The following is a 57671-nucleotide window of genomic DNA, read 5'->3' as shown; positions in this document are numbered from 1 at the left end:
ACCATCGGTGCTCTGTCGGCGGGCGGCAACGAATGGCGGCGGCAGCAATTCGGGCCGCTGCTGCTGGATGTCAGCCATATCGCGCCCTGCTACGACTATCGCCTGCGCGAAGACGGCGAAACGCCCGAGGCTTACGGCCTGCGTGCGGCGCAGGCGCTGGAGGATGAAATCCTGCGGCTTGGCCCGGATACGGTGATGGCCTTCATGGCCGAACCTGTCGTGGGCGCGACCGCCGGGGCGCTGGCCCCCGCGCCGGGCTATTTCAAACGCATCCGAGAGATTTGCGACAAATACGGCGTGCTGCTGATCCTCGACGAGGTGATGTGCGGGATGGGCCGCACCGGCAGCCTGTTCGCCTGTGAGCAAGACGGGATTGCGCCGGATATCCTGTGCATCGCCAAGGGCTTGGGCGCCGGGTATCAGCCGATTGGCGCGATGCTGTGCAGCGCCGCGATCTACGACACGATTGCCGCCGGATCGGGGTTCTTTCAGCACGGGCACACCTATATCGGCCACCCCACCGCTGCGGCCGCAGGTCTGGCGGTGGTGCAGTCGATCCTTGACCGCGATCTGGTTGCAAGGGTTCAGACACAGGGCGCGGCGCTGGCCGAACGGCTGCACGACCGGCTGGGCCAGCATCCGCATGTGGGCGACATTCGCGGGCGCGGGCTGTTCCGTGGGGTCGAGCTGGTGCAGGACCGTGCGACCAAGGCGCCCTTCGACCCGGCCAAGGGCGTTGCGGCGAAGATAAAGAAGGCGGCCTTTGCCGAGGGGCTGATTTGTTACCCGATGTCGGGCACCATCGACGGGCGGCAGGGCGATCACATCCTGCTGGCGCCGCCCTTCATCATCTCGGACAGCGAATTGGACGAACTGACGGACAAGCTGACCCGCGCGATTTCGCAGGTGATTTGACCCGCGGATCGCAGGATTATGCGGCAAACTCATATTCATGCCGCGAAAGATGAATTGGATACTTGGTTAGTGGCCCCCTATGTGGTGCGCTGAACCAAAGGGTATGCCATGCACCAGTTTTCGCTTCCGCACGCTGACAGTTTCGCCGCGATCCGACAGGCCGCGCGCGACAGGATCCTGATTCTGGACGGCGCCATGGGCACGATGATCCAGACGCTGAACATGAGCGAAGAGGATTTTACCGCGAATGGCCATATCCATGGGCCGGGGTGCCGTCATACCTCGGACCATCCGCAGAAGGGCAACAACGATCTGCTGGTACTGACCCAGCCGCAGGCGGTCGAGGATATCCAGCTGGAATTCGCTCTGGCCGGGGCCGACATCCTTGAAACCAATACGTTTTCCTCGACCACCATCGCGCAGGCCGATTACGGGCTGGAAGGCGCGGTGCATGATCTGAACGTCGCGGGCGCGCAGGTGGCCCGCCGCGCGGCGGATCGCGCAACCGCGCAGGATGGCAAGCCGCGCTTTGTGGCCGGGGCCGTGGGGCCGACGAACCGCACCGCCTCGATCAGCCCCGATGTGAACGATCCGGGCTATCGCGCCGTCACATTCGACGACCTGCGCGTCGCCTATGGCCAGCAGATTGACGGGCTGATCGCAGGCGGATCCGACTTGATCCTGATCGAGACGATTTTCGACACGCTGAACGCCAAGGCCGCGATCTTTGCCGCCTTTGAAAGCTTCGCCAAGGCGGGCAAACGGCTGCCGCTGATGATTTCGGGCACCATCACCGATGCCTCGGGGCGCACGCTGTCGGGGCAGACGCCCACGGCCTTCTGGCATTCGGTGCGCCATGCGCGGCCCTTTACCGTGGGTCTGAACTGTGCGCTGGGCGCCGATGCCATGCGTCCGCATCTGGCGGAACTGTCGGGCGTCGCAGAGACGCTGATCTGCGCCTATCCCAATGCCGGGCTGCCCAATGCCTTTGGCGCATACGACGAAACGCCCGAGCAAACCGCTAAGCTGGTCGAGGTTTTTGCCCGCGACGGTCTGATCAACATCGCCGGGGGCTGCTGTGGCACCACGCCCGACCATATCCGCGCGATTGCCGAGCATGTCGCAGGCCACGCGCCGCGCCGCATCAAGGAGACAGCAAATGTCTAAGCCGCTGTTGCGCCTGTCGGGGCTGGAACCCTTTACGCTGACCTCAGACATTCCCTTCGTGAACGTGGGCGAGCGGACGAATGTCACTGGCTCTGCCCGGTTCCGCAAGCTGATCACCAACCGCGATTACACCGCCGCGCTGGATGTGGCGCGCGATCAGGTGGAAAACGGCGCCCAGATCATCGACGTGAACATGGACGAAGGTCTGATCGATTCGAAACAGGCGATGATCGACTTTCTGAACCTGATCGCTGCCGAACCCGACATCGCCCGCGTTCCGATCATGATCGACAGTTCCAAATGGGAGGTGATCGAGGCCGGGCTGCAATGCGTGCAGGGCAAGCCGGTGGTCAATTCCATCTCGCTGAAAGAAGGCGAAGAGGCGTTTGTTCATCATGCCAGCCTGTGCCTCGCATATGGCGCGGCCGTGGTGGTGATGGCATTCGACGAACAGGGGCAGGCGGATACCCTGCAACGCAAGACGGAAATTTGCGCCCGCGCCTACAAGGTTCTGACCGAACAGGTCGGTTTCCCGCCCGAGGACATCATCTTTGACCCCAACGTCTTTGCCGTGGCGACTGGGATTGAAGAGCACGACAACTATGGCGTCGATTTCATCGAGGCCACGCGCTGGATTCGCGAAAACCTGCCCCATGCCCATGTCTCGGGCGGGGTTTCGAACCTGTCGTTCTCGTTCCGTGGGAATGAGCCCGTGCGCGAGGCGATGCACGCCGTGTTCCTCTATCACGCGATCAAGGCGGGGATGGACATGGGCATCGTCAACGCCGGGCAGCTGGCGGTCTATGACCAGATCGACGAAGCGTTGCGCGAGGCCTGCGAAGACGTGGTGCTGAACCGCGCCCCCGCCAACGGCGGCAACGCGACCGAGAACCTGCTGGAGATCGCCGAACGCTTTCGCGGCGACAAGCGCGAGGCCAAGGTCCGCGATCTGGCCTGGCGCGACTGGCCCGTCGAAAAGCGGCTGGAGCACGCGCTGGTCAACGGGATCACCGAATTCGTCGACGAAGACACCGAAGCCGCGCGGCTGGCGGCCGACAAGCCGCTGGACGTGATCGAAGGCCCGCTGATGGCAGGGATGAACGTGGTGGGCGACCTGTTCGGCGCGGGTAAGATGTTCCTGCCGCAGGTGGTGAAATCGGCACGCGTGATGAAACAGGCGGTGGCCGTTCTGCTGCCCTATATGGAGGCCGAAAAATCCGGCGGCCGCGACAGCGCGGGGCGGATCCTGATGGCGACGGTCAAGGGCGATGTGCATGACATCGGCAAGAACATCGTCGGCGTCGTTCTGGCCTGCAACAACTACGAGATCATCGATCTGGGCGTGATGGTGCCGCCGCAGAAAATTCTGGAAGAGGCGAAGAAGCACAAGGTGGATGTGATCGGCCTGTCGGGTCTGATCACGCCCTCGCTGGATGAGATGGTGCATCTGGCGGCAGAGTTGCAGCGCGGCGATTTCGACGTGCCGCTGCTGATCGGCGGGGCGACGACCTCCAAGGTGCACACGGCGGTGAAAATCGCCCCGGGCTATACCCGCAATCAGGCGATTCACGTCAACGATGCCAGCCGCGCGGTCGGGGTGGTGTCATCACTGCTGAGCGCGACGCAGCGGCAGGGCTATATAGAGGCGATCCGCGCCGAATATGACGAGGTGGCAGAACGCCACGAACGCGCCGAGCGCGCGAAACAGCGCCTGCCGCTGGCCGACGCCCGTGCCAACGCGATGCAGATCGACTGGTCGGGCTATAACGTGCCCGCGCCCAAGGCGCTGGGCGCGCAGGCGGTGGAAGACTGGGATTTGGCCGAGATCGCGCGTTACATCGACTGGACGCCGTTCTTCCAGACGTGGGAGCTCAAAGGCGTCTACCCGCGTATTCTGGAGGATGAAAAATACGGCGAGGCCGCGCGCAACCTGTTTGCAGATGCGCAGGCGATGCTGCAACGCATCATAGGCGAGCAATGGTTCGCCCCGCGCGCGGTGGTCGGGTTCTGGCCCGCGAACCGTGATGGAGACGACATTCGCCTGTTCACGGACGACACGCGCGGCACGGTGCTGGATACGCTGCGCACTCTGCGCCAGCAGCATTCAAAACGTCGCGACAGCCCGAACCTTGCGCTGGCCGATTTCGTGGCGCCCGATGGCGTGTCGGATTACGTCGGCGGCTTCGTGGTGACGGCGGGCCCGGAAGAAGTGGCGATTGCCGAAAAGTTCGAAAAGGCGGGCGACGATTATTCCGCCATCATGGTCAAGGCGCTGGCCGACCGCGTGGCCGAGGCCATGGCCGAGATGCTGCACCAGCGCGTGCGCCGCGAGTTCTGGGGCTATGCCGGGGACGAAACCTTTACCCCCGAGGACCTGATCGGCGAACCCTATCGCGGCATCCGCCCCGCGCCCGGATACCCGGCACAGCCCGACCATACCGAGAAACAGACCCTGTTCCGCCTGCTGCGCGCCGAAGACACCACCGGAGTCACCCTGACCGAAAGCATGGCGATGTGGCCGGGCTCGTCCGTGTCGGGGCTCTACATCGGGCACCCAGAGGCGTATTATTTCGGCGTGGCCAAGGTGGAACGCGACCAGGTGGCCGATTACGCGGCGCGCAAGGGGATGGAAATGGCAGAGGCCGAACGTTGGCTGGCGCCCCTGCTGAACTATCGCCCTTCGGATACCTCGGCCACAGCGGCCTGAGGCGCTTTAGTGCGCCTCGGCCCAATTGGCGCCGCGCCCGGCATCGACGGACAGAGACACCGACAGTTGCACCGCCGGATCGGCGGCGTTTTCCATCACCCCGCGCGCGGTGTCGATCAGCGCGTCGGCGCCATCCTCGGGCACTTCGAACAGCAATTCGTCGTGCACCTGCAACAGCATCCGCGCCGGGCTGTCGGCCAGCGCGGCGGGCATCCGCACCATCGCACGGCGGATCACATCGGCGGCGGTGCCCTGGATCGGCGCGTTGATCGCCGCGCGCTTGGCGAACCCGGCGTGCGGCCCCTTGGCGTTGATCTCGGGCGTGTGGATCACCCGGCCGAACAGGGTTTGGACGTGGCCGTGTTCCTTCGCAAAGGCGACTGTGTCATCCATATAGGTGCGGATGCCCGGGAAACGTTCGAAATAGCGGTCGATGAACCCCTGCGCCTCGGCCCTTGGGATGCGCAGGTTCCGCGCCAGACCAAAGCCCGAAATGCCATAGATCACGCCAAAGTTGATCGCCTTGGCCTGCCGGCGAATATCGGGCGTCATATCCTCCAGCGGCACGTCGAACATCTCTGATGCGGTCAGCGCATGAATGTCCACGCCATCGGCAAAGGCCTGTTTCAGCTCGGGAATGTCGGCCACATGGGCCAGGATGCGCAGCTCGATCTGGGAATAGTCGAGGCTGACCAGAACATTGCCCTTCTCGGCGACAAAGGCCTCGCGGATGCGGCGGCCTTCCTCGGTGCGCACGGGGATGTTTTGCAGGTTCGGATCGGTCGAGGCCAGCCGCCCGGTGCTGGCCCCGGCGATGGAATAAGACGTATGCACCCGGCCGGTTTCGTCGTTGATATGGGTCTGCAAGGCGTCGGTATAGGTCGATTTCAGCTTTGACACCTGCCGCCAGTCCAGCACCCGCGCGGGCAATTCGTGTTCGGTCGCCAGATCCTCGAGCACATCGACCCCCGTGGCATAGGCGCCTGTCTTGCCCTTCTTGCCGCCGGGCATGTTCATCTTGTCGAACAGGATTTCGCCCAGCTGCTTGGGCGAGCCGACGTTGAAGCTCTCGCCCGCCAGCGTGTGGATTTCATCCTCCAGCGCGGCCATCTTCTGGGAAAACGCGTTCGACATGCGGCTAAGCGTGTCGCGATCCACCTTGATGCCCTGCATTTCCATCCGCGCCAGCACCGGGATCATCGGCCGTTCCATCGTTTCGTAAACGGTCGTGACCTGCGCCGCGTGCAGGCGCGGCTTGAACATCTGCCACAGGCGCAGCGTGATGTCGGCATCTTCGGCGGCATAGGGCACGGCATCGTCGATCGGCACGCGGTCGAAGGTGATCGCCGACTTGCCCGACCCCAGCAGCGGTTTGATCGGGATCGGCGTATGGCCCAGATACCGCTCGCTCAGCGCGTCCATGCCGTGATTGTGCAGCCCGCCGTGCAGCGCATAGGACATCAGCATCGTGTCATCGACTGGCGCCACCTGCACGCCGTTGCGCGCGAAAATCTTGGCGTCGTATTTCATGTTCTGCCCGATCTTCAGAACGCTTTCGTCTTCCAGCACGGGTTTCAGCAGGTCCAGCGCCTCTTGCAGGGGCATCTGCCCCTCAAGCAGCGTGTCGGACCCGAACAGATCGTCTGCGTTGCCATCCTTGTGGGTCAGCGGGATGTAACAGGCGTGGCCGGCATCGACACAGAGCGAAATGCCCACCAGATCGGCGGTCATCTCGTTCAGCCCGGTGGTTTCGGTGTCGACAGCGACATGCCCAACCTCGCGGATCCGTTCGATCCAGCCTTGCAGCGCCTTCGCATCCCGGATGCATTCGTAGTTTGCCTTGGCGAAATCGGGCGCATCGGCGGCTTGTTCCGGGCTTTCGGCGGCAGGGGCGGGGGCATCGGCCACCACCGGCGCCTCGACGCCCAGCTTGTCGGCGATCCGCTTGGTCAGGGTGCGGAATTCCATCTCGGCCAGGAACGGCATCAGCTTGTCGGGGTCGGGTTCCTTCACCTCCAGGTCGTCGAGCGTGAAGGTCAGAGGCGTGTCGCAATCCAGCTGCACCAGCTTTTTCGACAGCTCGATCTGGTCGCGGTGGTCGATCAGCGTTTGCCGCCGCTTGGGCTGCTTGATCTCATCGGCGCGCTCCAGCAGGTCTTCGAGCGAGCCGTATTCGTTGATGAGCAAAGCCGCCGTCTTGATCCCGATGCCCGGCGCGCCCGGCACGTTATCGACGGAATCGCCCGCCAGCGCCTGCACGTCCACGACGCGATCGGGGTAGACGCCGAATTTCTCGAACACGCCCTCGCGGTCGATGCGCTTGTTCTTCATCGCGTCCAGCATCTCGACCCCGTCGCCGACCAGCTGCATCAGGTCCTTGTCGGAACTGATGATCGTCACGCGGCCCCCGGCCTCGCGCGCCTGACAGGACAGGGTGGCGATGATGTCGTCGGCCTCATAGCCTTCCATCTCTTCGCAGGCGATGTTGAAGGCCAGCGTGGCCTGCCGCGTCAGCGGGATCTGCGGGCGCAGATCCTCGGGCATGGCCTCGCGGTTGGCCTTGTACTGGTCGTACATGTCGTTGCGGAAGGTGTGGCTGCCCTTGTCGAAGATCACCGCCACATGGGTCGGCGCATCGTCGCCGGTGCTGTCTTCGACATAGCGTTGCAGCATGTTGCAGAACCCCGACACCGCGCCAATCGGCAGCCCGTCGGATTTCCGCGTCAGCGGCGGCAGCGCGTGGTAGGCCCGGAAGATAAAGGCCGACCCGTCGATCAGGTGCAGGTGGCAGCCCTTGCCGAATGTCGTCTTGCCCATGATCCGCCCCTTTGCCCTGTTCCACGCGTCCACGGGGTTATCCCGCATCGCGGCGGCATGGGCAATCGGGGATCTTTGGCGGGGATCTTGGGACGGCGGTCCGGGGCGCGCGCTGGCCGGGGCGTCAGTGCGCGCTGTCAGCCGCGCCCGAGTGGACGAACTTGCAGTCGCAATAGGGGCATTCGACCCAGCCGGTGTCATGCGGAATGCTCAGCCAGACGCGGGGATGGCCCAGCGCGCCTTCGCCCCCGTCGCAGGCAATGCGATAGCTGTCCACGGTCTTGGTTTCGGGCGCGTCAATGGTCATCGCGGCGGATCCTGTCACAAATGGTGGCTGTGTTCCTTATGGGTCAGGCCGCGCGAACCCGCAAGCCCCGCATCCCCCGGGCGGCCGTGACGGGTTGCCGCGTGAAAGCGTGACTCCACATAAGAACAAAACGTGAATATAATGGGGCGGTCATGTTTGCCGAACTCTCTGCCCAATCCAACTTCACCTTCCTCACCGGGGCGTCGCACCCCGAGGAATACATGGCCGAAGCCTGCGCGCTGGGCCATCCGGCGCTGGCGATTGCCGATGACAATTCGGTGGCGGGAATCGTGCGCGCCCATGCGGCGGCGCGCTCCATCGCGCGCGAGGTGCGCGAGCGGCAGGCGTGGGACAGCGCCCATGCGCCCATCGGGCCGCCCTGTCCGCCGGAGCTGGCGCGGTCCGCGTCCTTTCCGCTCTGCAATGTGCCCCGGCTGATCCCGGCGGCGCGGCTGCTGTTCGCCGATGCCCCGCCGATCACGGTGCTGACCCGCGACCGTACCGGCTGGGGCAACCTGTGCCGTATCCTGTCGGCGGGGCGGTTGCGTGCGGCCAAGGGCGATTGCCACCTCACCCTGTCCGACCTGCTGGAGCGGCCCGAGGGGCTGCACCTGCTGCTGTGGCCACAGGCGGGCCAGTCGCCGGGCGGCGCGGGCGGGTGGGGGCCGCATATGGATGCGTTGACGCGCCGCTTTGACGGGCAGATGCACCTGCTGCTGACCCCCGCCTACGATGGTGCCGACGCGCGCCGGTTCGACACGCTCGCGGCCGAGGCCGCATCGCTGGGGCTGCCCCTGCTGGCCAGCGCCGCGCCCCGGATGCACCGCAACCGGCGCCGGCTGGCCGATGTGCTCAGCGCCATCCGCCTGCGCTGCCGGGTCGATCAACTGGGCCGCGCGGCGCTGGCCAACGGCGAACAGCGCCTGCGCGGCACCGCCGAAATGTACCGCCTGTTCGCCGGTCACGAAATCGCTGTCGATGCGGCGAGCGCCCTGGCGCAGAGCCTGACGTTCTCGCTGGACGAGCTGCGCTATGAATACCCCTCCGAGGCCGGAACCGGCGAAACCGCCGATGACCGGCTGGCCCGGCTTGCGGCCGAGGGGCTGGCCTGGCGCTATCCCTCGGGCGCGCCCGCGCGGGTGCAGGCGATGATGCAGCACGAGCTGACCCTGATCGCGCGGCTGCGCTATGCGCCCTACTTCCTGACGGTGCACGATATCGTCGCCTTCGCCCGCAGCCGCGACATCCTGTGCCAGGGGCGCGGCTCGGCGGCCAATTCGGTGGTCTGCTACTGCCTTGGCATCACCTCGGTCAGCCCCGAGATCGGGACCATGGTGTTTGAACGCTTCGTCTCCGAGGCGCGCGACGAGCCGCCCGACATCGACGTGGATTTCGAACACGAACGCCGCGAAGAGGTGATCCAGCACATCTATGACCGCTATGGCCGCGACCGGGCCGGGCTGTGCGCCACGGTGATCCACTATCGCGGCAAGCGCGCCATCCGCGAGGTGGGCCGCGCCATGGGGCTGAGCGAGGATACCATCGCCGCGCTCTCCTCGCAGCTGTGGGGGTTCTTTTCCTCCTCGGGGCTGGAAGACTCGCGCCTGCGCGAGATCGGGCTTGACCCGGGCGACCGCCGCCTGCGCCAGACCCTTGACCTGGTGCGCGAGATCGACGGTTTTCCGCGTCATCTCTCGCAGCATGTGGGGGGCTTCATCATCACGCGCGGGCGGCTGGATGAACTGGTGCCGATCGAAAACGCCGCCATGGCCGACCGCACCGTGATCTGCTGGGACAAGGACGATATCGACGCGCTGGGCATCCTCAAGGTCGACGTGCTGAGCCTTGGGATGCTGACCTGCATCCGCAAGGCCTTTGACCTGATTGCGCGCCACCACGGCACCCGCCATGCGCTGGCAACGCTGCCGCCCGAGGATCCGCGCGTCTATGACATGTTATGTCGTGCCGACAGTATCGGCGTGTTCCAGGTGGAAAGCCGGGCGCAGATGAACTTCCTGCCCCGGATGCGGCCGCGCAATTTTTATGACCTCGTGATCGAGGTGGCGATCATCCGGCCCGGGCCCATCCAGGGCGACATGGTGCATCCCTACATCCGCCGTCGCAACGGCGAGGAACAGGTGAGTTTTCCCTCGGACGCGCTGGGCGCGGTGCTCGGCAAGACGCTGGGCGTGCCGCTGTTCCAGGAACAGGCGATGCAGATCGCCATCGTCGGCGCGGGCTTCACCCCCGACCAGGCCGACCGGTTGCGCCGCTCGCTCGCGACCTTCAAGAAACACGGCAACGTCAGCGAATTCCGGGGGCTGTTCCTGCGCGGCATGGCGAAAAACGGCTATGACAACGATTTCGCCGAACGCTGCTTTTCCCAGATCGAGGGCTTCGGATCCTACGGCTTTCCCGAAAGCCACGCGGCGTCCTTTGCGCTGCTGGTCTATGCCAGCGCATGGGTCAAGCACCACCACCCCGGCATCTTTGCCTGCGCGCTGCTGAATTCCCAGCCGATGGGGTTCTACGCCCCGGCCCAGATCGTGCGCGACGCCCGCGAACACGGGGTGACGGTCCGCCCGGTCGAGATCAACGCCAGCTTCTGGGACAACACGATGGAGCCCGACGGCCACGGCGGGCTGGCGCTGCGGCTGGGGTTCCGCCAGATCAAGGGCCTGTCCGAGGAAGACGCTGGCTGGATCACGGCGGCGCGGGGCAATGGCTATCATCAGGTGGCCGACCTGTGGCGCCGCGCCGGGCTAAGCCGCGCCACGATCGAGCGGCTGGCCGAGGCGGATGCCTTTGCCGCGCTGGGCCTGTCGCGGCGCGAGGCGCTGTGGGCCGCGCGCGCCATTGCCGGGACGGAACCGCTGCCGCTGTTTTCACGGGATCTGGGCGACGAGCTGGCCCATGAACCTGCCGCCACGCTGGCCCCGATGACACTGGGAGAGTCGGTGGTCGAGGATTATGTCGCCACAAGGCTCAGCCTCAAGGCGCATCCGATGGCGCTGCTGCGCCCCTTCCTGACCCCGCCGTGACCGCCGCACCCGGGGTTTCCTAAGCCCCCGCCAGCCGTTACAAGGCGCGAAACACGCGCAAAGCCAAGCGAGGCACCCCTATGAACCCGCCCAAACCCGTCGTCCTGTGCATTCTTGATGGCTGGGGCCTGAGTGAGCGAACCGAGGCGAACGCGCCGCATCTGGCCCGCACCCCGGCCTTTGACGCGATCATGCAGGGGCCGCACGCCCAGCTGATCACCCACGGCCCCGATGTCGGCCTGCCCAGCGGGCAGATGGGCAATTCCGAAGTCGGGCATACCAACATCGGCGCGGGCCGCGTGGTGGCAATGGACCTTGGCCAGATCGACCTTGCCATCGAAGACGGCAGCTTCTTTGAAAACGCCGCGATCCTTGGCTTCATCGACGCGATGAAGGCCAGCGGCGGCACCGCGCATCTGTTCGGGCTGGTGTCAGATGGCGGCGTGCATGGACACCTGACCCACATTCTTGCCGCCGCGCGGGTGATCGCAGAGGCGGGCGTGCCCGTGGCGCTGCACGCCATCACCGACGGGCGCGACGTGGCCCCGAAATCCGCCGATGCCTTTGTCGCGCAACTTGCGGGCGAGCTGCCCGAGGGCGCGCACATTGCCACTGTGATCGGGCGCTATTTCGCGATGGACCGCGACAACCGGTGGGAGCGCGTGTCGCGCGCCTATGATTGCATGGTGCGTGGCGTGGGTGGTGACGCGATGCAGGCCGAAACCGCCGATCAGGCCATTGCCACCGCCTATGGCCGCGGCGAAACCGACGAATTCATCCAGCCGACCGCCATCGGTGGCTACGCGGGTGCCAAAGACGGCGACGGTGTGTTCTGCCTGAACTTCCGTGCCGACCGGGCGCGCGAAATCCTTGCCGCCATCGGCGCGCCGGGGTTCGACGGGTTCGACACCGGCAAACGCCCCGAATGGGCCGCGCTGCTGGGGATGGTCGATTATTCGACCGATCACTCCACCTATATGACAACCGCCTATCCCAAGGCCGAAATCCGCAACACGCTGGGCGAATGGGTCGCGAAACAGGGCCGCAGCCAGTTCCGGCTGGCCGAGACTGAAAAATACCCCCACGTCACGTTTTTCCTGAACGGCGGCGTCGAAACCCCGGCAGAAGGCGAAGACCGCTTCATGCCGAAATCGCCCGCCGTCGCGACCTATGATCTGCAACCCGAGATGTCTGCGGCCGAGGTGACCGACCGTTTCGTCGCCGCGATCGAGGCGGGGTATGACCTGATCGTGACGAATTACGCGAACCCCGACATGGTGGGCCATACCGGCGATCTGAGCGCCGCAATCGCGGCCTGCGAGGCCGTCGATACCGGGCTGGGCCGCGTGGTCGAGGCGCTGAAGGCGGCGGGCGGTGCGATGATCGTCACCGCCGATCACGGCAATTGCGAGCTGATGGTCGACCCTGACACCGGCGGGCCGCACACCGCGCATACCACCAACCCGGTGCCCGTCGCGCTGGTTGGCGGGCCTGAGGGCGCGCAGCTGAATAACGGGCGATTGGCCGATCTTGCGCCGACGCTTCTGGCGCTGATGGGTCTGCCTCAGCCCGAGGAAATGACCGGCCAGAGCCTGCTTGCATGACCCTGCGCCGCGCGCTCTTGACCGTCGCCTTGGCCGCATCGCTTGGGGCCGCGCCTGCCACGGCGCAGCAACCCGACGCCGAGGCGCTGGCGCAATCGGCCCGCGCGGCCAGCGATCAGCTGGAAAACGCGTCGCTTGCCTTGCAACAGGCGGTGTCGGCCCGAGACCGGGTGCGCGCATTGACGGAAACGGTGAAGGCGTATGAGGCCGGGCTGGCCGCGATGCGCGACGGGCTGCGCCGCGCCGCCACGCGCGAGGCGATGCTGGAGCGCAAGTTGCAGGCGCGCGAGGGCGAAATCGCCCGGCTGCTGGGCGTGATCCAGGTGATCGGCACCGCGCCACCTCCGGTTCTGATGCTGCACCCTTCGGGGCCGATGGGGGCCGCGCGGTCGGGCATGATGCTGGCCGATGTGACTCCGGGGCTGACCGCGCAGGCCGCCGACCTGCGCCGCGACCTGACCGAGGTGCGCACCCTGCGCCAGCTTCAGCAAAGCGCGGCGCAGACGCTCGAGGACGGGCTGGCCGGGGTCCAGACCGCACGGGCCGAGCTGAGCCAGGCTGTGGCCGACCGTACCGATCTGCCGCTGCGCTTCGTCGAGGATCCGGTGCGCACCGCGATCCTTTTGTCGTCAACCGAAACGCTGGACGCCTTTGCCAGCGGACTGTCGGAAATCGCCTCTGGGCCGGTGGCGGAAACGAACGCTGACATCACGGCGCAAAAGGGCGATCTGGCGTTGCCGGTCGAAGGCGTGGTGCTGCGCCGCGCAGGCGAGGCCGATGCCGGGGGTATCCGGCGCCCCGGTATCGTGCTGGCGACCCGGCCCCGCGCGCTGGTTACGACCCCGACGGCGGCCACCGTGCGCTATCGCGGTCCGCTGCTGGATTTGGGCAACGTGGTGATTCTTGAACCCCAGGCCAATCTGCTTTTCGTGCTCTCGGGCCTCTCCGACGTCTACGGCGCGATGGGTGAAGTGCTGCCGGCGGGGTCGCCGGTCGGATTGATGGGCGGTGCAACGCCCGGATCTGGTGCGATATTGTCACTAAGCGGTGATGGCACTGGAACTGATCGTTCAGAAACGCTCTATATGGAGGTCAGAGAGGCAGGCAGCCCCGTGGACCCCGAAACATGGTTCCGAACCGATAAGGATGGATAGAAACCAATGAACAGATTCGTGTTGGCGGCTTTGGGCGGAACCCTGGCCGGCGTCATTGCAACGACACAAGTGGCCGGACCGCTGATCGCTCAGGAAAACGCCCGCAGTTCCAGCGTCTATGAACAGCTTGATCTGTTCGGCGACATTTTCGAACGCATCCGCGCGCAATATGTCGAGCCGGTCGATGAATCCAAGCTGATCGAGGCGGCAATCAACGGGATGCTGACCTCGCTTGATCCGCATTCCAGCTATCTTGCCCCCGACGATGCGGCGCAAATGCGCGTTCAGACGCGCGGCGAATTCGGCGGCCTTGGCATTGAGGTCACGCAGGAAGAAGGCTTCGTCAAGGTTGTGTCGCCGATCGACGGCACCCCGGCGGACGAAGCCGGGATCGAAGCGGGCGATTTCATCACCCACGTCGACGGCGAATCGGTTCTGGGCCTGACACTCGACAAGGCGGTTGAGATGATGCGCGGCCCGGTCGGGTCGGAAATCGTGATTACCGTGGTGCGCGAAGGCGAGGATGAACCGTTCGACGTGTCGATCATCCGCGACACCATCAAGCTGACGGCGGTCCGCACCCGTACGCAGGGCGAAACCGTGGTGCTGCGCGTCACCACCTTCAACGACCAGACCACGCCGAACCTCGAATCCGGGCTGAAGGAACAGATTGAAGCAGCTGGCGGGATCGACAACATCAATGGCGTCGTGCTGGATCTGCGCAACAACCCCGGTGGTCTGCTGACACAGGCGATCAAGGTGTCGGACAGCTTCCTTGAATCCGGCGAAATCGTCAGCACCCGGGGCCGCAACCCGGAAGATGGCGAACGCTTCAACGCCACGCCGGGCGACCTGATCGAAGGCAAGCCGATGGTCGTGTTGATCAACGGCGGCTCGGCCTCGGCCTCGGAAATCGTGGCCGGTGCGTTGCAGGACCACCGCCGCGCCATCGTGGTGGGCACCAAGTCGTTCGGCAAGGGTTCGGTCCAGACGGTGATGCCGCTGCGGGGCGATGGTGCGATGCGCCTGACCACCGCGCGCTATTACACGCCTTCGGGCCGTTCGATCCAGGCGCTGGGCGTGTCGCCCGACATCGTGGTGGCCCAGCCGCGCCGCCCTGCCAACGCAGAGCAAGAGGAAGAGCCCGCAAGCGCCGTGTCGCGGTCGCGGTCCGAGGCCGATCTTCGGGGCCGTCTGAACAACGACAGCCTGAGCGAGGATGAGGTCCGCCAGATCGAGGAAGATCGCGCCAAGGCAGAGGCCGCCGCGCAGCTGCGCGAAGAGGATTACCAGCTGGCCTATGCCATCGATATCCTCAAGGGCCTGTCGGCGATCGACCACCGCAACTAAAGCGGGTGAGAGGCATGAAACATGGGGCGGCGGGGCAACCTGCCGCCCTTTCGCGTTACCGGGCCGAGGTTTCGACGCAATGGCGGCGGAAGGCGCGTTTGAGCAGATCAAGCTCGGCGCGCAGCAGTTCGACTTCGGTGCGCAGGGCATCGTCGGCGCCGTCACCCGCGATCACCGCGAAATCGCCCAGCCGGGCGCCGCTGGCATTGTCGATCACCAGAAACACATGAATGCCGTCGCTGAGCGCGGCCTCGGGGATGCGGGCGCGCAGCGTCCATACGCCGGGAGTTTCGGGCGAAACTTCAACCCCCGATAGCGGCACATCACGGAACAGGACCGCCACATCCGGCGCATCGCCGGGCGCATTGGTCAGCGTGGCGGTATAGGTGCCGCTGGCAAGACTGGTGTTGGTTAACGTGACCTGGCTCATGCCTGCCCTCTACAATGCGGCGCGGCGATAGCGCGCCATGTTCAGATCGCGCAGCATCACCTGATTCATTTCGGGCGCTTCAAAGATCAGATCCAGCCACGCGCGTTCGACCCGGTTTTCATCAAGCCCGGAATAGGCCAGATCGAATTCGACCATCGTCTCGCGCGTCTCGAGCGAGAATTCACGCACGAGTTGTTCTGTGTTCGGCCCGTGTTTCACATTCAGCCGGGCAAAGATTTCCAGCGGCTTTTCCACGTCGATTACCGTCGCCACCCGCAGCAGGTGGTTGCGCGTCAGGCCGGTTGTCGCCTCGGGCGGCAGGTCGATCACCAGCGACAGGAAGGTGCCATCGAACCGGAACACGTCCAGCCGCAGGCCAAAGGGCGCAAGGTCGTCGTCGCGCCGGTTGCGCATCTGGCGCAGGGTCAGTTCCGATTGCGTGCAATCGTGGAACAGCGTGGCCTCGTCTCCAAGGCGCGATTTGCTGGGCGCGGCGACGATCCCCGGGCGGGGCAGGGGGCCGCGCCAGACCTCGGGACGCCAGGCCCAATCGGTATCGTGCGGGCGCGGAAAGGCGGTGGACCCGGCGCGAGGCAGGGCCAGCCGCCCCTCGGCCACATGCAGCAGGCGATCCAGCTGGCGGCGCAGTTGCCGTGCCTCTGCGCGCATCTGGCGCAGGGCGGTATCGCCAAGCGATTCTGCGCTGTCGGCACGGGCGGTCCAGCGCCGCAGCGCGCCCGCCTTGTTCAGCCGGTCCAGGATCCTGCCCATCATGCCTCCACCAAGGGGCGAACGTCTGCCCCGTGGACTGTGTAGCCAAACCGTTACGGTCTGATAAACCGGCAAATTCGCGCAGAAGATGAAAAAGGCGCCGGCTGCGGCCCGGCTGCGCCTATTCCTGGGCCTCGGGCTTGCCCGCCTGCTGCGTGGCCGCGGTGGCCGCGCGCGAACGTTCGGCCAATTCGTTCAGCAGTGCCGCGCCGCCGTTGCCTAACGCCCCGCTTGTCGCGGGCGCGTACAGGCCAAGCCCGATCAGGTGGCTGTTCAGCACGAACCCGCCGCGCCAATGCGTGTCGCTCACGCCATCGAACGCTTCGCTGCCCTTGTCGAGCCGGACCATGGCCAGGCCCTCGCGGTTGCGTTCGGCCAGCACGGTTCCGGTGCCAACGGATCGCGCCACCTCGGCCGGGGTCGGCGCGGTGATGGTGCTGTCGGCCGGGCCTGCCGTCACGGTGATGACGGCCAGATCATAGCCGCCAAAGAACCCGCGCACGCCCAGCGTGTCGCAGCGGGCCATCACCACGAATCCATTCTGGCCCGCGCGGCGCAGTGACCGGCGGTCGATGCAGTACCCATCGGGGGCGGTGATGGTGATATCGCCGCCCGCCAGTGTCGTTTGTGCCATCCGCGCGCGGCCATCGTCGGTTCTTGCGTCCAGCTCGGCGGCAAAGGGCAGGCCGGTGGCCGGGTCGCACCCGGCCAGCCCGCTTGCCGCAAGAAGGATAGCCGTGGCCCTAGAGATCCATGTAGACATGTTTCTCGGCCTTGCCGCCGGGGTGGGTCACGGCGCCCTTGTAGGTCGCGCCAACCAGCTGGGCGAACTTCCACACCGCGCCCGAGGCATAGATCGTGTCGCGCGGGCCTTTCCAGTCGGCTTTGCGCTGGGCCAGTTCTTCCTCGCTCAGGTCGACTGAGATTTCGCCCTTGATCGCGTCGATGGTGATCATGTCGCCGTTCTTGATCAGTGCGATGGGGCCGCCATGCGCTGCTTCGGGGCCAACGTGACCCACGCAGAACCCGCGTGTCGCGCCCGAAAAGCGGCCATCGGTGATCAGCGCGATCTTCTTGCCCATGCCCTGACCCGACAGCGCGGCGGTGGTGGCGAGCATTTCGCGCATACCGGGACCGCCTGCGGGGCCTTCGTTGCGGATGACGATGACTTCGCCTTCCTTGTACTGGCGCTTTTGCACGGCCTCGAAAGCCTCTTCTTCGCATTCGAAGACGTTGGCGGGGCCGGTGAACACCTGACCTTCGGGCGGGATGCCCGCGACTTTCACGATCGCGCCTTCGGGGGCAAGGTTGCCTTTCAGGCCCACGACGCCACCGGTCGTGGTGATCGGTTTTTCAATGGAATAGATCACGCGGTTGTCGGCTTCGCGGTCGATCATATCAAGCTCTTCGCCGATCGAGCGGCCCGTGGCGGTCATGCAATCCTCGTGGATCAGGCCCGCCTTGCGCAGTTCTTTCATCACGACCGGGATGCCGCCGGCGTCATACAGGTCTTTCGCGACGTACTGCCCGCCCGGCTTCAGATCGACGAAATAGGGGGTGTCGCGGAAAATCTCGCAGACATCATCCAGGAAGAAGTCGATCCCGGCTTCGTGTGCAATGGCGGGCAGGTGCAGGCCGGCATTGGTCGAGCCGCCGGTGCAGGCCACCACGCGGGCGGCGTTTTGCAGGCTTTCCAGAGTCACGATGTCCCGCGCGCGGATGTTCTTTTCGATCAGGTTCATCACCGCCTGGCCCGAGGCTTCGGCGTATTGGTCGCGCGATTCATAGGGCGCGGGCATGCCCGAGCTGTTCATCAGCGCCAGACCGATGGCTTCGGAGACACATGCCATGGTGTTGGCGGTGAACTGGCCACCGCAGGCGCCTGCGCTGGGGCAGGCGACGCGTTCCAGCATGTCCAGCGCGGCGTCCGACATGGTGCCGTTCTGGTGGCGGCCGACGGCTTCGAACATGTCCTGCACGGTCAGATCGCGCGAGCGGAAATCTTCGGGAATCTCATCGACCTGCGGCGCCTTGCCCGGCAGGATCGAGCCGCCGTAGATGAACACCGACGGCGTGTTCAGCCGCACCATCGCCATCATCATGCCCGGCAGCGATTTGTCACAGCCCGCAAGGCCGACGATCGCGTCATAGCAGTGTCCGCGCATCGTCAGTTCCACGGTGTCGGCGATTGCCTCGCGCGAGGCGAGCGAGCTGCGCATGCCTTCGTGGCCCATGGCGATGCCGTCGGTCACGGTGATGGTGGTGAATTCGCGCGGGGTGCCATTGGCGGCTTTCACGCCCAGCTTCACGGCCTGCGCCTGCCGGTTCAACGAGATGTTGCAAGGCGCGGCTTCGTTCCAGCAGGTCGCCACGCCGACCAGCGGCTGGTGGATTTCCGCATCCGACACGCCCATCGCGTACATATACGACCGGTGCGGTGCCCGCTCGGGGCCCTCGGTCACATGACGGCTTGGCAGTTTTGTCTTGTCGAACTGGCGCTTGAGCATGGCTGGACTCCCTTTATATCGCGCCATCCGCAATAAACCCGCGCCAGACGGGGCACAAGCCGCAACATTCTATGCCGCACAAAGCGAACCTTGGCTGTTCATTCGCGCACCTTGTAATCGCGGTTCGCATGATTACCCTCTGGCAACCCCGCGCTGTCATGTATTTTGACATAAGCTGTTACCCGATTTGCCGGAGGTGTTGGCCCGATGGAGCCCACCCTGTTTTCCTTCATCTGGAAATATTCCAGACGTCAGCAGCTGTGGCTGCTGGTGCTGACTGTGCTGTCGTTCCCGTTTCTTTACGCCTCGCTCGAACTGCCCAAGCGGATCATCAACGATGCCATCGGTGCCGCGACCGACACGATTACGGTGGCGGGGGTTGATATGACGCAGGTGCAATTCCTGCTGCTGCTGTGCTGCGCCTTCCTTGCGGCGGTGCTGCTGAGCGGGCTGATGAAGATGCACATCAACACGCAAAAGGGCGTGGTGGCCGAACGGCTGCTGCGGCGGCTGCGTTTTGGGCTGATCGCGCGGATGATGCGCTTTCCCGCACCCTATTTCCGCACCACCAGCCAGGGCGAGCTGGTGTCGATGATCACCTCCGAGGCCGAGCCGATGGGCGGCCTCATGGGCGATGCGCTGGCGCAGCCGGTGTTCCAGTTCGGCCAGATGCTGACGATTCTGGTGTTCCTGTTCATGCAAAGCGTGTGGTTCGGGCTGGCCTCTGTCGCGCTGATTCCCTTGCAGGCGTGGCTGATCCCGATGTTGCAGCGTCAGATCAATCAGCTGAACAAATCCCGCATTTCAGAAGTGCGGCACCTGTCGTCGGAAATCGGTGAAACCGCCGCGGGGATCGGCGATCTGCGGGTGAACGGCGGCGTGCGGTACAGGCTGGCACAGGTGTCTGACCGGCTGAACCGGCTGTTCCTGATCCGGTTTCAGATTTACCAGAAAAAATTCTTCATGAAGTTCCTGAATAACATGATCGGGCATTTGACGCCTTTCATGTTCTATCTGGCGGGCGGGTATCTGGCTATTCGGGGCGACATCACAGTGGGCGCGCTGGTTGCGGCCTTGGCGGCCTACAAGGATCTGTCGAGCCCGTGGAAGGAATTGCTGACCTATTACAATCAGGTGCAGGATATGTCGCTGCGCTGGCAGATCGTGATCGACAAGTTCCATCCGCGCGGGATGATCCGCGAAGATCTGTTCGAGGGCGAGCCGGCCGACATTCCGCACCTGCGCGGTGCCATCGAATTTCACGATGTGACGGTGCGCGATGCCGATGGCAACGCCGTGCTTGAGGATGTGACGCTGACTATTCCGCCGGGCAGCCGCGTGGCGATCAAAAGTTCCAAGGCGTCCGAACGGGCGGCCTTTGCCCAGTTGCTGACTCGCGAGGTTCTGCCGTCGCGGGGGCATATCACCCTGTCGGGCTTCCCGCTGAACGAGCTGCACCAATCCGTGATCGCTGCCCGCATCGGCCACGCTCATTCGCGGCCCTACCTGTTCGACGGCACATTGGGCGACAACCTGCTGATGCCGTTGCGGCTGAAGCCGACGGTGGTGCCATGGTCGCCCACGGGCCGCGACAAGGCGGTGACCGAGGCGAAGCGCTCCGGCAACAGCCCCGATCAGGTGGATGTGGATTGGGTCGCCCCCGATCTGGCCGGGCTGTCGAGCTCCGACGATCTGCGCGACTGGTGGTTCAAGCTGGTCGAGGCGATGGGCATCGACGATGAAATGCTGCGCCGCACGCTGCGGTCACGGTTCGATCCGGAGGTGCATCACCGGCTGGCGCAGGCGATTGTCGATCTGCGCCCGGTGATCTGGCAGCGGCTGGTGGATAAAGGGCTTGATACGGCAGTGCACCGGTTCGACCCGGACCGCTTCAACCCGGCGGTGCCGCTGGGCGGCAACCTGCTGTTTGCCGCGCCCCGGCGCATGATTTCGCAAAAGGCGCTGGCGGCGAACCGTGCCTTCATGGACATGCTGACCCGCGAAGGGCTGGATATCGACGGGCTGAACATTGCCCGCGCGGTGATCGAGATTCTGCGCCATACCTTCGGGCGCGACGGCACCGATCATCCTTTGTTCCGCAAGCTGGGGATCGAGGAAGACGTATATCAGCAGCTGGTCGATATCTCGGCCCGCTACGGGCGCGGGGGCGATGGCGCGCTGAATGTCGAAGATCGCAGCCTTTTGCTGACGGTGCCTTTCCTGTTGACCGCGGAACAGATCGGCCCCAGCTTTCCCGAGCAGTTCAAGTCGCGGATCCTTGGTATTCGTCAGTCCCGCGCCGACCAATTGCGCCGCCACGCCGGAGATATCTTTGTGCCGATCTCGCCCGAGACTTATCTGCCCCGGCTGACCCTGACGGAAAACGCGATCTATGGACGGATCTCGATGACGGCGAGCGCAAGAGTGGAACAGATCGAACGCGAGGTGGCAGAGATTCTGATTGAACACGATCTGCATCGCGCGGCGGCGGCGATCATCTATGATCTGCCAACCGGGCTGGGCGGGGCCAACCTGCCCGCCGTGCTGCAAGAGCGCGCGGCCTTCAGCCGGGCGGGGATCAAGCGGCCCGATATTCTTGTGATGGATCACGCACTGGCAAGCCACGACACGCAAAGCCGCGCGCGCACCCGCGAGCGCCTGCGCGATCTGCTGCCCAAATCGACCATGGTGTTCATGGAAGACAGGTTCGAAAGCCCCGAGAACTACGATATCTATGTCGAGATCCGTGATGGCCGGATCGACGGCGTGGCCCGCTGTGACGAAGCCGCGAAGGAAAGCGCCGGGGCCGCCGATCTGCAACAAAAGCGCCGCATCCTGTCCGAGGCGCATCTGTTCCGCAATCTCGACCTGCGCAATCAGCGTCTGCTGGCCTTTGCCGCGCAGTGGTTCGATGCCGTGCCAGGGCAGGTAATCTTTACCCACGGAGACTCTCCCGATGCTGTCTATCTTTGTCTCTCGGGCGAGGCTGAGCTGCGCTGGGCCGACTCGGAGCCTGAAGATGCGCCCGTCACCACCGTCAGCCCCGGGCGACTGATCGGCGATCTGTCGATCATCACGGGCGAGCTGCGCCAGATGGATCTGGTGGCCACCGCCTCGAGCCGGTTCCTGCGGCTCCCGGCCGAGGAGTTCCGCGCCGTTATCGAAGCCGATGCCAGCGTGGCGATGCAACTGCTGGAAACGACGGGGCGCAATCTGATGCAGGTTGGGCGCACTCTTTCGGCGGCCCGTGCCGCGCTCCCCGGCGGCTCCGACCAGGCCACAACGCCACCGGCGCCCATCGGCGTATTCAGCGGCGACAGCCTTGGGGCCGTGGCCGATGGCTGAACGCCGCGCCTACGCCGCTCATGCCGAACTTGTCGATCCGGCGCGCCGGATGCCGCAGCTTTGGCGGCTTTTGGCTGGTCTGGTGCTAATGTCGCTGATCGCCTTTGCGCTGGGCGGTCTGCTGCGCAGCGTGTTTTCGGTTCCGGTGATGACAGCGACACCCGAGGCAACCGGCGTGGCGCGGATGCTGTACCTGCTGGCCAGCTTTGGCCTTGTCATCCCCGCTATCGCCATCGTTCTGCGCCTGCTGCATCACCGCCGGGCCGGAACACTGATCGGCACACCGCGCGTTGCATTGCGACAAGCGGGGCGGGTGCTGCGGGCGCTTGCCCTGCTTGGGGTCATCGTGCTGGTTCTGCCGCCCTATAACCTGGGCGATCCACTGGTGCCAAATCTTCCGCTTGGCCTTTGGCTGTCGCTGTTGCCGCTGTCTCTGGCGGCGGTGCTGATTCAAGTCGCAAGCGAAGAGCTGCTGTTTCGCGGCTACCTTCAGCAGCAGCTTGCAGCCCGCTTTTCCCACCCCGGGATCTGGCTTGTGGTGCCATCGGTCCTGTTCGGGCTGGGCCACTATTCCCCTGAGATGGCCGGGGAAAATGCGTGGCTTGTCGCGGTCTGGGCGATGATGTTCGGCGTGCTGATGGCCGATCTGACCGCGCGCGCCGGCACGCTTGGCCCGGCCATCGCTGTGCATCTTGCCAACAATGTGATCGCCATCCTGATCATCGCGCTGCCCGATACGCTGTCGGGTCTCTCGCTGTTTCTGACCCCTTTCGCCATGACCGACACCAGTGCCATGCGCGGCTGGCTGTTCGTTGATTTCGGCTTCATGATCTGCGGCTGGCTCGCCGCCCGGCTGGCAATCGGGCGCTGATTGCATTTGGTGGCGCAGGGGCTTATCTGAGGGGCCAAAGCCGTCGCAAAGGGCCAGACACCGCACATGAACTGGATCACCAACTACGTCCGTCCCCGGATCAATTCGATCTTTTCGCGCCGCGAGACGCCGGAAAACCTCTGGCAGAAATGCGACGAATGCGGAACGATGCTGTTCCACCGCGAACTGACGGACAACCTGAAGGTCTGCACCAACTGCGGCCACCACATGGCGATTTCCCCGCGCGACCGGCTGACCGCCCTGTTCGACGGTGGCATCTTTTCGGAACTCAAAGTGCCCGAGCCGGTCACCGATCCGCTGAATTTTCGCGATCAGAAACGCTATCCCGACCGGATGAAGGCGGCGCAGAAATCCACCGGAGAGAAGGAGGCGATGCTGGTCGGCCTTGGTGAAATCGGCCGTACCCCGATCGTCGCCGCCGCGCAGGATTTTTCCTTCATGGGCGGTTCGATGGGCATGTATGTCGGCAACGCGATCATTGCTGCCGCGCAAGAGGCGGTAAAGCTGCACCGCCCGCTGATCCTGTTTTCCGCAGCCGGGGGCGCCCGCATGCAGGAGGGAATCCTGTCGCTGATGCAGATGCCGCGTACCACCGTCGCCGTGCAGATGCTGAAAGAGGCGAACCTGCCCTATATCGTCGTGCTGACCCATCCCACCACCGGTGGCGTCACGGCCTCTTACGCGATGCTGGGCGATGTGCATATCGCCGAGCCGAATGCGCTGATCTGTTTTGCCGGGCCGCGCGTGATCGAACAGACGATCCGCGAAAAACTGCCTGACGGATTCCAGCGTGCCGAATACCTGCTGGATCACGGCATGCTGGATCGCGTCACCCCCCGGACCGAACTGCGTGACGAGTTGATCACCATCACCCGGATGCTGCTGAACCAGCCGCCTGCGGTGCGCGGCGATCTGCCCCCGCCGGCCGAGGTGCCGCCCGCTCCGGCCCCGGAAACCCCGGCGCCCGAACAGGCCGAAGCCGAGGCCGCGCCCCCGGTGGCGAAAAAATGACGGCCCCCACATCGGACATCATCCTGGAACGGATGATGGCGTTGCACCCCAAGGTGATGGACCTGTCGCTTGACCGGATGTGGCGGCTTCTGGATGCCTTGGGCAACCCCGAACAATCCCTGCCGCCGGTGATCCATGTGGCGGGTACCAACGGCAAAGGCTCGACCCTCGCGATGATCCGCGCCGGGCTGGAAGGCGCCGGTTTGACCGCCCACGCCTATACCTCGCCGCATCTGGCGCGGTTCCACGAACGCATCCGCGTGGCGGGCCAGCTGATCCCCGAGCCGGACCTGACCGCCGTGCTGGACGATTGCTATGCCGCCAACAAGGGCGCGCCGATCACCTACTTCGAAATCACCACCTGCGCGGCGCTGCTGGCGTTTTCCCGCACCCCCGCTGATTACACCCTGCTCGAGGTTGGGTTGGGCGGGCGGCTGGATGCCACCAACGTGGTCGACAGCCCGCGGCTGACCGTCATCACCCCGGTGTCAATCGACCACCAGCAATACCTTGGCACCACCCTGACCGAGATCTCAGGCGAAAAGGCCGGCATCCTGAAGCGCAACGTGCCCTGCGTCGTCGGCCCGCAGGACCCGGATGCCTTCGACGCAATCGAAGCCCGCGCGATCCGCCTTGGCGCGCCGCTCCTGGTGCGCGGCCAGCACTGGCACGCCCGCCGCGACGCGGGCCGCCTGATTTACGAGGATGAAACCGGGCTGGCCGATCTTCCGCTGCCGAACCTTCTTGGCGCACACCAGATCGACAACGCCGGCGCCGCCATCGCCGCCCTGCGCGCGCTTGGTCTGGGGCAGGACGCGCTTGAGGCGGCGGTCACGCGCGCGGAATGGCCCGCCCGGATGCAGCGGCTGAAAACCGGCCCGCTGGTCGATATGGCCGAAGGGTGCGAACTCTGGCTCGATGGCGGTCACAACCCCGCTGCGGGCGAGGCGCTGGCCGCCGTGCTCGCCAGCCTGCCGCCCCGGCCCACGCATCTGATCTGCGGCATGCTCAACACCAAGGATATCGGCGGCTACCTGCGCCCGCTGGCCCCGCATGTCGCCAGCCTCACCGCGCTGTCGATCCCGGGCGAGGCCAACACCCTGCCGGCTGAAACAACGGCCGAGCATGCGCAACAGGCGGGAATCGCATCGCAGACCGCGGACTCAGCCGCCGACGCCGTGCAGATGATCCGCCAGTCCGACCCGGACGCGCGCATCCTGATCTGCGGCTCGCTCTACCTTGCCGGGGCCATCCTACGCGAAAACGGCTAGGGCCTTCCACGGCCCCTGCTTCATCATTCCCAAAAATACTCAAAAAAAGACGCGCCGCTGATCCAGCGGCGCGTTCCTTTGTTTCGTCAGCGAAGTCGGATCAGACCGACATGCAGAGGTATTTCATCTCGAGGTAATCCTCGATGCCGTGGTGGCTGCCTTCACGGCCCAGACCCGACTGCTTCACGCCGCCAAAGGGCGCAACCTCGGTCGAGATGATGCCCGTGTTGATGCCGACCATGCCGTATTCCAGGGCCTCGGCCACCTTGTAGACGCGGCTCAGGTCCTTGGCATAGAAATAGGACGCAAGGCCAAAGATGGTGTCGTTCGCCATCTCGATCACCTCGTCCTCGGTCTCGAACTTGAACAGCGGCGCCAGCGGGCCGAATGTTTCGTCCTGGGCCACCATCATGTCCTGCGTCACGCCGGTGACGATGGTGGGTTCATAGAAGGTCCCGCCCAGCTCGTGCGGCTTGCCGCCGGCCACCAGCTTGGCGCCTTTAGAGGTCGCGTCCTCCAGGTGTTCCTTCACCTTCTCTATGGCATCGGCGTTGATCAGCGGCCCGGTGGTCACGCCGGGCGTCAGCCCGTCACCCACGTTCAGCTTGTTCACCGCGGCGGTCAGCTTCTTAGCGAATTCGTCGTAGACACCCGCCTGCACATAGATCCGGTTGGCGCAGACGCAGGTCTGGCCGTTGTTGCGGAACTTGCAGATCATCGCGCCTTCGACGGCCGCATCCAGATCGGCGTCGTCGAACACGATGAAGGGCGCGTTACCGCCCAGCTCCATGCTGCACTTCATCACCTGATCGGCAGCCTGTTTCAGCAGGATGCGGCCCACTTCGGTCGACCCGGTAAAGGTCAGCTTGCGCACTTTCGGGTTCTCGCAGAACTCCTTGCCGATGTCGGACGACCGCGACGAGGGCACCACGTTGAACACGCCTGCCGGAATGCCTGCGCGTTCCGCCAAAACGGCCAGAACGGTGGCCGACAGCGGCGTTTCCTTTGCCGGGCGCGCCACAAAGGCACAGCCTGCTGCCAGCGCGGGCGCGGCCTTGCGGGTGATCATCGCGTTGGGGAAGTTCCACGGTGTGATCGACGCGGCCACGCCGATCGGCTGCTTCAGCACGGTGATGCGCTTGTCAGGCTGGTGGCCGGGAATGGTTTCGCCGTAGATGCGCTTGGCCTCTTCGGCGAAGAATTCGACGAAAGACGCGCCATAGCCGATTTCGCCAACGGCCTCGCCCTTGGGTTTGCCCTGTTCGGCGGTCAGGATGATGCCCAGATCCTCGGCATTCTCCATCATCAGGTCATACCACTTGCGCAGAATGTTGGCGCGTTCCTTGCCGGTTTTCTTGGCCCATTCCTTCTGCGCGGCATAGGCGGCGTCGATGGCCTCGGCAGCCTGCTCGCGCGACAGGTCGGCGACATTGGCGATCACGTCGCCGCGTGCGGGGTTCGTCACCTCGAAGGTGCCGTTCGCACCATCGACCCACTGGCCGTTCACATAGGCCTGGGTCGCCAGCAGATCGGGATCCTTCAGAAGCGATTTAAGATCGGTTGTCGCGTCCAGCATGGTGGCCTCCTCAGACAATACGATTAAGTTCGTGCGCAGGTGAAGCACTTGGGGCACACTAAGTCAACGTGAAGCGAGGAATACATGGAACTGGACGATGCCTATGCCAATGGCGCCTATATCGAAGGCGCAGAGGCCTATCCCGACCGTTGGGCGGCTCTTGCCCGCGATTTCACATTTGCCCAGACGGCGCGCGGCAAGGCGCGGATGGGTGTGCCCTATGGCACTGGTGCGCGCGAGAAATTTGATCTGTTCCTGCCCGAGGCCGATGCGCCGCGCGGGCTGCTGATCTTCGTGCACGGCGGCTACTGGCTGCGGTTCGACCGCTCCGACTGGTCGCATCTGGCCAAGGGCGCGCTGGCGCATGGGTTTGCGGTGGCGATGCCATCCTACGATCATTGCCCCGATGTGCGGATATCGAAGATCACCCAGCAGATCGCGCAGGCCGTTGCTGCGGCTGCGGTTCTGGTCGATGGGCCGATCGCTTTGGCAGGCCATTCGGCGGGCGGCCATCTGGTTGCGCGGATGTGCGCGCCGGGCCTGCTGCCGCCCGAGGTCGCGGTGCGGCTGGCGCATGTGATGCCGATCTCGCCACTGTCCGACCTGCACCCGCTGATGCAGACATCGATGAACGCCGATCTTGGCCTGACCGAGGAAGAGGCCCGCGCCGAGAGCCCGCTGTTTCAGCCCGCGCCTGCGGTACCCGTCACCGTCTGGGTCGGGGCCGACGAACGGCCCGCCTTCCTGGATCAGGCGCGCTGGCTGGCCGAGACATGGGGCTGCGGCCATGTCGTCGCGCCGGGCAAGCATCACTTTGACGTGATCGATGCGCTGGCCGAGCCGGACAGCCAGATGATCGCCACGTTGGTCGGCGGATGAGTCGCTGGCGCCTTGGCTGGCTGGCGCTTGCCTGTGGTCTGTGGCTGACCGGGCCGCTGGCCGCACAGACGCGGGTGCCCCTGCCGGCCGAGGCGCCGGAAACCCTGCCCGACCTGTCGGGGCTCAGCGATGCCGAGCTGCTGGACCTGCTTGACCGGCTTGAACGCCAGCGCCGCCCTGTCGGGCCGGTGTCGATTTTCGGCATTCCGTCAGGGTTCGGGGTGCCGCACGGGATCGGCTTTGCCGCGCTGGCGGCGACCAACCGGCGCGACCGGGGGCGGGGGGGCGATTGGGATGCGTCCTTTGTACTTGGTGCAGGGTTTGGCGATGCCGAGCGCGGCGTGAACGTGACCCCGATCCTTGATGTCACCTCGGTCTCGCCGCACCATTTTGGCGAATCGGGCAAGTTCGGCCTGCGTCTGGCGCGCGCTCTGCCATCTTCGGAGCGATGGCGCCTGTCGGCGGCGCTGGACCTCGACAACCTGATGACATGGGGCGACAGTCGTGTGCTGTCGCGCGAATGGTCGGTGGCGGTGTCGGGCATTCGCGCGCCCGATGACACCTTCGGCGCGCCGGTGATGGTCAGCCTGGGCTATGGGTCTGGCGTGTCGGCGCGTGGCACCGAAAGCGGGGCCTTTGCGGGTGTGGGACTCGGCGTATCGCCCTCGGCCTCCGTCAGCCTGGGCTGGTATGGCGACGAAGCCATAGCCGGCGGCAGTTTTCTGGTGCCGGGGCGGGAAAACTTGCAGATTTCGTTAGGGGTTGGTGATATAACCAACAGGGTATCCGGGCGCCGCGTTTTGGTGGCCCTTTCATTTTCGCGGTCGTTGCGCCGCAATTGAAGGATTTGAAGATGAACGCATTGTCGCGCCTGTCGGTGTTCACTCTTGCCGTTGTCTTTGCGGCCCCTGCTTTTGCCGGGGATCAGCCTGCGGTTATCAAGCCGCCGTATCTGCCCGTCTATACCACCACCGGCGTTGATCCGGTGCACTATCGCTTTGACACGCTGAAGGGTGGGCCGGTTTCGGCTCCGACCGCGACCGCAACGACGGCAACCGGGGCGACGGGCAACGCCTCTGTCGCGCGGGTCAACGCCCCGGCGGGCCGGGCGCAGTCAAGCGATGCGCTCTACGCTCATGTCCTGGCCGAGGCGAAGGCGCGCGGCCTGCGGTAAAACAGCACCTTGCGCGGGCGGCATGCCCCGTGCATTGATGCATTCGGGCAGGGCGATGGCGTCGCCACCGCCGCCAGTGCGGCGGGCCCCCTGATTGTTCGTCCTGAACGCCGGGACCTTTCTGCAAAGGAGGGTCTGACATGACCGACCGCCCCGCATTCCACCGTGTCCATAATGGCGAAAAGGCCAAGCTGCCGTTCGCATCCGAAGAATACGACGCCCGCCTGGCCGAACTTCGCGAGCGTATGGAGGCCGCAGGCGCCAGCGCCGCTGTCTTCACCTCGATGCACAACGTCGCCTATTACTCGGGCTTCCTGTACTGCAGCTTTGGCCGCCCCTATGCGCTGGTGGTGACCGAGGATGATTCTGTCACCATTTCCGCCGGGATCGACGCGGGTCAGCCGTGGCGGCGCAGCCATGGCGACAACATCACCTATACCGACTGGACGCGCGACAATTTCTGGCGCGCGGTGCGTTCGGTCACCGGCACGGGCGGGGTAATCGGATACGAAGGCGACCACCTGACGCTGATGCAGCGCGACCGGATGGAGGATTTCCTGCAACCGCTGACCATGGTGGACCTGTTTGAAACCACGATGCGCCAGCGGATGCACAAATCCCCGGCGGAAATCGACCTGATCCGCCATGGCGCTGCCGTCGCCGACCACGGGGGCGAGGCAATTCGCGATGCGATCCGCGCCGGCGTGCGCGAGGTCGACGTGGCGATGGCCGGGCGCAACGCGATGGAACTGGAGATTGCCCGCCGCTTTCCCGATGCCGAATACCGCGATACCTGGGTCTGGTTCCAGTCGGGGCTGAACACCGATGGCGCGCATAACCCGGTCACGGGCCGCGTACTGCAGCAGGGCGACATCCTGAGCCTGAACACATTCCCCATGATTTCAGGCTATTACACCGCGCTGGAACGCACGCTGTTCTTGGGTGACCCCGACGCCGCCAGCCTGAAGGTGTGGGAGGCCAACGTCGCCGCGCATGAACTGGGGCTGGGCCTGCTGAAACCCGGCGCCACCTGTTCCGGCGTCACCCGGCAGATCAACGATTTCCTGGCCGAGCGCGATCTGCTGCAATATCGCACCTTCGGTTATGGCCATTCTTTCGGCGTGCTGTCGCATTTCTATGGGCGCGAGGCCGGGCTGGAGCTGCGCGAGGATATCGACACCGTGCTGGAACCCGGCATGGTGATTTCGATGGAGCCGATGCTGACCATTCCGCAGGGCCAGCCCGGGGCAGGCGGCTATCGCGAGCATGACATTCTGATCATCACCGATGACGGAAATGAGAATATCACCGGTTTTCCCTATGGGCCGGCGCACAACATCATCGGTTGAGTAAGCGGCAGTGATGCAACCCCGGGGCGGAAAGTTTCGCGCCGGGGTTTTGAATGCGCGAGTTTCCGCGCTAGGTTCCGGACGAAACCTATTAACCAGATTGCTGCCGCCATGATCAAACCCTGTCTTCGTGCCCTGTTCGCCTGCGCTGCCATGGCGATTCTTGCCGCCTGTGCCGGCCCCTACGAAGACGATGCCCCGCCGCCCGCAGCCTCGGTTGGGCCTTATGGCGCGGTGGAAGACGGCGACATCACGATCCCGGCGGTCGATCCGGCGTTCCTGGCGGAGCCCAACCGCCGCGCCTCGGTCAACTACACCGGCCCCGAATCGCCCGGCACCATTGTCGTCGATCCCTATGCCAAGTTCCTGTATTTCGTCGAAGAAGGCGGCATGGCCACGCGCTATCCGGTCGCAGTGGGGCGGGACGGCAAATCGTTCCGGGGGCGCGGCACGATCCGGGTGAAAAAGGAATGGCCGGGCTGGACCCCGACTAAGAACATGCTGCGGAGCGAGCCCGAAGTGTACGGCCCCTTCGCCAAGGGCATCCCCGGTGGCGTCGCCAGCCCTCTGGGCGCGCGGGCGCTGTACCTGTACCGCGGCGGGCGTGACACCTATTTCCGCATCCACGGCACCAACGATGCCAGCTCGATCGGCAACGCGAACTCGGCCGGGTGCATCCGCCTGTTCAATCAGGACGTGATCGACCTGTACGAACGCACCCCGCTGGAAACGCAGGTCGTGGTGCGCAGCTATGATGAATCGGTCCTTTACGAGGGTGAGGAAATGGCCAATCGCGGGGTTGAACTGCCCCCGGTAATGCTGGACCCGGACCGCGTTTATGCCGCGGTCGAGCTGGAAAAGCAGCGACGCGAACAGGCCGCCATCCTTGCATCGCAGGAAGAGTGATTACAGCCGGACGACGTAATCCTTGCGGGTGGTTTCGACCACCTGCCAGGTGCCGGTGAACCCGGGGCGCAGCACGAAACTGTCGCCCGCGCCAACCACATGCGCCGTGCCCTCGGCATCGGTGATGACGGATTTGCCCGACAGGATCGTGCAATATTCCCATTCATCATAGGAAATCGCCCAAGTGCCCGGCGTCGATTCCCAGATGCCGCAGTACAGCCCGTCGCGCTCTTCCAGGTTCCATGTGGTGAAAACCGGGTCGCCCTCGATCACCTTTTCGGGGTCGGGGCGCGTGGTTTCGGGGGTTCCGTCGGGGGTGACGGTCAGGAACAGGTCGGGCATCGTTTTCTCCGGTTTTGGCCCAGCTAACCGCGCCGATGCCCGCCTGTGCAAGGGGGCGGGCGAATGTTTCCTTTGCAATGGCCCGGCGTTTTGCGACAGTTACATCGAAAATAGATGGTGAGGGTGATGTAAATAGGCGTTACATTGCCCATATATACTCAAGGTATTGAAACGAAGGAGCGTTTGATGGCCGATTTTGATGCAATGGTGCGTGAATCTCAGGACAAGGTGGCCAAGAGCCAGGCCGAGATTCAGGCCATGACCAGCCGGATCGAAACCGCCCGCGCCAAGATTGCGGCGGGCGAGTCGGACATCGACATCGAAAACGCGACGCTGGATGATGTCCACGCCCATACCGACGTGATGAACGCCAATATCGCCGAGCTGATCATGGGGCTGGACGATGTAACCGCCGGATTCTCGCGCGATTTCGACGAGATGCGGAACAAGACCGGCTGGGAAAGCTTCGTGGGCATCTTCAGCTCGGCCAAGGCGGATTCGATGCGGCAGGAGCGGATGCGCACCGCCAGCATCGACGACAAGCTGCAGGACCTGATTTCGAAATCCGACGTGATCGTGCAGCTGCTACAAGGCCAGCTGGCCATGCTGGAAGAGCAGAAGGTCAAGGTTGAAGGCAACCTGGGCACCACGCTGGACGAACGCGAAGCCGTGGTGGGCGAGCTGGAAGCGCTGCGTGCCGACATTCTGGCGATGGACCCCAAGATCATCGAGCTGGAAAACAAGATCAGCGTCGAACAGGACGCCGCCGCGCGCACCCAGCTGGAAACCGATCTGGCCCAGATGAACGCGCGATATAACGAGATGGTGCAGCAGGAGCAGGTGAAGCTGGCGAAAAGCCAGACGCTGGAGCGCTATATCGAAAAGGGCAAGACCTGGGTCGACTCGCTGCAGAATCAGGCGGCGACGCAGATGGTATTGATCAACAAGTTGCAGACAGACACGCAACAGCGCGTGGTGCTGTATGACGCGCTGTCGAAATCGCTGAAAACGGCCCAGCAGCAGGACGTGGCGCACCGCATCAACGAGATCGGCGTGAAGACCGACCAGGAAGCACAGACCGCCATGGCCGCCATCGGCACCGCGACCAACCAGAAGATGGCCGACATGCTGGAAGCGCACGAGGATCACATGGTGTTTGCCCGCAAGGTGCTGGAGCAGAAGGCCAAGGCCGATGAACGCTTTGCCCGCCGGTTCCAGAGCATTGTCGAGAAGCATGACAAGAACCTGTATGGCAGTTGAGCGTGGCTGTGAGAGGGCCGCGTGATGGTTGAACTGACCGATCCCGCCGACGAACGTGCCGGGCTGACGGATACCTTCGCGAGCCGCCGCTATTTCCGCAAGTTCGAGGCGATCACCGGCCATCTGTCGCGGGTGGCCGCCTTCATGGAAGCCGACAGCCGCCTGACCCGGACCGAGGTGAAGGTGTTGACGGGCCATGTCGCCGCGCTGACCTTCACCTTTCGGGCGCTGTCGATGAAGTATCTGATGGTCGGGCGTGACACGGGGCGGTTTTTCGGCTCGTTGATGATCGACGTGCGCGACAGCGGCTTTCCCGTCGCGTCCGAGCTGATGACCATGGCGAATGACGCCCAGCAGGCCCCGACGCACCTGGCGAACATGCCCAGCGAAGAGGCGCTGAAATCCGACATGGTGCGGACGATCATTTCGGACCGCGAGATCCCGACCAAGCTGCAGTTCGCGCTGTCGCAGCGGAAGTATTACGAGGAGTTGCTGAAGGGGCACCTGTTCTGGGTCCGCAACGATCCCGAATGCCAGTGGCTGGGCAATGTCAGCGACACGCGGCGCCGGTTCCTGCTGCATTGGGCGGCCTATGACACCCAAACCAACCTGCCGGTGATCTACCTGATGGAGCTTGAGGACACCGGCAAGGTGTCGTTGCCGAAGGATCAGCGCCGCTGGCCCGAGGTGCAGGCGCATCTGATGGCGCAGGCGCTGGGCGGGCTGAAGCTGCTGACCATCGCCAAGGGGTTCGACGACGATTTCGACGATCTGCACCCGAAACGGCTGCGCCGCTATCACATCGGGCCGATGTATTCGCATGAATTCACGCGGCAGTCGGGGCCGCTGCGGCAGGTGCTGGAGGACGCGCAATCGCCCGAAGGGCAGGATTGGGCGCTGGTCTGGACGCTGGAGGATCTGACCAGCGAGCGGGTGATCGAGGAACGCTCGGGCTGGTTTGGCACGGTCGAGCGCGAGGTCTTTGCGCTGGATCCCTTCGCAGGTCGGGGCGCCGAAACCGGGGCCAGCCAGACCGAACGCGCGATCATTCTGCCGCAGAGGCCGTTCCAGGTGCTGGCGGAACAGAACCCGCCGGGATTTGCCGGTGTGACCAAGTATGTGGTGGGCGAAGGCGGGCGCGTGCTGCGGTATTGAACGATCTGATTTTGTCCCGGCTGCGCCGGGATCCGCCTTTGGCGGGTGAGTATTTGGACAAAGAAGAAGCAGGGGAGTGCGGCCATGAGCCTTTCGTCGGATCAGATGGAGTTGCGGGAGGAGGATATCCGCAAGCATTACCCGGCCGCCGCTGCGATGCTGGACGGGTTCGATCACACGCCGCGCGTGGCGCGCCCGGCAGAGGTGACGGCACCCGAACGCTCGCCCGGAATCGGGACGCGACGGCGGTTCCGGTCGACCACGCCGGGGCTGGTGACACGGTCGACCGCGCGGCCCGAAGGCGTGCGGTTGCTGGATCGGATCGAAGCGGCGGACGACGGCGATCCGCTGGTGTCGCCCGCGCAGGCGGTGGCGATGAACGCGCTACGGCGGGCGCTGGCGATTGCGCTGGCTGTTGGGGAGACCTTTGGCGAGGCCACCGCGCTTGGCGCGTTGAAACGGTCCAACCTGGCTGGTGATCTGCCAGAGGCGCGCAAGACCGAGTTTTCCGAGTTGCTGGCGGCCGAGGCGCTGGTGTCGCTGCATGTCTTCGCCAATGCGCTGGCGTTTCTGCTGTCGGCGCATGGAAGCGAGGTCACGGTCGAGGTGGGTGAGCCGCAGGAGGTGCTGACCGACAATGGCCAGCTGGCGCTGCATGGTGCGCTGTGGGAGTTGGATCAGGCGCTGGCGGCCCACGGCACCGACGATGCGCGCGCGATTGCCACGCTGGCGGCGCAGGCCGAGCAGGTGATGGAGAAGGTCGCCCTGCGTGCGCAGACGGCCGGGCAACTGGCCGCCTTTACCGGTGCGGCCTGGCATATCGAGGCTGACGATCTGACGATCCGGGGCTTTACGCCCGCGAGCAAGGCCAAATCGACCACGCTGACCATGACGTTCAAGAAGCCGAACGAGGTGGTGGGCAACCATATCGCCAAGTACCAGGCGCTGCGGCTGTCGAAGATGCTGATGGCCTATGATTTCGAGCGCAAGCTGAACCCTTTCGCCGAGCTGGGCGGGTTCATCTTTACCTTCATGGGCGATGGCAAGCCGGGCACCGGCAAGACCACGCTGATCCAGATGATGGCGGGGCTGATCAACGATTACTGCAAGGTCGCGGGCTATCCGTTTCGCTATCAGAACCTGAGCACGGAAAACATCGACAGCTACCAGGGCAAATCGGGCCAGAACGCCAAGGCCTTCATCAACACGATCATCGATCCCGGCGCCATCGGGTTCGGCACTATCGACGACATCGACCAGCTGGCGGGCAAGCGGGGCGACCGCCAATCCAGCGCCGGGCAGTTGGAAATCACCGCCGTGCTGATGGAAAGCTTTGCCGGGGCCAATACCGTGGTGCGCGGCAATTGTACCTTTGGCATGTTCTCGAACTATCCCGAAAACGTTGATGACGCCCTGCGCCAGCGGGCCGGGGCGCGGTTTCTGGTGGACGGGCCGCAGACGCGCGAGGATTACATCGACATCCTGTACCTGCTGATGGGCAAGAACCACGACATTCCGCTGGGCGCGCATGACGCCTTTGCCGCGCAAGAGATCAAGACCGCCGTCGCCGCCAGTTTCGAGAGCCATTCGCGCCCGCACGAGGCCGGGTTGCTGAAGGTCTTCGACCAGGTGCGCGATGCGGTGGGAGAGTTGGACACCATCGCCAAGATGGGCACCTATCTGAAGGGCATTCAGCAGGCCGACGAACGGTTCACGGGCCGCGCGATCAAGAACATCACCGATGCGGTGAAGGTGCGCGCGATGGATTTCGAGCTGCCGGACGAATGGATGGAAAACCCCGAGCTGTTCCTGTTCAAGAGCTATGACGAGAAATCGGCGATGATCTCCGAGCTGCGCGTGCCGATCACGACCGAGATGGTGCTACAGGAAATCAACCGCTACGCCGACAGCGAATTCCGCTATGCCGACAAGTCGGACGAGGTGGCGATTGAGACCATGGTGCGCGAATTCGGGCGTCAGGAGGAAGCGAAGCGGCGTTGGCTGGAGGGGAAGGGGTGAATACCATATTCGGTTTAGGGCTGTTTGTGCTTCTGACATTATTAGTATTCAAAGCTACAGAGTTTGAGCGGCGCCTGGTTCGGGGAGAGCCCAAGCTCAATACCTTTGTGATTTTTGGTTTGACCGCAACGGGTATGTTTTTGTGGTTAGTCGTTAGCATAGGCTTACGCGAAATCTGTCTTGAGACGGCTGAGGGAGTAATATGCACAAGCAAGTATGAAGAATTTATAGCCGGAACCCCGAATGAGGTTGGCGACACACTGGCTGGGGTGGCCTCGACACTGGCTCTAATTTGGTTTTTAGTAACTGTCTCGATTCAGCTTAATGAGTTGGGGCAGCAACGAAAAGAATTTCAAACTATGAACTCTCACTTGCAAGAGCAGAACTTCGATAGCTTCTTCTTCGGTTTGGTGAGTAGCTATAACTCAATAGTTAACTCTATGGATATAAGGCGGTCCGAGGGTGGTCGCGAAATTTATACCGGACGGGATTGTTTCAAGTTTTTCTACAGTGCGTTGAATTTAGAACCGTCAGAGAGGGCGTATCCTGAATTATCCGTTGATAATACGAAGAAGAAATTCGAAAGAATGTTTGCTCAGCACAGTGCTGATTTGGCGCACTATTTTAGGTTTGTTTATAATGCAATGAGGGTGGTAAATGAATCGGATGCGTCTGATAAACGTCATCGGCGCATGTTAAGGGCTCTACTTTCTGATGACGAGCTGCTAATAATATTCTATAATTGCTTAAGTGAAAAGGGGTGTGAAATGATCAGGTACGCAGAGATCTTTGAGCTATTTGATAATCTTCCTCGCGAGCGGTTGATTTATAAGAGGCATTGGGATGATTATTTTGGCCTTGTTTCGAAACTTCCCACTGGTGATGCCGGCTGGGAATTTAATCCAGTCTAATTCGTGGGAGGCTTGAGAGTGTTCGCGGTGTTGTGTCGAATGCGGGATGCCATAGCATTCAAATTAATATCTTCGGAGCGCTGTTGTCCACTACGGGGCTTTCAGAAAGGCCACACATGAAACGCCTCATCGAAAAGGGCCTGATGTTTGGCAACCTGTTCCATGTCTCGACCCCGGCGCTGGTCGAGCGGTACAATCGCGCCCTGCATCATCTGACCGGAAAGCGCACCGAGCAGAGCGATTTTCATATCGACCTATCTGGGTTTTCGCCGGAAATCGGGGATGAATTCGACGACCCGCTGTATCTGAACCATCGCGGGGTGAACCGGCAGTTCATTCTGCTGAGCACGGAACAGAAACGCTGCCCCTTGCTGAACATCAAGTTTTCAACCTCGCGCGCGATCCTGAAGCAATTCATCGAGGAAAACGAAAGCCAGCTGTTTGCGCTGACGGCGACCGATGCGGTGGCGGGAGAGCTGGTAAATTCGGTCTTCGACATCTCCGATCCGGCCCGGCTGTTCGATGTGGGGCGCGTCACGGTCGAGGCCGATACGACGGGGCGCACCATTGCCCATGCCGACCGGCTGCATGGGCTGGTGGATCGCTTCAAGACCGAGGAGGACGGCTGGTTCGACGATGTGCTGATTGCCGAGATGATCGGGCTGGCGCAGAAATCGGGCGACATCACGCGCAATCCGGTGCGGCTGGCGCGCAAGACCTATGCCCAGACCGATTTCTGGACGGCGCATTTCGGCGGGCTGTACCTGTTCCGCTCGGTCGATCATCCGGCGATCATCACCACCGGCGACAAGGACGCGCTGGGCGATCTGCCGATCAAGTACATCTTTGATCTGGGCGACCGGAACCGGATTGCGAAATTCTTTGACTACAACGATCTGGTTGAACCCATCGTCAAGGCGCGGGGCATCGACGCGGCGGCGATCCTGCGTCAGAAGATGGATTTCATCGTGATCGACGCGGCCGCCGATCTTGGTCTTGATCTGGATGCGCGGTCGCGCGGGGATGTGCGGCGGCTGGCGCGGCAGGTGTCAGACAGGTTGCCGCGCGCCTATCATGGGCTGCGCGAGCTGCTGCATTGGGCGGAAGAGGGCGGCAGCTGGCCGCGGATCTCTTCGGACGATCCGGCCTATTTCTATTCGCTGCGCGCCGCCGATACGCCGCATGCCGATCTGGTGAACATGCTGCTGGCCGAGCTGTGCCCGCTGGACATTCGCCAGCTGTTCATCTGCCACAAGGATCTGTTTTACCGGCTTTATCGCACCTGGCCCGACACCAAACGCGCCTTTGTCGCCGATTTTCTGGAGCGCGAATACCAGGTCGACAAGGCCGGTGCGCGGGCGGCGCTGTTCGGGCGCGAACCTGATATGGCCGGGCGCACCCCGGTCGAGGATATCGTGGCGCGGGTTGGCCCCTGGGGCGCGGTCAGGAGGTAGAGATGGCACTGATCCGGTTGATATTCTTTGGTTTCATCGGGCTGACGATCGTGTATTTTCTGGTCTCGATCTATTCCCGCTCGGTGCGGCGCGAAAAGCTGGAAAAGGCCTGGGCCGAAGAGCACCCCGAGAGCGATAACGTGCCCGCGCGTGATGCCTATGTGGCCGAGGGGATGGAGCAATATGAAAAGAGCCTGCGTCACAAGCTGATCCTGCTCGTCTATGTGGTGCCTGTTGCGCTGGTGATCGGCATCCACATCGTCACGACATATACCTGAAGGGGCCGCAATGCGCCGTATCAAGACGATTTTCCTGACGCTGGTTCTGCTGATCGTGGGGGCGTTCCTGCACTATGTGCTGCCCCAGCACGACATCGTCCGCATTACCTCGACCGAGGTGATCCGCACCGATTTCAACGGGATGAACCGCCTGTTCTATGCCCAGGCCGACAGCGGCGCGACCGAGCTGTCGACGCGCGATCTGCGGCTGATCAATACCGAGATGAAGAAGACCTGGCTGTTCGGGTTCATCCAGCGCGACAGCTCCAAGGTGATGGTTTATCGCAACGAGGATACTGGCTGGATCTGGCCGCCCTATTTCAAATTCGACAGTTCGGATCTGCAGGCGCAGGCGGCGGCAGAGGTGTCGAGCGCGGCCAATCCGCAATGGGCGGTGATGACGCATTATGGCTGGCGCAACAAGTACCTGACGATCTTTCCCAACGCGATCGGCATTCGCCCGGTGGCGGGGCCGGATGTGACGGTGATTCCGTGGTTCAACATCGTCTTCTTCATCTTCCTGATCGTCGCCTTCGTGTTCCTGCGCGCCGCATGGCGGCAGTTCCGCGAGCGTGCGATCGACCCGACGATGCAGGATGTGGACGACCGGCTGGACCGCGTCGGACATCAGCTGAACGAGCGGCGTGGGCGATTCCGGCGCTGGCTGGACACCTGGCGCGCGAAGCCCCGAAAGTAGGCCGTAAATAATTTTCGTAACCTGCGGAACCCGACGCACGGGCCGGCGTTATACATGCAAGAGCCAGCCGGTCTGCCTGGCGGTTCTTGCCCATCCGTCCCCCGGGGTTGTCCCACCCCGGTTCTGCGCCCGGTCTTCCCCAAGGCCGGGCGCAATTTCTTTCAGATCAATCCGCGAACAGGTGAATGTCGTTCAGGATCGTCTGTGCAGTCTCGTGGCTGGCGCCGATGAAGCCGGCCAATTGCTCGGCATTGCGGTCGGGCGTGTCGGTTTCGCGCAGCAAGTAGAGGTTGGCGAACCCGGCGTCGCGGATACGGTCGGATTCATGCATCAGATCGTTGCGCACCGTGGGCAGCAGGCGGGCCAGTGCCTCGGCCGAGGTTTGCTGCCCGGCCAGCCCCACCCGGCGCGCGTGCCCCGCCAGATAGCTATCGCTGAACTGGCAGTCGATTTCCAGCAGCCGAAGCTCGGCCCGGTCGGCGGCGAAATCGGTCAGCAGGTCGAAATTCGACGGATCAAGGCACAGGATCATGCGGTTGGAATCGTAGTATTCAAACAGCATCCGAACCAGTGACCGGCGGTGGCGGTGGCGCTTTTCCAGGGTTGTCTGGATGCCGCCCAGATCGGGCAGGCGGGTGTCGGACTCGTTGAACAGGTAATCCACCGCTGGCAGGTTGGTGGCCTTGCGCAGTTGTTCGACCAGCCGCTTGGCCACATGCCATTTCTTGCAGATGACGATCATCAACTCGCGTTCGCGGCCCAGCGAGCTTTCGGTTTCCCAGAATCGGGGCGCAAACCGGCGCCCGACGCGGCCGCGCCCGGTCAGGAACTCGAACAGGTTGCGCCCCTCGTTCGAGATTTGGAATTCGACATCGCGCGCCGCATAGAGCCGGCCCAGCCGCTTCTTCAGGTCGCTGGCCTGCGGGCTGATCTTGCGCGCGAACAGGAAATCCTGCGCCAGCAGCAGATCATAGTGATCGTTGTAAAAGGTAATCGGCATCCCGTAGTCGGAAAACATCAGGAAGGTCAGCGTGCGGGTCTCAATCTCGGTTTCGGGGACCAGATGGCGCACCAGAGTCTGGAAAAACGTTTCGTCCGGAATCCAGGTGGTGCGGAAGAAGCGCACGACATCGCGCCGTTTCGCGACGAAATCCATGATCCATTCCACCGTGCGCCGCCGCAGGCACCACCATTGGCTGCCGATCTGGATGCGCAGATCGGCCGGGATTTTCCGCTGCAGCCCCAGCCGTTTCTGGATCGCGTGGCTGGCATAGAACAGCCGCTTGTTGGCGCGTTCGTTGAAATAGTGGCGATAGGTCAGCCGGTCGGCCTTCATTCCGGTCTTGATCCAGCCGCTTTCAAAGAAATCGAAGCTTTCGATGTAATCCCTGTCGTGCGCATCAAGGACGCGGTGGGCATACTCGGCCGTCTTGATCGCCATGCAATCTCCCGACAGCATGTAGAAATGCGTGGCATCCGGGAAGGCGTCCAACGCGGCCTGGATCGCGTTCAGCGTGGCCTGCACCAGCGACCATTCCCCCCAGCCGCAACGCACCCGACGCGCGGCAAAGGTGACGTTGGGGGTATCCGACAGGTCACTGCGGATACGGTCGTAATCGGCCTGCGCGGCGTTGGCGTCAAAGTGAATCGCCATCACGTCGCCCGCCGCCGTCAGCCGGCGCGCCTGCTGCACCACGGCAGCCGGATCCTTGTGGCACAGCAGGATATAGGCGATTTTGGCCATGCCGCGTCTTGTTTACCTGTGGTTGAGCACCTGCCCCTTATTAGTGCCAGCCAAGGTGCGAATAAACCGTGTATGGCCGCCGCGCGCGGATATGCCCCGCGTCGTGGCGCGCGGGCAACCGTGAGATCTCTCTTTGTTAACAGAGATGCCGTTGCTATACCCCGGTGCACGAAGGCAATTTGGAAAGTGACGGCGCATGGGCTTCCCCGGAACGTGGATGACGGAAAGCGAAAGCCTGGTCTATCGTGTGGTGCCGAAATGCGCTTGTTCGACCATCGGCCAGATCATGTATTATTCCGATCACGGTCAGTTCTTCGATGGCGATATTCACGACGCCACGCAGGGCCTGCACAAATGGGCGCTGGACCACAGTCACGAACCGATCAGCCGGAACGTTCACGGGCATAATTCTTATGCCTTTACCTGCGTGCGCAACCCCTACACCCGCATTCTCAGTTCGTTTTTTGACAAGATCTGCGGCATCCAGCGCAATGGCAAGCGCTATCGCGGCAATCTGGTGCCGATGCTGGTTTATCAATACGGCGTCGATGTGGGTGGCGATGACGGGCAGGCCGAATTCGACCAGATCGCCAGCTTCCGCCGGTTCCTGCTGTTCGCGCGAGATACCATCCGCTGGCGCCGCCCGATGGATCCGGACATTCACTGGTCGGCCATGTCCGGGCATGTCGGCACCTTCGTCGCCAATGGCGGCACCTATGACAAGATCATCTGGACCGAGTCATTCGAGGACGGCATGACCGAGGTGCTGAACGCGATTGAAACTTCGGTACCCGTCGACCTTGCGGAAATCCCGCGCTTCAACGAAAGCGAAGGCCACGGCCCCAAGCGCGCCCACCCGGTCGAGGATTACTTCGACGATCTGTCGATGCATCTGGTCTATGAAATCTACAAGCGCGACTTTGACCTGTTCCGCTATGATTTCGAAAACCCGGCCAACAAGATGCCGCTGGGTGAGATCGACCTGGACGAGGTGCACGCCCGCCTGGCCGAGTAAGCCGCTATTTTCGCAACAGCCCCCCGGCGATGGCTTGCCTTGGCCGGGTTCAGCCCCTACATCGCCTTGTCATGGCCAAGGACAAGGAAAACCCCAATTACAAGGTGATCGCCGAGAACCGGCGTGCCCGCTTCGATTACGCGATCGAAGAGGATCTTGAGTGTGGAATCCGCCTTGAAGGGTCCGAAGTCAAATCCCTGCGCCAGAACGGTGGGAATATCGCCGAAAGCTATGCCGCCGTCGAAGATGGCGAGCTGTGGCTGGTCAACAGCTACATCGCCCCCTACGAGCAGGCCAAGATGTTCCGCCACGAGGAACGCCGCCGCCGCAAGATGCTGGTCAGCCGCAAGGAACTGGCCAAGCTGTGGAACGCGACCCAGCGCAAGGGCATGACGCTGGTGCCGCTGGTGATGTATTTCAACCATCGCGGGCTGGCGAAGGTGAAGATCGGCATCGCCAAGGGTAAAAAGCTGCACGACAAGCGTGAAACCTCGGCCAAGCGCGATTGGTCGCGCCAGAAACAGCGCCTGCTGAAAGACAACGGCTAGGCCGGCGGGGCTGCGCCCTTGCCTATGCGTCACCGCGCCTGTAGGTCATTTTCCCAGATGGCATAAGGCGCATGGCATGACACAGGACGATCCGAAAACCCTTGTTTCAACCGACTGGCTGGCGGCGCATCTGAAGGATCCCGATCTGCGGATCCTCGATGCGTCATGGTATCTGCCTGCCGAGGGGCGGGACCCCAAGGCCGAATATGACGCAGGCCACATCCCCGGCGCGCGGTTCTTCGACATCGACGACATTTCCGACCACCGCTCGGATCTGCCGCATATGGCACCCCCGGTCGAAAAATTCATGAGCCGGATGCGGGCCATGGGCGTAGGCGACGGGCATCAGGTGGTGGTCTATGACGGCGCCGGTCTGATGTCGGCGGCGCGGGTCTGGTGGCTGTTCCGCCTGATGGGCCAGACCAACGTCGCCGTGCTGGACGGCGGGCTGCCGAAATGGCAGGCCGAGGGCCGCGAGATCGAAGACATGCCGCCCATGGTGCGCGATCGCCACATGACGGTTCGGGTGCAGAACCATCTGGTGCGCGATGTGACCCAGGTGTCGGCAGCGGCCAAGCTGGGCGATCACGAGATCGTCGACGCCCGGGCCCCGGCGCGGTTCAAAGGCGAGTCGCCCGAACCCCGCGAAGGCCTGCGCAGCGGCCATATCCCCGGCGCGCGCAATGTGTTCTTCAAGACGCTGCTGAACGACGACGCCACCATGAAATCGCCCGAAGAGATCCGCGCCGTGTTTCAGGCCGCCGGGGTCGATCTGTCCAAGCCGGTCATCACCACCTGCGGCTCGGGCGTCACGGCGGCTGTGCTCAGCCTTGCACTGGAACACGCCGGCAAACCGGATCATTCCCTCTATGACGGATCGTGGTCCGAATGGGGCGCCTTTCCCACACTTCCCATCGCCACCGGAGACGCGTGATGTTCGAACAGCTCAAACCCCAGCCTGCCGACAAGATCCTGACGCTGATGCAGACCTATCGAGAGGATCCGCGCGCCGACAAGATCGACCTTGGCGTGGGCGTCTACAAGAACGCCCAGGGCGTCACCCCGGTGATGCGCGCGATCAAGGCGGCCGAGCATCGGCTGTGGGAAGAACAGGAAACCAAATCCTATGTCGGCCTGCTGGGCGATCCTGCGTTCTCGGATGCGATGATTGATCTGGTTCTGGGCGATGCGGTCCCGCGCGCCTCGGTCGCCGCGGCGGCCACCCCCGGCGGCACCGGCGCCGTGCGGCAGGCCTTTGAAATGATTCAATACGGAAACCCCAAGGCGCGGGTGTTCGTCTCTGATCCGACCTGGCCCAACCACATTTCGATCCTGAACTACCTTGGAATCGAGACGGTGGCCTACCGCTACTTCGACAGCGAAACCGGCGGGGTGGATTTCGACGGGATGCTGGCCGATCTTGATCAGGCTCAGCCTGGCGATGTGATCCTGCTGCACGGCTGCTGCCACAACCCGACCGGCGCCAACCTGAACCCGGTGCAGTGGCAGGAGGTGATCGCCGTTCTGAAGAAGACCCAGGCGATCCCGATGATCGACATCGCCTATCAGGGCTTTGGTGACGGGCTGGACGAAGATGCCGCCGCCACCCGCGCGGTGGCTGCCGCCATGCCCGAAACGCTGATCGCCGCCAGCTGTTCCAAGAACTTTGGAATCTACCGCGAGCGCACGGGTTTGCTGATGGCGGTCTCGCAAGGTGGCGCCAACACCGGCATCGCGCGCGACACGCTGGCTTTCCTGAACCGCCAGAACTTTTCCTTCCCGCCCGATCACGGCGCGCGGCTGGTGACGATGATCCTGACCGACCCCGAATTGCGCGCCGACTGGGCTGCCGAGCTGGAAGAGGTACGCCTGTCGATGCTGGGCCTGCGCAAGCAGCTTGCAGATGAATTGCAAAAGCTTACAGGCTCCGACCGCTTCGCCTTTCTGGGCCAGCACCGAGGCATGTTCTCGCGCCTCGGCACCTCGCCCGAGATGGTCGAAAAGTTGCGTGCCGATCACGGTGTTTACATGGTGGGCGACAGCCGCATGAACATCGCCGGATTGAATGCCCGGACCGTGCCCGTTCTGGCCCAGGCCATCGTCTCGGCCGGCATCTGACCTGCGGATATTCGCGCTTTGCGCGAAGCCTCCGGCGGGGATATTTAAGGCCCAAAGAAGCTGGGGGGAGCGGCTCTTCTTTGGGCTAAAAATATCCCGGGGGAGTCCCGCAGGGACGGGGGCAGAGCCCCTTTCTTCCCAGCAAAGGTCACAAAAAAGGCCCCGGCGCGATTGCCGGGGCCTTTCCAATTTTGTGTGAAGCGGCTTAGCCCTTCGAGAACTCGGGGTAGGCTTCCATCCCCAGTTCGGCCATGTCGAGACCGTTGATTTCATCCTCTTCGCTGACGCGGATGCCCATGATGGCTTTCAGGATGAACCAGACCACGCCCGAGACCACGAAGACGAAGATGCCAACCGCGATGATGCCCAGCAGCTGTGCGCCAAAGGTCGCGCCTTCGGTGTAGAACGGCACGGCCAGGGTGCCCCAGATACCTGCCAGCAGGTGGACCGGGATGGCGCCGACTACATCGTCGATCTTCAGTTTGTCCAGCATCGGGACGGTGAAGACAACGATCACGCCGCCGATGGCACCGATCCAGAGTGCGCCGAACATCGTCGGGTCAAGCGGACCTGCGGTGATCGACACCAGACCGGCCAGCGCGCCGTTCAGCACCATGGTCAGGTCGGGCTTCTTGTACAGAACCTGCGTCAGGATCAGCGCGGTCACGGCACCGGCCGCGGCGGCCATGTTCGTGTTGGCAAAGATGATCGACACGTTGTTGGCCGAGCCATTGGCGCCCAGGGCAAGCTCGGAACCGCCGTTGAAGCCGAACCAGCCGAGCCACAGGATGAACGTGCCCAGAGTGGCGAGCGCAAGGTTCGAACCGGGCATCGGAATGGTGCGGTTTTCCTTGTACTTGCCGATACGCGGGCCAAGGATCAGCGCGCCTGCAAGGGCCGCCCAGCCGCCAGCGGCGTGCACCAGCGTCGAACCTGCGAAGTCGTTGAAGCCCGCTTCGCTCAGCCAGCCGCCACCCCACTGCCACGAGGCTTCGATCGGGTAGATGATACCGGTCAGCACGACCACGAAGATCAGGAAGGGCCACAGCTTGATGCGTTCAGCCAGTGTACCCGACACGATTGATGCGGTGGTGGCGCAGAACATCAGCTGGAAGAAGAAGTCGGACGCGACCGAGTAGCCGGTGTCCAGATCGGGGTCGCCGTTGATGGCATAGGGCGAGAACAGGTTGCCCAGGTAGCCCGGAATGGCCCAGCTGTCGCCGGGATACATGATCGAATAGCCGATCAGCCAGTACATGATTGCCGCAATAGAAAACAGCGCGACGTTCTTGGTCAGCTGCATCGCAACGTTCTTCGAGCGCACGAGGCCCGCTTCGAGCATCGCAAAGCCTGCGGCCATCCACATCACGAGGAAGCCGCCGATCAGGAAGAGCAGCGTGTTAAGAACAAAGGCGAAATCGGTCGCCGGTTCGGCGGCCTCGGCGGTTTCCTGAGCCAGCCCCAGGGTCGGCAGCGCGATCAGCGCGGCAGAGGCGGCAAGAAGAGAGAGTTTTTTCATTTGTTGAAATTCCCTTGGATTGTCGGCGGCTTAGAGCGCGTCTTCGTTGGTTTCGCCGGTGCGCACGCGAACCGCCTGCGTCACGTCGAGGACGAACAGCTTGCCGTCACCGATCTTGCCGGTCTGGGCGGTCTTGACGATGGTATCGAGCACCTGATCGACCATCGCGTCGGCGACGACGATCTCGAGCTTGATCTTCGGCACGAAGTTCACTTCGTATTCCGCGCCGCGATAAATTTCTGTGTGGCCGGACTGCGATCCGAACCCCTTGATTTCAGTCACCATCATGCCGCGCACGCCGGCGGTGGTCAGCGCTTCGCGGACCTCTTCCAACTTGAATGGCTTGATTGTTGCAATGATGAGTTTCACCTCGGTCCCCTTCACTTGGCAGGCAGTCCTGCATCTCGTGATGCCAACAAGGCGTTGGGCGGCTTGAAATTGAAACCGTAGCTGCCCATGCAACAGGCCTCGATCCCTAAAAGTTGCACAAAATTTGCACAAATTAATGTTAATGCCCAATAATTGGGCGAATGATGAAGCCTCAAAACGCGTCGCGGGTATCCACAATCCCTGATCGCCGGGATAAGGTGGCGGCAATCAAAAGGCCGGGCAGGGCTGTTCATGGCAGACAAGAAGAAACGCACGCCGCCGTTGGTGGCAGACCGCCGCTATGCGGGCGCGAAACCCGCGCGGCCGCAAACGGCGCACGCAAAACCCAAACCCAACGTGGGCCCCAAACCGGGCACCGCGAAGCCTGCGCCGCGCAAGAAGGCCGCGCCGCGCAAGGCGCGTCGTTCGGCCGGCGGGGGCGGGATTGGCGGATTTTTCCGCGCGGTCTGGGGGTTTATCCTGCGGCTGGTCTGGCGCGTGACCTCGCGCGTGGCGCTGGTGGTGGCGCTGCTGGTCGGCCTGGCGGTGTTCTACGTTTACGCCGGTTTGCCCGAGGTGACGGCGCTGCTGGATGGACGCGCGCGCGGGTCTGTCACCTTGTTGGACCATCAGGGCAAAGTCTTTGCGTGGCGTGGAGACCAGTTCGGTGGGGTGGTCACGGCCGAATCCGTGTCGCCCAATCTGAAGAACGCGATCATCGCGACAGAGGATAAGCGATTCTATAGCCACTTTGGCGTCAGCCCGCGCGGGATCGCCAGCGCCGTGCGGATCAACCTGCAGGCCGGACGCGGGCCGCTGTCGGGCAACGGCGGGTCGACCATTACGCAGCAGACGGCCAAACTGCTGTGCCTTGGCGTGGAATACGACCCCAAGCAGTGGAAGAACGAAACCGAGTATGAGGCCGATTGCCGTCAGGGATCGCTGTGGCGCAAGGGGAAAGAAGCGATTTACGCCCTTGCGATGGAGGCCAAGTATTCGAAGGACGAAATCCTGACGATTTACATGAACCGGGCCTTCCTTGGTGCCGGGGCACGCGGGTTCGAGGCCGCCAGCCAGCGCTATTTCGGCAAATCCGCTGCCAATGTCAGCCCTGCCGAGGCCGCGATGCTGGCCGGGCTGCTGAAGGCGCCAACGCGCTATGCGCCCACGAATGATCTTGAACTGTCGCAAAGCCGGGCCGCCACCATCGTGCGGTTGATGGAGGAGCAGGGCTATCTGACGACGGCTCAGGCGCAGGATGCGCAGACAAACCCGGCCGAGTTGTCCGAGGCGGCCGAAGCCAAGGCGGGCGGCTATTTCGCCGATTGGGTAATGTCGAGCGGGCCCGAGTTCTTTACCCGCAAGACCACCGAGGATGTCATCATCCGCACCACGCTGGACCGGCGCCTGCAGACGGCGGCGGAAGACGCGATGAACTTCATCTTCTCGGAAAAGGTGAAGGAAGGGTCCAAGGCACAGGCGGCCATTGTTGTGATGTCATCCGACGGGGCGGTGCGCGCGATGGTGGGCGGGCGCAACACCAAGGTGTCGGGTGCGTTCAACCGGGCAACGCAGGCGCTGCGGCAGACCGGGTCTTCGTTCAAGCCCTTCGTCTATGCCACCGCGCTGGAACAGGGGTACTCACCGCTGGATACAGTGCTGGATGAACCGTTCTGCATGAATGTGCCCGGCTCGGGCCAGTGGTGCCCGGAGAACTATACCCACAAGCATTATGGCGTGGTGACGCTGGCGGATGCGCTGAAGCGGTCGCTGAACGTGCCTGCGGTGAAAGTGTCGGAGAACGTGGGGCGCGAATTGGTGCGCGTGGTTGCGGAACAGTTCGGCATCAAAAGCGATCTGGCCGCCGGGCCATCGCTGGCGCTGGGGGCGTCGGAATCGACGCTGATCGAGATGACGGGCGCCTATGCGGGCATCCTGAACGGCGGGTCCTCGGTACAGCCCTATGGTCTGGTCGAGCTGAAGCTGCTGGGCGATGAAGCGCCGCTTATGGGTGCTGAAGGTGGTATCGGAGAGCGGGTAATCCGCACCGAAGCGGCACAGCAGCTGATCTGGATGATGCAGAAGGTGATCGACGAAGGCACCGGCACGCGGGCAGCGATCCCGGGATGGGAGGCCGCAGGCAAGACCGGCACCACGTCCAGTTATCGCGATGCGTGGTTCGTGGGCTTTACTGCAGATTATGTCGCGGGCGTCTGGATGGGCTATGACGACAACACCCCTCTGACCGGGGTCACAGGGTCCGGCCTGCCCGCCGAGATCTGGCATGAAACCATGGTGCGGGTGCACGAGGGGCTGACGCCGCGCCCGCTGCCGTCCTTGCCGCCGCAGGGCGCCGCCCAGCCGCGCGATCCCGAGGTGGCGGCACGCGGGGACGGTCAGGGTGTGGGCGGTGTGATCGACAGCGTGTTGCGCGACATCTTTGGTGGTGGCCAGGCAGGAACGGCGCCCGTGCCGCAGGCGAACCGCTAGTGGCAAACGAAAAGGACCGGGCCAAGGCCCGGTCCGATTTGAGTATTTTCACCGAAAAGAAGCGAGGATCAGCTGATATCGGCGATCAGCTGGTCGATATTGCCTTTGCGGCGGTCCAGCATCGCGCCGATTTCCGTCCGTTCGGTGAGCAGCAGGTTCACGCCCTCGATGAACATGTTGTAGAACAGATCGCGCCCCGACCGATCCGATACAAGGAATGTCACGTCAAACGGCGCCTGCCCCTGCAGCTTGGCGGTGGAGCGGATTTCATAGCCGTTCTTGATCTGGCGGGCTGAGGTTACTTCGACCCTGCCGCCGATGAATTCGCGGAAGCGGCGACCGTATTTGTTGGCGATATACCCCTGAAACGCTTTGGTGAAGGCATTCAGCTGGGCCTTGCTGGCGCTGCGGGCGTCGGCGCCAAGCGCATAGCGGGCCATGATCGGTACATCGGCGTACCGGGTGAAGATGTTTTCAAAGTCGCGAATCATCGCCGCCTCGGATTTGCCCGAGGCGATCACGGCGTTGATATCGCCGACAACCTTGTCGACCAGCCCGCGCGCCCGTGCTTCGGACAGGGCAAATACGGGGGCGGGGACCACGGCGGTCGCCAGCCCGGCAAGGGCGGAAAGGGTGAAGGTGCGGCGCAGCATCGGCTTACTCGGAAAGTGCATATGGGTCCTCGTATGGGTCGGCTGGAAAATCGTCATAGGGATCAGAATAGGTCTCTTGCCCCTGTCCGGCCAGTTCGAAGCGACGATTTTGCAGGTAAATCACCCGTGATTGGGCATAGCTGTCCTCGCTTTCATAGAGGATCGAATCGACCGTATCGGAATAGCGGCCGCGGTTGCCCATCTGCTGTACGATCTCGGCGTAGACGCCGATGTTGTCGGCCGGGTTGTTGTTCCAATAGGAAATCGGGTTGGTAAAGAAGTCTACGAGCGTGCCGGCCGCATCGCGTTCGTTCGACGGCCCAAAGAACGGCAGTTCGATATAGGCGCCTTCGCGGGCGCCCCAGACGTGCAGGGTTTCGCCGAAGTCGGTGTGGTCGGCCGGAATGCCGAATTCGGTGGCCGGATCGGCCAGACCACCAAAGCCGATGGTCGAGTTCATGAGGAACCGCGCCAGCGCCGTGCCTGCGCGGCGGCCGTCGCCCTGCAGAATCGCGTTCACCATGTTTGAGGGTTCCGAGATGTTATCTGCGAAATAGCTGAAGCTGGTGACCATCGGGGCTGGCACGATCGAGACATATCCCTTGGACGCGGGGCGGAAGAACACCTTGTCCACGCCCACGTTGAAGGAGTGAATGCCCCGGTTCATGCCTTCATAGGGGTCAAATACGTCACCGGGACCCTGGGGGCGGTCGGGCTGGGTGCAAGCGGCAGCAAGCCCAAGCAGGAGAATGGCGAAAGTTGCGCGCAGGGGTTGTATCACTGAGGTCATTCTTTCAAGTGTCCAATCGGTGGGGCCGGTCGCGGGCACCGGTACCATGTAAGCCATTGCGAAGCAGTTCACAGATGTTGGATAGTCCCTTAAACAATTTGTGGCAGTTAAGAAACAGACCGGGGCGACGTTTGGCGCATTCACGCACGATTTTGCGCGACGCGGGGGCGATCCGGACAGTCAGGCAGGTGAACAGGTGAGACCGAACTCAGGTCGGGAAGAATTGCGCAGCGTCCGCCGTCAAAGCCGGTCGCTTTATTGGATTGTCGGCCTGTTCAGCGTGTTCGCCAACCTGCTGATGCTGACCGGCCCGCTGTATATGCTGCAGGTGTATGACCGGGTGCTGGGCAGCCGGTCGGTGGCCACGCTGGTCGCGCTGTCGCTGCTGGTGGTGTTCCTGTATGGCGTGATGGGCGTTCTGGATTACACGCGCGGGCGGATCATGGCGCGCGTCGGGGCGCGGTTTCAGGCCGCGCTGGACAGGCGGGTGTTCGATGCGATGATTCGCCGGTCGTCCGTCGCGCCCGACCCGGCCGCGCAGACCGGGCTGGCCGATCTGGAATCGGTACAGCGGCTGATTGCCTCGCCCGTGTTGATGGCGGTGTTCGATATTCCGTTCACACCTGTCTTCTTGGCCGGGATCATGCTGTTCCACCCGTGGCTTGGCATGCTGGCGCTGGGCGGCGGGGCGGTTCTGGTGCTGATCACGGTGCTGAACCAGGTGTTTTCCAAGCGGCCCTTGAACCAGGCCAATATGGCCACCCATCGCGCGGGCCTGATTTCGGAACAGATTCGCGGCGAATCGGAAATGATCCAGAGCATGGGGATGCGCGGTGCCGCCTTCCGGCGCTGGAAAGTGGCGCGTGATACCTCGCTGATTGAAACGGTTGTTGCCAATGACGTGGGCGGCTCGTTTTCGTCGCTGACGAAAACGCTGCGCCTGTTTCTGCAGTCGGCGATGCTGGGGCTTGGCGCCTATCTGGTGCTGCTTGGGGAAATGACACCGGGCGGAATGATCGCAGGGTCCATCCTGATGGGGCGCGCGCTGGCGCCGATCGAACTGGCGATTGGCCAGTGGGCGCTTGTGCAGCGGGCCGCCAAAGGCTGGAATTCGCTGGCCGATCTGCTTGAAAAGACGCCAGAAGAACAGCCGCGCACGGCCTTGCCGAAACCCAAGGCCAAGCTGGACGTGCAATCGCTGACCATCGTGCCGCCCGGCGATTCGCGTGCGTCGCTGCGCACGGTCAGCTTCAAGGTCGAACCGGGGCAGGCGGTTGGCGTGATCGGCCCATCGGGCGCGGGAAAATCCACGCTGGCGCGGGCGCTGACCGGTGTCTGGCGCCCGGCCGGGGGAATCGTGCGGCTGGATGGCGCGGGGCTGGATCAATACGCGCCCGACGTTCTGGGTACGCATATCGGCTACCTGCCGCAGCGGGTGCAACTGTTTGATGGCACCATCGCGGAAAATATCGCGCGGCTCAGTTCTCAGCCTGATGCCGACAAGGTGGTCGCCGCGGCCAAGAAGGCGGCCGCGCACGACATGATCGTGCACTTGCCCGATGGGTATGACACGCGCGTCACCACGGGGGGCGGGCGCCTGTCGGGAGGCCAGATGCAGCGGATCGCACTTGCGCGCGCGCTGTATGATGACCCGGTAATCGTGATCCTGGACGAGCCGAACTCGAACCTCGACAATGAAGGCTCGCAGGCGCTGAACCACGCGATTCGCGCGCTGAAAGCCGAAGGGCGGTCTTGTTTGATCATGGCGCATCGTCCGGCGGCGATTCAGGAATGCGATACGCTGCTGGTGCTGGATCAAGGTACGCGCGCAGCCTTTGGCCCGAAGGACAAGGTGCTGCGCGAAATGGTTGCAAACCACGAAGATATTCAGAAAACCGCGGCCATGGGGGGCGTGCGATGAGCGACGATAAGGCATGGTCGGCGCGCCGGCAGGTCATCATCGGGCTGATCGGTTTGCTTGTGCTGGTGGGCGGTTTCGGCACCTGGGCGGTGCTGACGCAGATCGCCGGAGCCGTCATCGCGACCGGCCGGATCGAGGTGGACCGCAACCGCCAGGTGGTCCAGCATCCCGACGGTGGCGTCGTCGATGAAATTCTGGTGGATGAAGGCGACGAGGTTGCCGTAGGCGAACCGCTGATTCGGCTTGATTCCAGCCAGTTGCGGTCTGAACTTCTGATCACCGAAGGGCAGTTGTTCGAACTGATGTCTCGGCGAGGGCGACTCGAGGCCGAACGCGATAACGCTGACACCATCGAATTCGACCCGGCGCTGATCGAGGCGTCGCAGGGCCGCCCCGAAGTCGAGGAACTGATCGAAGGTCAGCGTCGCCTTTTCCAGGCCCGGCAGGAATCTGTCTCGAATGAAATTCAGCAGCTTGAAAAGCGGCGCAATCAGATTCGCGACCAGATTGTCGGGATCAAGGCACAGCAATCCTCACTGACCCGGCAGCTTGATCTGATCCAGGTCGAGTTGAGCAATCAGCAATCGCTGCTGGATCGTGGCCTGGCGCAGGCGGGCACGGTGCTGAATCTGCAACGCACCTCGGCCAACCTTGACGGGACTTTGGGTGAACTCACCGCATCCGAGGCCCAGGCAGAAGGTCGAATCACAGAGATTGATATCGAGGTCCTGAAACTTGGCTCGCGCCAGCGGGAAGAGGCGATCACCCGCCTGCGCGATCTGCAATATCGCGAGCTGGAACTTGCCGAACAGCGGCGCAGCCTGCGCGACCGGCTGGACAGGCTGGATATCACCGCGCCGGTGTCGGGAATCGTCTACGGACTTCAAGTGTTTACACCACGCTCGGTTATTCGCCCCGCAGAGCCGGTGCTTTACCTTGTGCCGCAGGATCGCCCGCTGGTGATCGCCGCCCGGGTTGAACCTACGGACATCGACAAGATCACGCTGGGGCAGAACGTGTCGCTGCGATTCTCGGCGCTGGATCAACGCGAAACGCCCGAGGTTTTCGGCCATGTCACCAAGATTTCCGCTGACGCCTTCGAGGACGCGAACGGGCAGTTTTCCTTCTACCGGGCGGAAATCGTGCTGAACGACGGCGAGGCCGAGCGCCTGCCCGCAGGCACCGTGCTGATCCCGGGGATGCCGGTCGAAACCTATATCCGCACCGATGATCACACGCCGCTGGCCTATCTGGTGAAGCCGCTGGCCGACTACTTTACCAAGGCGTTCCGCGAAAGCTGATCGGCGGGAAAAGCCTTTCAACCGGCCTGCGAAATGGTCTAGCGTCCCGGCAAATCCAGCCTGCCGGAGCGCGCCTCATGACCATCGACCAGAAACTGACCGACCTTGGCCTTGCCCTGCCGGATGCCCCGGCACCCGCCGCGAACTACGTGCCTTTCGTGCGGGTGGGCACCACATTGTACGTGTCGGGCCAGATCTCGTCCGATGCGTCGGGGCCCATTCGCGGCAAGCTGGGCGAGTCGCTGACTGTTGAACAAGGCGCCGCCGCCGCGCAGCGCTGTGCGCTGTCGCTGCTGGCGCAGGTGCGGGCCGCATGCGATGGCGATCTTGGGCGTCTGGAACGGGTGGTCAAGCTGACCGGGTTCGTCAATTCCACAGGCGATTTCACCGACCAGCCTAAGGTAATCAACGGCGCCTCGGACCTTCTGGTCGAGCTTTTGGGCGACAAGGGCCGCCATGCCCGTTCAGCCGTGTCCGCCGCCGCGCTGCCGCTGGGTGTGGCCGTCGAAATCGAAGGCATCTTTGAAATCCGATGAGCCGCCCCGATCTGCCGCGCGCCTTTCTGACCGCGCCAATTGCCCATCGCGCCCTGCATGACGTGACTCGGGGACGCCCTGAAAACAGCCTCTCGGCCATCGGTGCGGCCGTCGCCGCAGGCTATGGGATCGAGATCGACTTGCAGCTGACCAAGGACGGTCAGGCCGTGGTGTTTCACGACTACGAACTTGAACGGCTGACGGGCGCGCCCGGTACGGTGCGCGAACATACCGCCGCGCAACTGGGCGACATCGCGCTGCTGCATGGCGACGGCGAAACCATCCCGACGTTGGCGCAGGTTCTGTCAAAAGTGGCCGGGCGCGTGCCGCTTCTGATCGAGTTGAAGGATCAGGACGGCGCCATGGGCCCCGATGTCGGCCCGCTGGAACAGGCGACCGCGACGGCTTTGGTAAACTATGACGGGCCGGTTGCGGTGATGTCCTTCAACCCAAACGGCATGGCGGAAATGGCCCGGCTGTTGGACGGAATCCCGCGTGGGCTGACCACGTCGGATTATGCCCATGACGATTGGCCGCTGCGCCCCGAGCTGTGCGACCACCTGCGCGAGATCCCGGATTTTGACCGGGTTGGCGCCAGTTTCATCAGCCATCAGGCCCGCGACCTGGCGCGCCCGCGCGTGGCAGAACTGCGCGCCGCTGGGGTTCCGGTGCTGTGCTGGACGATCCGGTCACAGCAGGCGGAAGAGGCAGCGCGCGCCGTGGCCCACAACATCACCTTCGAGGGCTACGCCGCAGCAATTCCTTTGACCTCAACGGGTTGACGCTGCGCCGGCCGGCCACACATTAGGGGAACCACGGCGGGGACAGCATGGATCAGGCAGAGATTGAGATCACCGTTCACCCCGCCATAGCGGGCATTGGCGCCGACGATTGGGATGCCTGCGCCTGCCCCGAGGCGGCGGATGGTGGCGCGCCTAACGATCCGTTTACCACCTATCGGTTTCTGTCGGCGCTGGAAGACAGCGGATCGGTCGGCCCGGGCACGGGCTGGCAGCCACAGTACATCAGCGCGCGCAGCGGCGGGCAGGTGATCGGCGTCGCGCCAATGTACGTGAAATCGCACAGCCAGGGCGAATACATCTTCGACCACAACTGGGCCCACGCCTATGAACGGGCAGGGGGCCGGTATTATCCAAAGCTCCAGATTGCGGTGCCCTTTACCCCGGCCACCGGGCGGCGGTTCCTGCTGCGCCCCGGTCACGAGGGCATCGCGCTGCCCGCGCTGGTGCAGGGCGCGGTGCAACTGGCGGCAAACAACAATATCTCGTCGCTGCACGCGACCTTCTGCACCCAAGCCGAGGCCGAGGCGGGCGCCCAGATGGGGCTGATGCACCGCGTCACGCAACAGTTTCACTGGCACGATGACGGCTATGGCGATTTCGACGGCTTCCTTTCCAGCCTGTCGTCGCGCAAGCGCAAGAATATCCGAAAGGAGCGCGCGCAGGCGCAGGGCTTTGGCGGTACCATTCACACCTTTCAAGGCGATGACATACAGCCCGAGCATTGGGATGCCTTCTGGCGGTTCTATCAGGACACGGGCGCGCGCAAATGGGGATCGCCCTATCTGACGCGGCAGTTCTTCGACATCGCGCAAGAGACGTTGCGCGACGATATTGCGCTTGTGCTGGCCGAACGCGATGGTCGCTGGGTCGCCGGGGCGCTGAATTTCATCGGGCGCGCGGCACTGTTTGGCCGGTATTGGGGCTGCACCGAACACCATCCCTGCCTGCATTTCGAACTGTGTTACTATCAGGCCATCGACATCGCCCTTGCGCGCGGGCTGTCCCGGGTCGAGGCCGGGGCGCAGGGCGAACACAAGCTGGCGCGCGGATACCTGCCCAGCGAAACGCACAGCCTGCACTGGATCGCCGATCCGGGTTTCTCGGATGCGGTCGCGCGCTATCTGGAAGCCGAGCGCGAGGCCGTGGCGGAAGAAATCGAGATACTGACCGAATACGGCCCGTTTAGAAAAGCAAATGTCGAGGAGCAGGAATAATGACCGAGAAACTGTCGGATGAAACGCGGGGGCCGCTGCTGACACCGCTGTTCGAGGCGGGCTGGTCCCTGACCGACGACCGCGACGCGATTGCCAAGACCTTCGTGTTCGATGACTTCATCGCCGCCTTCGCATGGATGACCAAGGTCGCTTTTTGGGCGGAAAAATGGAACCATCACCCCGAGTGGCGCAATGTATACAAGACGGTACATGTGGAACTGATAACCCATGACGTCGACGGGCTAAGTGCGCTGGACGCAAAACTGGCCCGCAAGATGGACAGTTTGATGGAGACGTAATGCAGGATTTGCTGAACACGGAAATCTACGTTGGGAACACTCTGGGCGATCTGCTGACGCTGGAATTTCTGGCGTCGCTGGCCGGATCGGTACTGGCGGCCATCGCCATTCTTCTGGTGGGCTGGATGCTGGCAAGCTGGGTCCACAGACGAGTGCAGGCCATTGGCGAACGGCACGCACATCTGGATGTGACACTGTTCGATTTCCTCGGCTCGGTCCTGCGATATACCATACTGGCGTTTACCGCGCTGTTCGTGCTGAACACCTTTGGCGTGCGCACCACCAGCATCGTCGCGATGATCGGCGCCGCCGGTCTGGCTGTCGGGCTGGCGTTGCAGGGCACGCTGTCGAACGTGGCGGCCGGCGTGATGCTGATTTTCTTTCGTCCCATCAAGACCGGCGATTTCGTCGAGGTGAACGGCGAAATGGGCACCGTCAAATCGATCACGCTGAACTACACCGAACTTGCCAGCCTCGGGAATGTGCAGATCATCGTTCCGAATTCCGAGGTCTGGGGCAACACGATCACCAACTATTCGGTTTATCCGACGCGGCGCGCGGAATGGACCTTTGGCGTGGGCTATGGTGTGAACCTGAAACAGGCCGAGCAGGTGATCCGCGACGCGATCACTTCTGACGCGCGCACCCATGACGACCCGGCGCTGTTCATCCAGGTGAACAACCTTGGCGACAGCTCGGTAGATTTCCTCGTGCGGGCGTGGTGCGACAGTGCCGAGTATTTCCAGTATCAGGCCGATATGAAACGCGCGGTGAAAGAGGCGCTTGATAAAGCGGGCGTCGATATCCCGTTCCCGACGCGCACGATCGTCGGTACGCTGGAGCAGCCAGAACAAACCGATCAGGCTGAGCAAGCTGCCTGAAACGCACCCGGCGCGGGCAAGCCCCCGCGCCGGAGCCGCGTTTTACATCGAGTCGAGCAGCCCTTCGCCCGCCGACACTTCGCAGGCGCCCGGCGCGGTTTCTTCGTTCAGAACGCTGACAACGCCGTCTTCCACCAGCATCGCATATCGTTTCGAACGCGCCATCAGCCCGGCGGGCGGT

49 protein-coding genes (2 of these 49 cut by a window edge) are annotated in these 57671 nt (G+C 63.4%); 35 read left to right on the top strand and 14 right to left on the bottom strand.

Translation table 11 applies throughout. The features are described 5' to 3' along the window. The 3 genes from FGK64_RS06800 to metH form a co-directional block, all read left to right on the top strand. Positions 1 to 915, top strand: partial view of an aspartate aminotransferase family protein gene (locus tag FGK64_RS06800; RefSeq protein ID WP_138862995.1) — the 3' portion only. 405 nt of this gene lie to the left of the window's left edge; only the last 915 of its 1320 coding nucleotides appear in the window; the start codon falls outside the window, past its left edge; its stop codon occupies positions 913 to 915. Between the two features lie 108 nt (positions 916 to 1023). Continuing rightward, complete coding sequence (locus FGK64_RS06795) at positions 1024 to 2082, top strand: homocysteine S-methyltransferase family protein (RefSeq protein ID WP_138862994.1); 1059 nt, start codon at positions 1024 to 1026, stop codon at positions 2080 to 2082. Beyond that, complete coding sequence (metH, locus tag FGK64_RS06790) at positions 2075 to 4789, top strand: methionine synthase (protein ID WP_138862993.1); 2715 nt, start codon at positions 2075 to 2077, stop codon at positions 4787 to 4789. Before FGK64_RS06795 ends, metH begins: the two co-directional genes overlap by 8 nt. Positions 4790 to 4795: 6 nt before the next feature. Here metH and polA read toward each other — a convergent pair whose 3' ends face one another. After that, positions 4796 to 7606, bottom strand: a complete 2811-nt coding sequence (polA, locus tag FGK64_RS06785; protein ID WP_138862992.1) for a DNA polymerase I — start codon at positions 7604 to 7606, stop codon at positions 4796 to 4798. A 124-nt stretch (positions 7607 to 7730) separates the two neighbouring features. Continuing rightward, positions 7731 to 7913, bottom strand: coding sequence for a zinc-finger domain-containing protein (locus FGK64_RS06780; protein ID WP_138862991.1), 183 nt, complete (start codon positions 7911 to 7913; stop codon positions 7731 to 7733). Between the two features lie 152 nt (positions 7914 to 8065). Between FGK64_RS06780 and FGK64_RS06775 the strand changes: the two genes are divergently transcribed. From FGK64_RS06775 to FGK64_RS06760, 4 genes are all read left to right on the top strand, one after another. Then, the gene (locus FGK64_RS06775; RefSeq protein ID WP_138862990.1) at positions 8066 to 10954 is read left to right on the top strand and encodes an error-prone DNA polymerase; all 2889 of its coding nucleotides are present in this window, start codon (positions 8066 to 8068) and stop codon (positions 10952 to 10954) included. 80 nt (positions 10955 to 11034) lie between these two features. Further along, complete coding sequence (gene gpmI, locus FGK64_RS06770) at positions 11035 to 12558, top strand: 2,3-bisphosphoglycerate-independent phosphoglycerate mutase (RefSeq protein WP_138862989.1); 1524 nt, start codon at positions 11035 to 11037, stop codon at positions 12556 to 12558. After that, a complete protein-coding gene (locus FGK64_RS06765) occupies positions 12555 to 13712 on the top strand; it encodes a murein hydrolase activator EnvC family protein (protein WP_138862988.1) in 1158 nt (385 codons plus the stop codon). The genes gpmI and FGK64_RS06765 overlap by 4 nt, the downstream gene beginning before the upstream one ends. A gap of 6 nt (positions 13713 to 13718) precedes the next feature. Beyond that, positions 13719 to 15062 carry a S41 family peptidase gene (locus tag FGK64_RS06760; protein WP_138862987.1) on the top strand — a complete coding sequence of 448 codons (1344 nt, stop codon included), beginning with the start codon at positions 13719 to 13721 and terminating at the stop codon, positions 15060 to 15062. Positions 15063 to 15117: 55 nt separating this feature from the next. Here FGK64_RS06760 and FGK64_RS06755 read toward each other — a convergent pair whose 3' ends face one another. From FGK64_RS06755 to ilvD, 4 genes are all read right to left on the bottom strand, one after another. Continuing rightward, positions 15118 to 15492, bottom strand: coding sequence for a hypothetical protein (locus FGK64_RS06755; RefSeq protein ID WP_138862986.1), 375 nt, complete (start codon positions 15490 to 15492; stop codon positions 15118 to 15120). A 9-nt stretch (positions 15493 to 15501) separates the two neighbouring features. Beyond that, a complete protein-coding gene (locus FGK64_RS06750) occupies positions 15502 to 16263 on the bottom strand; it encodes a DUF6478 family protein (protein ID WP_138862985.1) in 762 nt (253 codons plus the stop codon). A gap of 121 nt (positions 16264 to 16384) precedes the next feature. Next, entirely contained in the window at positions 16385 to 17026 is a 642-nt protein-coding gene (locus FGK64_RS06745; RefSeq protein WP_138862984.1) for a hypothetical protein, read from the bottom strand. Next, positions 17007 to 18770 (bottom strand): dihydroxy-acid dehydratase, encoded by a 1764-nt coding sequence (ilvD, locus tag FGK64_RS06740; RefSeq protein WP_138862983.1) that lies wholly within the window; start codon positions 18768 to 18770, stop codon positions 17007 to 17009. The genes FGK64_RS06745 and ilvD overlap by 20 nt, the downstream gene beginning before the upstream one ends. Before the next feature lie 207 nt (positions 18771 to 18977). On the opposite strand from ilvD, the gene FGK64_RS06735 reads away from it, so the two are divergent. The 4 genes from FGK64_RS06735 (at position 18978) to FGK64_RS06720 (ending at position 25289) form a co-directional block, all read left to right on the top strand. Beyond that, positions 18978 to 22115, top strand: a complete 3138-nt coding sequence (locus tag FGK64_RS06735; protein ID WP_138862982.1) for an ABC transporter transmembrane domain-containing protein — start codon at positions 18978 to 18980, stop codon at positions 22113 to 22115. Then, positions 22108 to 22986: a CPBP family intramembrane glutamic endopeptidase gene (locus FGK64_RS06730; RefSeq protein WP_138862981.1), complete on the top strand. Its 879-nt coding sequence runs from the start codon at positions 22108 to 22110 to the stop codon at positions 22984 to 22986. Before FGK64_RS06735 ends, FGK64_RS06730 begins: the two co-directional genes overlap by 8 nt. Before the next feature lie 66 nt (positions 22987 to 23052). After that, complete coding sequence (gene accD, locus FGK64_RS06725; protein WP_246057686.1) at positions 23053 to 24018, top strand: acetyl-CoA carboxylase, carboxyltransferase subunit beta; 966 nt, start codon at positions 23053 to 23055, stop codon at positions 24016 to 24018. Continuing rightward, positions 24015 to 25289 carry a bifunctional folylpolyglutamate synthase/dihydrofolate synthase gene (locus tag FGK64_RS06720; protein ID WP_138862980.1) on the top strand — a complete coding sequence of 425 codons (1275 nt, stop codon included), beginning with the start codon at positions 24015 to 24017 and terminating at the stop codon, positions 25287 to 25289. The genes accD and FGK64_RS06720 overlap by 4 nt, the downstream gene beginning before the upstream one ends. A 100-nt stretch (positions 25290 to 25389) precedes the next feature. Here FGK64_RS06720 and FGK64_RS06715 read toward each other — a convergent pair whose 3' ends face one another. Then, a complete protein-coding gene (locus FGK64_RS06715; RefSeq protein ID WP_138862979.1) occupies positions 25390 to 26865 on the bottom strand; it encodes an NAD-dependent succinate-semialdehyde dehydrogenase in 1476 nt (491 codons plus the stop codon). Positions 26866 to 26949: 84 nt separating this feature from the next. Between FGK64_RS06715 and FGK64_RS06710 the strand changes: the two genes are divergently transcribed. The 5 genes from FGK64_RS06710 (at position 26950) to FGK64_RS06690 (ending at position 31173) form a co-directional block, all read left to right on the top strand. Next, a complete protein-coding gene (locus FGK64_RS06710) occupies positions 26950 to 27744 on the top strand; it encodes an alpha/beta hydrolase (protein WP_138862978.1) in 795 nt (264 codons plus the stop codon). Continuing rightward, the gene (locus tag FGK64_RS06705) at positions 27741 to 28586 is read left to right on the top strand and encodes a hypothetical protein (RefSeq protein WP_138862977.1); all 846 of its coding nucleotides are present in this window, start codon (positions 27741 to 27743) and stop codon (positions 28584 to 28586) included. Before FGK64_RS06710 ends, FGK64_RS06705 begins: the two co-directional genes overlap by 4 nt. An 11-nt stretch (positions 28587 to 28597) precedes the next feature. Further along, on the top strand, positions 28598 to 28918 hold the full coding sequence (locus FGK64_RS06700; RefSeq protein WP_138862976.1) for a hypothetical protein: 321 nt from the start codon (positions 28598 to 28600) through the stop codon (positions 28916 to 28918). A gap of 140 nt (positions 28919 to 29058) precedes the next feature. Then, positions 29059 to 30267, top strand: coding sequence for an aminopeptidase P family protein (locus FGK64_RS06695; protein WP_138862975.1), 1209 nt, complete (start codon positions 29059 to 29061; stop codon positions 30265 to 30267). Positions 30268 to 30378: 111 nt separating this feature from the next. Then, positions 30379 to 31173, top strand: a complete 795-nt coding sequence (locus tag FGK64_RS06690; RefSeq protein ID WP_138862974.1) for a L,D-transpeptidase — start codon at positions 30379 to 30381, stop codon at positions 31171 to 31173. On the opposite strand, the gene FGK64_RS06685 is transcribed toward FGK64_RS06690, so the two are convergent. Next, entirely contained in the window at positions 31174 to 31515 is a 342-nt protein-coding gene (locus tag FGK64_RS06685) for a cupin domain-containing protein (RefSeq protein ID WP_138862973.1), read from the bottom strand. Between the two features lie 186 nt (positions 31516 to 31701). Between FGK64_RS06685 and FGK64_RS06680 the strand changes: the two genes are divergently transcribed. The 7 genes from FGK64_RS06680 (at position 31702) to FGK64_RS06650 (ending at position 39289) form a co-directional block, all read left to right on the top strand. After that, positions 31702 to 32775, top strand: coding sequence for a coiled-coil domain-containing protein (locus FGK64_RS06680; protein WP_138862972.1), 1074 nt, complete (start codon positions 31702 to 31704; stop codon positions 32773 to 32775). A gap of 33 nt (positions 32776 to 32808) precedes the next feature. Next, positions 32809 to 33930 carry a hypothetical protein gene (locus FGK64_RS06675; protein ID WP_138863088.1) on the top strand — a complete coding sequence of 374 codons (1122 nt, stop codon included), beginning with the start codon at positions 32809 to 32811 and terminating at the stop codon, positions 33928 to 33930. Positions 33931 to 34014: 84 nt separating this feature from the next. Continuing rightward, a complete protein-coding gene (locus FGK64_RS06670) occupies positions 34015 to 35949 on the top strand; it encodes an AAA family ATPase (RefSeq protein ID WP_138862971.1) in 1935 nt (644 codons plus the stop codon). Beyond that, positions 35946 to 36860 carry a putative phage abortive infection protein gene (locus FGK64_RS06665; RefSeq protein WP_138862970.1) on the top strand — a complete coding sequence of 305 codons (915 nt, stop codon included), beginning with the start codon at positions 35946 to 35948 and terminating at the stop codon, positions 36858 to 36860. Before FGK64_RS06670 ends, FGK64_RS06665 begins: the two co-directional genes overlap by 4 nt. 116 nt (positions 36861 to 36976) lie before the next feature. Beyond that, positions 36977 to 38314, top strand: coding sequence for a DUF6638 family protein (locus tag FGK64_RS06660; protein ID WP_138862969.1), 1338 nt, complete (start codon positions 36977 to 36979; stop codon positions 38312 to 38314). Positions 38315 to 38316: 2 nt separating this feature from the next. Beyond that, positions 38317 to 38592, top strand: a complete 276-nt coding sequence (locus tag FGK64_RS06655) for a hypothetical protein (RefSeq protein ID WP_138862968.1) — start codon at positions 38317 to 38319, stop codon at positions 38590 to 38592. Between the two features lie 10 nt (positions 38593 to 38602). Then, complete coding sequence (locus FGK64_RS06650; protein WP_138862967.1) at positions 38603 to 39289, top strand: DUF1523 family protein; 687 nt, start codon at positions 38603 to 38605, stop codon at positions 39287 to 39289. A gap of 166 nt (positions 39290 to 39455) precedes the next feature. On the opposite strand, the gene FGK64_RS06645 is transcribed toward FGK64_RS06650, so the two are convergent. Further along, the gene (locus FGK64_RS06645; protein WP_138862966.1) at positions 39456 to 41033 is read right to left on the bottom strand and encodes a DUF5928 domain-containing protein; all 1578 of its coding nucleotides are present in this window, start codon (positions 41031 to 41033) and stop codon (positions 39456 to 39458) included. Positions 41034 to 41229: 196 nt separating this feature from the next. Between FGK64_RS06645 and FGK64_RS06640 the strand changes: the two genes are divergently transcribed. The 4 genes from FGK64_RS06640 to FGK64_RS06625 all read left to right on the top strand — a co-directional run bounded on the left by FGK64_RS06640 (position 41230) and on the right by FGK64_RS06625 (position 44714). Continuing rightward, positions 41230 to 42048, top strand: a complete 819-nt coding sequence (locus FGK64_RS06640; protein WP_138862965.1) for a sulfotransferase family protein — start codon at positions 41230 to 41232, stop codon at positions 42046 to 42048. Between the two features lie 71 nt (positions 42049 to 42119). Then, positions 42120 to 42596 carry an SsrA-binding protein SmpB gene (smpB, locus tag FGK64_RS06635; RefSeq protein ID WP_138862964.1) on the top strand — a complete coding sequence of 159 codons (477 nt, stop codon included), beginning with the start codon at positions 42120 to 42122 and terminating at the stop codon, positions 42594 to 42596. A gap of 76 nt (positions 42597 to 42672) precedes the next feature. Further along, positions 42673 to 43530 (top strand): 3-mercaptopyruvate sulfurtransferase, encoded by an 858-nt coding sequence (gene sseA / locus FGK64_RS06630; RefSeq protein WP_138862963.1) that lies wholly within the window; start codon positions 42673 to 42675, stop codon positions 43528 to 43530. Further along, positions 43530 to 44714 carry an amino acid aminotransferase gene (locus tag FGK64_RS06625; protein ID WP_138862962.1) on the top strand — a complete coding sequence of 395 codons (1185 nt, stop codon included), beginning with the start codon at positions 43530 to 43532 and terminating at the stop codon, positions 44712 to 44714. Before sseA ends, FGK64_RS06625 begins: the two co-directional genes overlap by 1 nt. 205 nt (positions 44715 to 44919) lie before the next feature. On the opposite strand, the gene FGK64_RS06620 is transcribed toward FGK64_RS06625, so the two are convergent. Together FGK64_RS06620 and FGK64_RS06615 are read right to left on the bottom strand one after the other, a co-directional pair. Continuing rightward, on the bottom strand, positions 44920 to 46233 hold the full coding sequence (locus FGK64_RS06620) for an ammonium transporter (RefSeq protein WP_138862961.1): 1314 nt from the start codon (positions 46231 to 46233) through the stop codon (positions 44920 to 44922). A 30-nt stretch (positions 46234 to 46263) separates the two neighbouring features. Beyond that, positions 46264 to 46602, bottom strand: coding sequence for a P-II family nitrogen regulator (locus FGK64_RS06615; RefSeq protein WP_138863087.1), 339 nt, complete (start codon positions 46600 to 46602; stop codon positions 46264 to 46266). 252 nt (positions 46603 to 46854) lie between these two features. Here FGK64_RS06615 and FGK64_RS06610 point away from each other — a divergent pair, with 252 nt between their 5' ends. Beyond that, a complete protein-coding gene (locus FGK64_RS06610; protein WP_138862960.1) occupies positions 46855 to 49092 on the top strand; it encodes a transglycosylase domain-containing protein in 2238 nt (745 codons plus the stop codon). 68 nt (positions 49093 to 49160) lie between these two features. On the opposite strand, the gene FGK64_RS06605 is transcribed toward FGK64_RS06610, so the two are convergent. Both FGK64_RS06605 and FGK64_RS06600 read right to left on the bottom strand, forming a co-directional pair. After that, entirely contained in the window at positions 49161 to 49766 is a 606-nt protein-coding gene (locus FGK64_RS06605; protein ID WP_246057685.1) for an MlaC/ttg2D family ABC transporter substrate-binding protein, read from the bottom strand. Beyond that, the gene (locus tag FGK64_RS06600; RefSeq protein WP_138862959.1) at positions 49750 to 50535 is read right to left on the bottom strand and encodes an MlaA family lipoprotein; all 786 of its coding nucleotides are present in this window, start codon (positions 50533 to 50535) and stop codon (positions 49750 to 49752) included. Before FGK64_RS06600 ends, FGK64_RS06605 begins: the two co-directional genes overlap by 17 nt. Before the next feature lie 196 nt (positions 50536 to 50731). On the opposite strand from FGK64_RS06600, the gene FGK64_RS06595 reads away from it, so the two are divergent. The 7 genes from FGK64_RS06595 (at position 50732) to FGK64_RS06565 (ending at position 57490) form a co-directional block, all read left to right on the top strand. Further along, entirely contained in the window at positions 50732 to 52456 is a 1725-nt protein-coding gene (locus FGK64_RS06595) for a type I secretion system permease/ATPase (protein WP_138862958.1), read from the top strand. Continuing rightward, on the top strand, positions 52453 to 53757 hold the full coding sequence (locus FGK64_RS06590; RefSeq protein ID WP_138862957.1) for an HlyD family type I secretion periplasmic adaptor subunit: 1305 nt from the start codon (positions 52453 to 52455) through the stop codon (positions 53755 to 53757). Before FGK64_RS06595 ends, FGK64_RS06590 begins: the two co-directional genes overlap by 4 nt. Before the next feature lie 77 nt (positions 53758 to 53834). Next, on the top strand, positions 53835 to 54293 hold the full coding sequence (locus FGK64_RS06585) for a RidA family protein (protein ID WP_138862956.1): 459 nt from the start codon (positions 53835 to 53837) through the stop codon (positions 54291 to 54293). Further along, positions 54290 to 55075: a glycerophosphodiester phosphodiesterase family protein gene (locus FGK64_RS06580; RefSeq protein WP_138862955.1), complete on the top strand. Its 786-nt coding sequence runs from the start codon at positions 54290 to 54292 to the stop codon at positions 55073 to 55075. Before FGK64_RS06585 ends, FGK64_RS06580 begins: the two co-directional genes overlap by 4 nt. 47 nt (positions 55076 to 55122) lie before the next feature. Continuing rightward, positions 55123 to 56310 (top strand): GNAT family N-acetyltransferase, encoded by a 1188-nt coding sequence (locus FGK64_RS06575; protein ID WP_138862954.1) that lies wholly within the window; start codon positions 55123 to 55125, stop codon positions 56308 to 56310. Further along, complete coding sequence (locus FGK64_RS06570; RefSeq protein ID WP_138862953.1) at positions 56310 to 56609, top strand: 4a-hydroxytetrahydrobiopterin dehydratase; 300 nt, start codon at positions 56310 to 56312, stop codon at positions 56607 to 56609. The genes FGK64_RS06575 and FGK64_RS06570 overlap by 1 nt, the downstream gene beginning before the upstream one ends. Further along, the gene (locus tag FGK64_RS06565; RefSeq protein WP_138862952.1) at positions 56609 to 57490 is read left to right on the top strand and encodes a mechanosensitive ion channel family protein; all 882 of its coding nucleotides are present in this window, start codon (positions 56609 to 56611) and stop codon (positions 57488 to 57490) included. The genes FGK64_RS06570 and FGK64_RS06565 overlap by 1 nt, the downstream gene beginning before the upstream one ends. A 42-nt stretch (positions 57491 to 57532) precedes the next feature. On the opposite strand, the gene FGK64_RS06560 is transcribed toward FGK64_RS06565, so the two are convergent. Further along, on the bottom strand, positions 57533 to 57671 hold the 3' portion of the coding sequence (locus FGK64_RS06560; RefSeq protein ID WP_138862951.1) for a peroxiredoxin. Its footprint extends 350 nt past the window's final position; 139 of the gene's 489 nt are visible here — the last part of the coding sequence; its start codon lies beyond the right edge, outside the window — the gene reads right to left on this strand; it ends in the stop codon at positions 57533 to 57535.

It is taken from the genome of Arenibacterium halophilum, from assembly GCF_005938225.1.
Lineage (GTDB): Bacteria > Pseudomonadota > Alphaproteobacteria > Rhodobacterales > Rhodobacteraceae > Arenibacterium > Arenibacterium halophilum.
The sequence above is the reverse complement of the archived record's forward strand: the minus strand, read 5'-3'. Positions and strand labels throughout refer to the sequence as shown.

What these genes read in the sequence shown, in the direction of transcription:
- FGK64_RS06795 (WP_138862994.1), top strand. Translation starts at nt 1,024, where the DNA reads ATGCACCAGTTTTCGCTTCCGCACGCTGACAGTTTCGCCGCGATCCGA.
- metH (WP_138862993.1), top strand. Translation starts at nt 2,075, where the DNA reads ATGTCTAAGCCGCTGTTGCGCCTGTCGGGGCTGGAACCCTTTACGCTG.
- polA (WP_138862992.1), bottom strand. Translation starts at nt 7,606, where the DNA reads ATGGGCAAGACGACATTCGGCAAGGGCTGCCACCTGCACCTGATCGAC.
- FGK64_RS06780 (WP_138862991.1), bottom strand. Translation starts at nt 7,913, where the DNA reads ATGACCATTGACGCGCCCGAAACCAAGACCGTGGACAGCTATCGCATT.
- FGK64_RS06775 (WP_138862990.1), top strand. Translation starts at nt 8,066, where the DNA reads ATGTTTGCCGAACTCTCTGCCCAATCCAACTTCACCTTCCTCACCGGG.
- gpmI (WP_138862989.1), top strand. Translation starts at nt 11,035, where the DNA reads ATGAACCCGCCCAAACCCGTCGTCCTGTGCATTCTTGATGGCTGGGGC.
- FGK64_RS06765 (WP_138862988.1), top strand. Translation starts at nt 12,555, where the DNA reads ATGACCCTGCGCCGCGCGCTCTTGACCGTCGCCTTGGCCGCATCGCTT.
- FGK64_RS06760 (WP_138862987.1), top strand. Translation starts at nt 13,719, where the DNA reads ATGAACAGATTCGTGTTGGCGGCTTTGGGCGGAACCCTGGCCGGCGTC.
- FGK64_RS06755 (WP_138862986.1), bottom strand. Translation starts at nt 15,492, where the DNA reads ATGAGCCAGGTCACGTTAACCAACACCAGTCTTGCCAGCGGCACCTAT.
- FGK64_RS06750 (WP_138862985.1), bottom strand. Translation starts at nt 16,263, where the DNA reads ATGGGCAGGATCCTGGACCGGCTGAACAAGGCGGGCGCGCTGCGGCGC.
- FGK64_RS06745 (WP_138862984.1), bottom strand. Translation starts at nt 17,026, where the DNA reads ATGTCTACATGGATCTCTAGGGCCACGGCTATCCTTCTTGCGGCAAGC.
- ilvD (WP_138862983.1), bottom strand. Translation starts at nt 18,770, where the DNA reads ATGCTCAAGCGCCAGTTCGACAAGACAAAACTGCCAAGCCGTCATGTG.
- FGK64_RS06735 (WP_138862982.1), top strand. Translation starts at nt 18,978, where the DNA reads ATGGAGCCCACCCTGTTTTCCTTCATCTGGAAATATTCCAGACGTCAG.
- FGK64_RS06730 (WP_138862981.1), top strand. Translation starts at nt 22,108, where the DNA reads ATGGCTGAACGCCGCGCCTACGCCGCTCATGCCGAACTTGTCGATCCG.
- accD (WP_246057686.1), top strand. Translation starts at nt 23,053, where the DNA reads ATGAACTGGATCACCAACTACGTCCGTCCCCGGATCAATTCGATCTTT.
- FGK64_RS06720 (WP_138862980.1), top strand. Translation starts at nt 24,015, where the DNA reads ATGACGGCCCCCACATCGGACATCATCCTGGAACGGATGATGGCGTTG.
- FGK64_RS06715 (WP_138862979.1), bottom strand. Translation starts at nt 26,865, where the DNA reads ATGCTGGACGCGACAACCGATCTTAAATCGCTTCTGAAGGATCCCGAT.
- FGK64_RS06710 (WP_138862978.1), top strand. Translation starts at nt 26,950, where the DNA reads ATGGAACTGGACGATGCCTATGCCAATGGCGCCTATATCGAAGGCGCA.
- FGK64_RS06705 (WP_138862977.1), top strand. Translation starts at nt 27,741, where the DNA reads ATGAGTCGCTGGCGCCTTGGCTGGCTGGCGCTTGCCTGTGGTCTGTGG.
- FGK64_RS06700 (WP_138862976.1), top strand. Translation starts at nt 28,598, where the DNA reads ATGAACGCATTGTCGCGCCTGTCGGTGTTCACTCTTGCCGTTGTCTTT.
- FGK64_RS06695 (WP_138862975.1), top strand. Translation starts at nt 29,059, where the DNA reads ATGACCGACCGCCCCGCATTCCACCGTGTCCATAATGGCGAAAAGGCC.
- FGK64_RS06690 (WP_138862974.1), top strand. Translation starts at nt 30,379, where the DNA reads ATGATCAAACCCTGTCTTCGTGCCCTGTTCGCCTGCGCTGCCATGGCG.
- FGK64_RS06685 (WP_138862973.1), bottom strand. Translation starts at nt 31,515, where the DNA reads ATGCCCGACCTGTTCCTGACCGTCACCCCCGACGGAACCCCCGAAACC.
- FGK64_RS06680 (WP_138862972.1), top strand. Translation starts at nt 31,702, where the DNA reads ATGGCCGATTTTGATGCAATGGTGCGTGAATCTCAGGACAAGGTGGCC.
- FGK64_RS06670 (WP_138862971.1), top strand. Translation starts at nt 34,015, where the DNA reads ATGAGCCTTTCGTCGGATCAGATGGAGTTGCGGGAGGAGGATATCCGC.
- FGK64_RS06660 (WP_138862969.1), top strand. Translation starts at nt 36,977, where the DNA reads ATGAAACGCCTCATCGAAAAGGGCCTGATGTTTGGCAACCTGTTCCAT.
- FGK64_RS06655 (WP_138862968.1), top strand. Translation starts at nt 38,317, where the DNA reads ATGGCACTGATCCGGTTGATATTCTTTGGTTTCATCGGGCTGACGATC.
- FGK64_RS06650 (WP_138862967.1), top strand. Translation starts at nt 38,603, where the DNA reads ATGCGCCGTATCAAGACGATTTTCCTGACGCTGGTTCTGCTGATCGTG.
- FGK64_RS06645 (WP_138862966.1), bottom strand. Translation starts at nt 41,033, where the DNA reads ATGGCCAAAATCGCCTATATCCTGCTGTGCCACAAGGATCCGGCTGCC.
- FGK64_RS06640 (WP_138862965.1), top strand. Translation starts at nt 41,230, where the DNA reads ATGGGCTTCCCCGGAACGTGGATGACGGAAAGCGAAAGCCTGGTCTAT.
- smpB (WP_138862964.1), top strand. Translation starts at nt 42,120, where the DNA reads ATGGCCAAGGACAAGGAAAACCCCAATTACAAGGTGATCGCCGAGAAC.
- sseA (WP_138862963.1), top strand. Translation starts at nt 42,673, where the DNA reads ATGACACAGGACGATCCGAAAACCCTTGTTTCAACCGACTGGCTGGCG.
- FGK64_RS06625 (WP_138862962.1), top strand. Translation starts at nt 43,530, where the DNA reads ATGTTCGAACAGCTCAAACCCCAGCCTGCCGACAAGATCCTGACGCTG.
- FGK64_RS06620 (WP_138862961.1), bottom strand. Translation starts at nt 46,233, where the DNA reads ATGAAAAAACTCTCTCTTCTTGCCGCCTCTGCCGCGCTGATCGCGCTG.
- FGK64_RS06610 (WP_138862960.1), top strand. Translation starts at nt 46,855, where the DNA reads ATGGCAGACAAGAAGAAACGCACGCCGCCGTTGGTGGCAGACCGCCGC.
- FGK64_RS06605 (WP_246057685.1), bottom strand. Translation starts at nt 49,766, where the DNA reads ATGCACTTTCCGAGTAAGCCGATGCTGCGCCGCACCTTCACCCTTTCC.
- FGK64_RS06600 (WP_138862959.1), bottom strand. Translation starts at nt 50,535, where the DNA reads ATGACCTCAGTGATACAACCCCTGCGCGCAACTTTCGCCATTCTCCTG.
- FGK64_RS06590 (WP_138862957.1), top strand. Translation starts at nt 52,453, where the DNA reads ATGAGCGACGATAAGGCATGGTCGGCGCGCCGGCAGGTCATCATCGGG.
- FGK64_RS06585 (WP_138862956.1), top strand. Translation starts at nt 53,835, where the DNA reads ATGACCATCGACCAGAAACTGACCGACCTTGGCCTTGCCCTGCCGGAT.
- FGK64_RS06580 (WP_138862955.1), top strand. Translation starts at nt 54,290, where the DNA reads ATGAGCCGCCCCGATCTGCCGCGCGCCTTTCTGACCGCGCCAATTGCC.
- FGK64_RS06575 (WP_138862954.1), top strand. Translation starts at nt 55,123, where the DNA reads ATGGATCAGGCAGAGATTGAGATCACCGTTCACCCCGCCATAGCGGGC.
- FGK64_RS06570 (WP_138862953.1), top strand. Translation starts at nt 56,310, where the DNA reads ATGACCGAGAAACTGTCGGATGAAACGCGGGGGCCGCTGCTGACACCG.
- FGK64_RS06565 (WP_138862952.1), top strand. Translation starts at nt 56,609, where the DNA reads ATGCAGGATTTGCTGAACACGGAAATCTACGTTGGGAACACTCTGGGC.